Origin of the sequence: Hymenobacter rubidus (assembly GCF_016734815.1) — a bacterium.
Taxonomy (GTDB): Bacteria; Bacteroidota; Bacteroidia; order Cytophagales; family Hymenobacteraceae; genus Hymenobacter; species Hymenobacter rubidus.
This window is the reverse complement of the sequence record NZ_JAERQF010000022.1, coordinates 1-57,671: the sequence shown is the minus strand read 5'-3', so window position 1 is coordinate 57,671 and position 57,671 is coordinate 1. Positions and strand designations below refer to the sequence as shown.

Annotated in this window: 54 protein-coding genes; 35 read left to right on the top strand and 19 right to left on the bottom strand. The window is 60.4% G+C overall.

The annotated features are described in order from the left end of the window. Positions 1-10 precede the first annotated feature (10 nt). The 16 genes from JKL48_RS15035 (at position 11) to JKL48_RS14960 (ending at position 20,951) form a co-directional block, all read left to right on the top strand. A complete protein-coding gene (locus tag JKL48_RS15035) occupies positions 11-916 on the top strand; it encodes a sugar phosphate isomerase/epimerase family protein (RefSeq protein ID WP_201983903.1) in 906 nt (301 codons plus the stop codon). A 113-nt stretch (positions 917-1,029) separates the two neighbouring features. Then, a complete protein-coding gene (locus JKL48_RS15030; protein WP_394368860.1) occupies positions 1,030-2,283 on the top strand; it encodes a ribulose-bisphosphate carboxylase large subunit family protein in 1,254 nt (417 codons plus the stop codon). Positions 2,284-2,403: 120 nt separating this feature from the next. Next, the gene (locus JKL48_RS15025) at positions 2,404-3,747 is read left to right on the top strand and encodes a four-carbon acid sugar kinase family protein (protein WP_236668819.1); all 1,344 of its coding nucleotides are present in this window, start codon (positions 2,404-2,406) and stop codon (positions 3,745-3,747) included. A 138-nt stretch (positions 3,748-3,885) separates the two neighbouring features. Beyond that, complete coding sequence (locus JKL48_RS15020; protein ID WP_201983901.1) at positions 3,886-4,548, top strand: aspartate/glutamate racemase family protein; 663 nt, start codon at positions 3,886-3,888, stop codon at positions 4,546-4,548. A 41-nt stretch (positions 4,549-4,589) separates the two neighbouring features. Beyond that, positions 4,590-5,912, top strand: coding sequence for a bile acid:sodium symporter family protein (locus tag JKL48_RS15015; RefSeq protein WP_201983900.1), 1,323 nt, complete (start codon positions 4,590-4,592; stop codon positions 5,910-5,912). A 285-nt stretch (positions 5,913-6,197) separates the two neighbouring features. Next, the gene (locus JKL48_RS15010) at positions 6,198-6,887 is read left to right on the top strand and encodes a DUF3826 domain-containing protein (protein ID WP_201983899.1); all 690 of its coding nucleotides are present in this window, start codon (positions 6,198-6,200) and stop codon (positions 6,885-6,887) included. Positions 6,888-6,927: 40 nt separating this feature from the next. Continuing rightward, the gene (locus JKL48_RS15005) at positions 6,928-10,164 is read left to right on the top strand and encodes a SusC/RagA family TonB-linked outer membrane protein (RefSeq protein WP_201983897.1); all 3,237 of its coding nucleotides are present in this window, start codon (positions 6,928-6,930) and stop codon (positions 10,162-10,164) included. 14 nt (positions 10,165-10,178) lie between these two features. Next, on the top strand, positions 10,179-11,987 hold the full coding sequence (locus tag JKL48_RS15000) for a RagB/SusD family nutrient uptake outer membrane protein (protein WP_201983895.1): 1,809 nt from the start codon (positions 10,179-10,181) through the stop codon (positions 11,985-11,987). Between the two features lie 161 nt (positions 11,988-12,148). Continuing rightward, positions 12,149-12,913, top strand: a complete 765-nt coding sequence (locus JKL48_RS14995; RefSeq protein WP_201983893.1) for an SDR family NAD(P)-dependent oxidoreductase — start codon at positions 12,149-12,151, stop codon at positions 12,911-12,913. Positions 12,914-13,072: 159 nt separating this feature from the next. After that, positions 13,073-13,930: a fumarylacetoacetate hydrolase family protein gene (locus JKL48_RS14990; RefSeq protein ID WP_201983892.1), complete on the top strand. Its 858-nt coding sequence runs from the start codon at positions 13,073-13,075 to the stop codon at positions 13,928-13,930. Next, on the top strand, positions 13,917-14,747 hold the full coding sequence (locus tag JKL48_RS14985; protein WP_201983890.1) for an amidohydrolase family protein: 831 nt from the start codon (positions 13,917-13,919) through the stop codon (positions 14,745-14,747). Before JKL48_RS14990 ends, JKL48_RS14985 begins: the two co-directional genes overlap by 14 nt. Positions 14,748-14,759: 12 nt before the next feature. Continuing rightward, positions 14,760-15,548 carry an SDR family oxidoreductase gene (locus JKL48_RS14980; protein WP_201983889.1) on the top strand — a complete coding sequence of 263 codons (789 nt, stop codon included), beginning with the start codon at positions 14,760-14,762 and terminating at the stop codon, positions 15,546-15,548. Between the two features lie 136 nt (positions 15,549-15,684). Then, positions 15,685-16,707 (top strand): zinc-binding alcohol dehydrogenase family protein, encoded by a 1,023-nt coding sequence (locus tag JKL48_RS14975; protein WP_201983887.1) that lies wholly within the window; start codon positions 15,685-15,687, stop codon positions 16,705-16,707. Positions 16,708-17,031: 324 nt separating this feature from the next. After that, on the top strand, positions 17,032-17,730 hold the full coding sequence (locus JKL48_RS14970) for a glycosyltransferase family 2 protein (RefSeq protein ID WP_201983885.1): 699 nt from the start codon (positions 17,032-17,034) through the stop codon (positions 17,728-17,730). A gap of 79 nt (positions 17,731-17,809) precedes the next feature. Then, positions 17,810-19,267 carry a cellulose synthase family protein gene (locus tag JKL48_RS14965; RefSeq protein ID WP_201983952.1) on the top strand — a complete coding sequence of 486 codons (1,458 nt, stop codon included), beginning with the start codon at positions 17,810-17,812 and terminating at the stop codon, positions 19,265-19,267. A 328-nt stretch (positions 19,268-19,595) separates the two neighbouring features. After that, positions 19,596-20,951: a glycosyltransferase 87 family protein gene (locus tag JKL48_RS14960; RefSeq protein ID WP_201983883.1), complete on the top strand. Its 1,356-nt coding sequence runs from the start codon at positions 19,596-19,598 to the stop codon at positions 20,949-20,951. Positions 20,952-21,042: 91 nt separating this feature from the next. Here JKL48_RS14960 and JKL48_RS14955 read toward each other — a convergent pair whose 3' ends face one another. The 8 genes from JKL48_RS14955 to JKL48_RS14920 all read right to left on the bottom strand — a co-directional run bounded on the left by JKL48_RS14955 (position 21,043) and on the right by JKL48_RS14920 (position 26,854). After that, complete coding sequence (locus tag JKL48_RS14955) at positions 21,043-21,936, bottom strand: hypothetical protein (protein ID WP_201983881.1); 894 nt, start codon at positions 21,934-21,936, stop codon at positions 21,043-21,045. A gap of 94 nt (positions 21,937-22,030) precedes the next feature. Next, positions 22,031-22,678, bottom strand: a complete 648-nt coding sequence (locus JKL48_RS14950) for a TIGR04282 family arsenosugar biosynthesis glycosyltransferase (RefSeq protein WP_201983879.1) — start codon at positions 22,676-22,678, stop codon at positions 22,031-22,033. Further along, the gene (locus JKL48_RS14945) at positions 22,671-23,201 is read right to left on the bottom strand and encodes a rhodanese-like domain-containing protein (protein ID WP_201983876.1); all 531 of its coding nucleotides are present in this window, start codon (positions 23,199-23,201) and stop codon (positions 22,671-22,673) included. Before JKL48_RS14945 ends, JKL48_RS14950 begins: the two co-directional genes overlap by 8 nt. A gap of 32 nt (positions 23,202-23,233) precedes the next feature. Then, complete coding sequence (gene arsS / locus JKL48_RS14940) at positions 23,234-24,283, bottom strand: arsenosugar biosynthesis radical SAM (seleno)protein ArsS (RefSeq protein ID WP_201983874.1); 1,050 nt, start codon at positions 24,281-24,283, stop codon at positions 23,234-23,236. Positions 24,284-24,336: 53 nt separating this feature from the next. Further along, on the bottom strand, positions 24,337-24,669 hold the full coding sequence (locus JKL48_RS14935; RefSeq protein ID WP_201983864.1) for an arsenosugar biosynthesis-associated peroxidase-like protein: 333 nt from the start codon (positions 24,667-24,669) through the stop codon (positions 24,337-24,339). A gap of 40 nt (positions 24,670-24,709) precedes the next feature. Next, the gene (locus JKL48_RS14930) at positions 24,710-25,249 is read right to left on the bottom strand and encodes a heme NO-binding domain-containing protein (protein ID WP_201983857.1); all 540 of its coding nucleotides are present in this window, start codon (positions 25,247-25,249) and stop codon (positions 24,710-24,712) included. Positions 25,250-25,386: 137 nt separating this feature from the next. Beyond that, positions 25,387-26,286, bottom strand: a complete 900-nt coding sequence (locus JKL48_RS14925; RefSeq protein ID WP_201983855.1) for an anti-sigma factor — start codon at positions 26,284-26,286, stop codon at positions 25,387-25,389. A 7-nt stretch (positions 26,287-26,293) separates the two neighbouring features. Further along, a complete protein-coding gene (locus JKL48_RS14920; RefSeq protein WP_317191945.1) occupies positions 26,294-26,854 on the bottom strand; it encodes a sigma-70 family RNA polymerase sigma factor in 561 nt (186 codons plus the stop codon). 216 nt (positions 26,855-27,070) lie between these two features. On the opposite strand from JKL48_RS14920, the gene JKL48_RS14915 reads away from it, so the two are divergent. Beyond that, positions 27,071-28,465, top strand: coding sequence for an NAD-dependent succinate-semialdehyde dehydrogenase (locus JKL48_RS14915; protein ID WP_201983853.1), 1,395 nt, complete (start codon positions 27,071-27,073; stop codon positions 28,463-28,465). Positions 28,466-28,562: 97 nt separating this feature from the next. Here JKL48_RS14915 and JKL48_RS14910 read toward each other — a convergent pair whose 3' ends face one another. From JKL48_RS14910 to JKL48_RS14900, 3 genes are read right to left on the bottom strand one after another with little or no spacing between them, the layout of a single operon-like run. After that, a complete protein-coding gene (locus JKL48_RS14910) occupies positions 28,563-29,330 on the bottom strand; it encodes a YdcF family protein (protein WP_201983851.1) in 768 nt (255 codons plus the stop codon). Between the two features lie 48 nt (positions 29,331-29,378). Next, the gene (locus JKL48_RS14905) at positions 29,379-29,735 is read right to left on the bottom strand and encodes a thioredoxin family protein (protein WP_201983850.1); all 357 of its coding nucleotides are present in this window, start codon (positions 29,733-29,735) and stop codon (positions 29,379-29,381) included. A 60-nt stretch (positions 29,736-29,795) separates the two neighbouring features. Then, the gene (locus JKL48_RS14900) at positions 29,796-31,547 is read right to left on the bottom strand and encodes a DUF885 domain-containing protein (RefSeq protein ID WP_201983849.1); all 1,752 of its coding nucleotides are present in this window, start codon (positions 31,545-31,547) and stop codon (positions 29,796-29,798) included. Positions 31,548-31,780: 233 nt separating this feature from the next. Here JKL48_RS14900 and aspA point away from each other — a divergent pair, with 233 nt between their 5' ends. The 3 genes from aspA (at position 31,781) to JKL48_RS14885 (ending at position 35,336) form a co-directional block, all read left to right on the top strand. Then, the gene (gene aspA, locus JKL48_RS14895) at positions 31,781-33,187 is read left to right on the top strand and encodes an aspartate ammonia-lyase (RefSeq protein WP_201983848.1); all 1,407 of its coding nucleotides are present in this window, start codon (positions 31,781-31,783) and stop codon (positions 33,185-33,187) included. A gap of 168 nt (positions 33,188-33,355) precedes the next feature. Beyond that, a complete protein-coding gene (locus JKL48_RS14890) occupies positions 33,356-34,228 on the top strand; it encodes an alpha/beta hydrolase (protein WP_201983847.1) in 873 nt (290 codons plus the stop codon). A gap of 85 nt (positions 34,229-34,313) precedes the next feature. Then, complete coding sequence (locus JKL48_RS14885; RefSeq protein ID WP_201983846.1) at positions 34,314-35,336, top strand: aldo/keto reductase; 1,023 nt, start codon at positions 34,314-34,316, stop codon at positions 35,334-35,336. A 78-nt stretch (positions 35,337-35,414) separates the two neighbouring features. Here JKL48_RS14885 and JKL48_RS14880 read toward each other — a convergent pair whose 3' ends face one another. After that, complete coding sequence (locus JKL48_RS14880; protein ID WP_201983844.1) at positions 35,415-36,140, bottom strand: Bax inhibitor-1/YccA family protein; 726 nt, start codon at positions 36,138-36,140, stop codon at positions 35,415-35,417. 114 nt (positions 36,141-36,254) lie between these two features. Here JKL48_RS14880 and JKL48_RS23185 point away from each other — a divergent pair, with 114 nt between their 5' ends. Further along, entirely contained in the window at positions 36,255-37,703 is a 1,449-nt protein-coding gene (locus tag JKL48_RS23185) for a DNA/RNA non-specific endonuclease (protein WP_236668818.1), read from the top strand. Here the strand turns inward: JKL48_RS23185 and JKL48_RS14870 are convergent. Further along, positions 37,700-38,536: an alpha/beta hydrolase gene (locus JKL48_RS14870; protein ID WP_201983843.1), complete on the bottom strand. Its 837-nt coding sequence runs from the start codon at positions 38,534-38,536 to the stop codon at positions 37,700-37,702. The two genes, JKL48_RS23185 and JKL48_RS14870, sit on opposite strands and share 4 nt — an antisense overlap. A gap of 91 nt (positions 38,537-38,627) precedes the next feature. Further along, on the bottom strand, positions 38,628-39,635 hold the full coding sequence (locus tag JKL48_RS14865) for a helix-turn-helix domain-containing protein (protein ID WP_201983841.1): 1,008 nt from the start codon (positions 39,633-39,635) through the stop codon (positions 38,628-38,630). 322 nt (positions 39,636-39,957) lie between these two features. On the opposite strand from JKL48_RS14865, the gene JKL48_RS14860 reads away from it, so the two are divergent. Genes JKL48_RS14860 through JKL48_RS14845 form a run of 4 tightly spaced genes read left to right on the top strand, consistent with a single transcriptional unit; the run spans position 39,958 to position 44,632 of the window. Continuing rightward, positions 39,958-40,803: a hypothetical protein gene (locus tag JKL48_RS14860; RefSeq protein ID WP_201983836.1), complete on the top strand. Its 846-nt coding sequence runs from the start codon at positions 39,958-39,960 to the stop codon at positions 40,801-40,803. Positions 40,804-40,814: 11 nt separating this feature from the next. Continuing rightward, the gene (locus JKL48_RS14855; protein ID WP_201983835.1) at positions 40,815-41,669 is read left to right on the top strand and encodes a hypothetical protein; all 855 of its coding nucleotides are present in this window, start codon (positions 40,815-40,817) and stop codon (positions 41,667-41,669) included. A gap of 50 nt (positions 41,670-41,719) precedes the next feature. Continuing rightward, positions 41,720-43,372, top strand: coding sequence for a hypothetical protein (locus JKL48_RS14850; RefSeq protein ID WP_201983828.1), 1,653 nt, complete (start codon positions 41,720-41,722; stop codon positions 43,370-43,372). A gap of 3 nt (positions 43,373-43,375) precedes the next feature. Beyond that, positions 43,376-44,632, top strand: coding sequence for a radical SAM protein (locus JKL48_RS14845; RefSeq protein ID WP_201983826.1), 1,257 nt, complete (start codon positions 43,376-43,378; stop codon positions 44,630-44,632). A 16-nt stretch (positions 44,633-44,648) separates the two neighbouring features. Here the strand turns inward: JKL48_RS14845 and JKL48_RS23590 are convergent, their stop codons facing one another. From JKL48_RS23590 to rsmA, 5 genes are all read right to left on the bottom strand, one after another. After that, positions 44,649-45,488 (bottom strand): nuclease A inhibitor family protein, encoded by an 840-nt coding sequence (locus tag JKL48_RS23590; protein ID WP_201983825.1) that lies wholly within the window; start codon positions 45,486-45,488, stop codon positions 44,649-44,651. A 158-nt stretch (positions 45,489-45,646) separates the two neighbouring features. Further along, entirely contained in the window at positions 45,647-46,123 is a 477-nt protein-coding gene (gene greA, locus JKL48_RS14835) for a transcription elongation factor GreA (protein WP_201983821.1), read from the bottom strand. A 101-nt stretch (positions 46,124-46,224) separates the two neighbouring features. Then, a complete protein-coding gene (locus tag JKL48_RS14830; protein ID WP_201983819.1) occupies positions 46,225-47,190 on the bottom strand; it encodes an NAD(P)-dependent oxidoreductase in 966 nt (321 codons plus the stop codon). 11 nt (positions 47,191-47,201) lie between these two features. Continuing rightward, a complete protein-coding gene (locus JKL48_RS14825) occupies positions 47,202-47,609 on the bottom strand; it encodes a hypothetical protein (protein ID WP_201983817.1) in 408 nt (135 codons plus the stop codon). Positions 47,610-47,667: 58 nt separating this feature from the next. Beyond that, positions 47,668-48,501, bottom strand: coding sequence for a 16S rRNA (adenine(1518)-N(6)/adenine(1519)-N(6))-dimethyltransferase RsmA (gene rsmA, locus JKL48_RS14820; protein ID WP_201983816.1), 834 nt, complete (start codon positions 48,499-48,501; stop codon positions 47,668-47,670). 236 nt (positions 48,502-48,737) lie between these two features. Here rsmA and JKL48_RS14815 point away from each other — a divergent pair, with 236 nt between their 5' ends. The 10 genes from JKL48_RS14815 to JKL48_RS14770 form a co-directional block, all read left to right on the top strand. Then, the gene (locus JKL48_RS14815) at positions 48,738-50,195 is read left to right on the top strand and encodes a leucyl aminopeptidase family protein (RefSeq protein ID WP_201983814.1); all 1,458 of its coding nucleotides are present in this window, start codon (positions 48,738-48,740) and stop codon (positions 50,193-50,195) included. 118 nt (positions 50,196-50,313) lie between these two features. Continuing rightward, on the top strand, positions 50,314-51,348 hold the full coding sequence (pdxA, locus tag JKL48_RS14810) for a 4-hydroxythreonine-4-phosphate dehydrogenase PdxA (protein WP_201983812.1): 1,035 nt from the start codon (positions 50,314-50,316) through the stop codon (positions 51,346-51,348). 104 nt (positions 51,349-51,452) lie between these two features. Beyond that, positions 51,453-51,986: a YceD family protein gene (locus tag JKL48_RS14805; protein WP_201983810.1), complete on the top strand. Its 534-nt coding sequence runs from the start codon at positions 51,453-51,455 to the stop codon at positions 51,984-51,986. A gap of 69 nt (positions 51,987-52,055) precedes the next feature. Beyond that, positions 52,056-52,286: a 50S ribosomal protein L32 gene (gene rpmF / locus JKL48_RS14800; protein ID WP_201983809.1), complete on the top strand. Its 231-nt coding sequence runs from the start codon at positions 52,056-52,058 to the stop codon at positions 52,284-52,286. A 118-nt stretch (positions 52,287-52,404) separates the two neighbouring features. Further along, on the top strand, positions 52,405-53,346 hold the full coding sequence (gene plsX, locus JKL48_RS14795; RefSeq protein ID WP_201983808.1) for a phosphate acyltransferase PlsX: 942 nt from the start codon (positions 52,405-52,407) through the stop codon (positions 53,344-53,346). Positions 53,347-53,495: 149 nt separating this feature from the next. Further along, entirely contained in the window at positions 53,496-54,509 is a 1,014-nt protein-coding gene (locus JKL48_RS14790; protein ID WP_201983799.1) for a beta-ketoacyl-ACP synthase III, read from the top strand. Positions 54,510-54,656: 147 nt separating this feature from the next. Further along, positions 54,657-55,220, top strand: coding sequence for an elongation factor P (efp, locus tag JKL48_RS14785; RefSeq protein ID WP_201983797.1), 564 nt, complete (start codon positions 54,657-54,659; stop codon positions 55,218-55,220). A gap of 125 nt (positions 55,221-55,345) precedes the next feature. Then, complete coding sequence (gene accB / locus JKL48_RS14780; RefSeq protein WP_201983945.1) at positions 55,346-55,822, top strand: acetyl-CoA carboxylase biotin carboxyl carrier protein; 477 nt, start codon at positions 55,346-55,348, stop codon at positions 55,820-55,822. A 103-nt stretch (positions 55,823-55,925) separates the two neighbouring features. After that, a complete protein-coding gene (gene accC / locus JKL48_RS14775; RefSeq protein ID WP_201983796.1) occupies positions 55,926-57,272 on the top strand; it encodes an acetyl-CoA carboxylase biotin carboxylase subunit in 1,347 nt (448 codons plus the stop codon). 11 nt (positions 57,273-57,283) lie between these two features. Further along, on the top strand, positions 57,284-57,671 hold a 388-nt coding region (locus JKL48_RS14770), incomplete at its 3' end, for a hypothetical protein (RefSeq protein WP_201983795.1).

The window sequence follows — 57,671 nt, the reverse complement described above, 5'->3', positions numbered from 1 at the left end:
CAGTTTTGAGATGAAAACCGATACCCTTTCCCGCCGTGATTTCCTGAAAGCTGGTTCGCTGCTGTCGGGTGGCCTGCTCCTGCCCCGCTGGGCCAGTGCCCTGGCGCCCACGAAAAAGAAACTGACCTACAAAGTCGCGGTGGTCGATTTGATGATTCTGAAGCGCCAGAAGCTGGGGGCTTTGCAGCTCACCAAGGACATTGGCGCCGACGGCGTGGAAGTGGACATGGGCGGCCTGGGTCAGCGCGAAACCTTCGACAACCAGCTCGCCAATCCCGAAATCCGGCAGCAGTTTATCGACAAGGCCAAGGAGCTAAACCTGCAAATCTGCTCGCTGGCCATGACGGGCTTCTACGCCCAGTCCTTCGCCACACGCCCTACCTACCAGCGCATGGTGCAGGACTGCATCGACACGATGAAGGCGCTGAACGTGAAGATTGCCTTTCTGCCGCTGGGCACGCAAGGCGACCTGCACAAAAACCCGGAGCTACGCCCCGCCATCGTGGAGCGGCTGAAAGTGGTGGGCGAAATGGCAAAGAAGGCCGATGTCATCATCGGCATCGAAACGGCGCTGGATGCCGCCGGCGAGGTCGCGCTGCTGCACGACATCAATTCAAAGCACATCCAGATTTACTTCAACTTCTCGAACCCGCTAAAAGAAGGCCGCGACCTGCACCAGGAATTGAAGATTCTGGGCGGCAAACGCATCTGCCAGATTCACGCCACCGACGAGGACGGCGTGTGGCTGCAAAACAACACCCGCCTCGATATGCGCAAAGTGAAGCAAACGCTAGCCGACATCAACTGGCAAGGCTGGCTGGTGATTGAACGCTCCCGCGACGCCAGCGACGCCCGCAATGTGAAGAAGAATTTCGGGGCGAATGCAGCGTATTTGAAGTCGATTTTTCAGGGGTAAACGTCATGCTGAGCGCAGCCGAAGCATCTCTACCGCAGAAGTAATCTAATCGACTCAACAAAGCGGTAGAGATGCTTCGGCTGCGCTCAGCATGACGGGCTGCTTAATCTTACATACCACCCATGGAACGCATTACCGCCACCTACTACATCGAAACCCCTTTCCGCCCCGAAGACGCGGCGGCTGTGCTGGCGGGCGAACAGTCATCGGGCACCTTCGTGGCGGTACCCGGCGAAACGGCGGAGCTCAAGCAGCGCTTTGCGGCCCGCGTAGAATCGGTGGAGCACATGGAAACGGTGCAGGAACCTGCTATTCGCGGTGCGGAAAGCAGCAGCGGCGCGTATCATCGGGCGCGGGTGCAGGTATCGTGGTCGGTGGAGAACTTTGGCTACAACCTGCCGCTGCTGGTGTCCACACTGCAGGGAAATCTGTATGAAATTCGGCAGTTTACTGGGCTGAAGCTGATGGACATTGACGTGCCGGCTTCGTATGCGCAGCACTTTGCCGGGCCGGCTTTCGGCGTGGCGGGCTGCCGGGAGCTGACCGGCGTGCAGGGGCGGCCGCTCATCGGCACTATCATCAAGCCCAGCATCGGCCTCACGCCAGAGCAAACGGCTGGTTTGGTGCAAACGCTGGCCGAAGCCGGAATCGACTTTGTGAAGGACGACGAGTTGCAAATGGCCGCCGCCAATTCGCCCTTCGAGTCCCGCGTCGATGCCGTAATGGCTGTCATCAACCGGCACGCCGACCGCACCGGCAAAAAGGTGATGTACGCCTTCAACATCAGCGGGGAAGTAGACGAGATGCTGCGCCGCTACGAGTACGTGGTGCGGGCCGGCGGCACCTGCGCCATGGTGAGCATCAACAGCGTGGGCCTGGCCGGCACCCGCAAAATCTGTGACCAGCGCGCCCTCGCCATCCATGGGCACCGCAACGGCTGGGGCATGATGACTCGCCATCCACTGCTGGGCATCGATTTCCGCGCCTACCAGAAACTGTGGCGGCTGGCGGGCGTCGACCAGTTGCACGTCAACGGTATTCAGAACAAGTTCTGGGAATCGGACGACAGCGTGGTGGCGTCTATTGAGGCTTGCCAGATGCCGCTGCTCGGCGGCTATTCGGTGCTGCCGGTGGTGTCGTCGGGCCAGTGGGGCGGGCAGGCGTTCGAAACCTACCACCGCACCCACACTACCGATTTGCTTTACATGGCCGGCGGCGGCATTTTGGCCCACCCCATGGGCCCGGTGGCCGGCGTGCAGGCCCTGCAGCAAGCCTGGCAAGGCGCGGTAGATGGCCGCAGCTTAATCGAAACGGCGGCGCTGCACCCGGAATTTGCCGCGGCTGTTGAAAAATTCGGAAGCAAATGAGGACGTCATGTCGAGCGCAGCCGAGACATCTCGCGTGCTCCAACTAATTATGACTGATTTGATTACTTCAGCACGCGAGATGTCTCGGCTGCGCTCGACATGACGTCCTAACGAATCCAGATGAACAACTTACTCCTCGCCTACTACGGCGACGACTTCACCGGCAGCACCGACGCGCTCGAATTCCTGAGCCGCGCCGGGGCGCGCACGGCCCTGTTCATCGCGCCGCCCACGCCCGCCCAACTCGCCGCTTACCCCGGCCTGGACGCCATTGGCGTGGCCGGCCTCACTCGGGCCATGTCGCCGGCTGCCATGCAGGCCGTGTTGGAGCCCGCTTTTGCGCAGTTGCGGGCGCTGCGGCCACAGCATGTGCATTACAAAGTGTGCTCCACATTCGACTCCTCGCCCACTGTTGGCAGCATTGGGCAAGCCATTGAAGTAGGGCGCAAGGTGTTTCCCAACGCTTTCGTACCGCTGCTGGTGGCCGCGCCGGCACTGGGCCGCTACTGCGCCTTCGGCAACCTGTTTGCGCGCTTGGGCATTGGCAGTGACGGCGGCATCTTCCGGCTCGACCGGCACCCGTCGATGAGCCGGCACCCCACCACGCCCGCCGACGAAAGCGACCTGCGCGTGCATTTAGGTCGACAAACCGGGCTGAAAATCGGGCTGCTCGACATCCTGCAAATTACCCGGCCACTGGCCGAAATGCAGACCGCCTTAGCCGCACAAGTACGCGAAGGAGCCGAGGTCATTTTATTCGATGCCCTTTATGACGAACAGCTACTCGGCATCGGCGCGGCTATTGACAGCTGCGCCACCGAAGCGGAGCCGCTTTTTTCAGTAGGCTCTTCCGGTGTCGAAATGGCGCTGGGACAGCTCTGGGCAAAAAATGGTACGCTAACGCCGGTGACCGAATGGCCCACTCCCGGCCGCGCGGCTCCGTTGCTGGTGGTATCGGGCAGTTGCTCACCGGTCACGGCTGGGCAGGTGGCCTGGGGCACGGCCAATGGCTTCGCCGAAGTGGTGCTCGATGCCCCACTTCTGGCAGCTACGGAAGTGGCCGAAGATGCACAAGAATTGATTGTGTATCAGCAGCAAGCCGTCGCCCTTCTTCAGGAAGGCCGCAACGTCATCGTCCACACCAACGGCGGTGCGGATAGCCGGACTCAAAGCCTATCGGCCGAAAAGCTCGGCTCGGCACTGGGCTATATCGCCCGCGAAGTAGTGCGCCAAACGGGTGTACGCCGGGTGGTAGTAGCCGGTGGCGACACCTCCAGCTTCGCCGCCCGCGCCATGGGCATTGAGGCTGTGGAGATGGTAGCGCCCCTGTACCCGGGCGCACCGCTGTGCCGGGCCTCCGCGCCCGGCTCGCCCTTGCACGGCATCGAAGTCAATTTCAAAGGCGGCCAGGTCGGCGCCCCGGAGTATTTCGGCGTTCTGCTAGAAGGCTGCATGCTTACCTGAACGATTATCGAACGTCATGCTGAGCGCAGCCGAAGCATCTCTACTGCGCAAGCAATTCATTTAGTAGTGCGGCAGAGATGCTTCGGCTGCGCTCAGCATGACCGTTCATTTAATTTCAACAAAAACCCTTCGCCCACCATGCCCACCAAGACCCTTGCCCTCGTCCACACTTCCGCCACGCTGGTGCCCATGTTTCAGCAGCTCTGCGCCGAGCACCTGCCCGGCGTGCAAACTTTCAACATCGTCGACGACAGTCTGGTGCGCACCATCAACCGCGAGGGGAGCCTCACGCCCGCGGTTGCCCGCCGCGTGGTCAACTACGTGACGTCGGCCGAAGAAGGTGGGGCCGATTACGTGCTGGTTACCTGCTCCTCCATCGGCGCGGCGGTGGAACAGGCAGCTGGCCTGGCCGGCGTGCCCGTGCTGCGCGTCGACCAGCCCATGGCCGACCAGGCCGTGCAAACCGGCCGGCGCATTGGCGTCATCGCCACGCTGGCCACCACTCTTGGCCCCACCAGCGACTTGGTACAGCGCCGCGCCGCCCGCGCCGGCAAGGAAATCGAGCTAACCTCGGTGCTCTGCGAAGGGGCCTTCGAGTCGCTGATGAGCGGCGATGGCGCCCGCCACGATGCCATTGTTGCGGCGGCTCTCAAAGACCTGGTCACCAAAGTAGATGTGGTGGTGCTAGCCCAGGCGTCCATGGCGCGGGTAGTAGATGCGCTGGCCGCAGCCGACCGCCTGGTGCCCATCCTGGCCAGCCCCGGCATTGCCATTCGGCACCTGGCCAGCGAGCTGGGGTAGCCAAGGTTGTAGCATCCTATCCACTTCACTCCTGTTCTGCAATGAATCGTTTTTTTCAGTTCTGCCTGGTTATTGCCGGCCTTGCAGGCATGGCGTTGCTCGCAGGCGTAGTGTTGCATAATGCCGGGCTGTGGCAACCGGCAGCCGTCATTGCAGCCGTGAGCCTGGCGCTTGGCCTCAAAGCCTTGCCGCTGTTGCGCAGTTACCAATACACCGCCTGGATTATCGTGGCCGTGGTGGCAGCCATGATGTATCCGAACGCTTTTACGCACTGGGGCACTGTCGACTTGCGCAACAAGTGGCTGATTCTGGTGGTGGTGCAGCTGGTGATGTTTGGAATGGGCATCCAAATGAGCATCCGTGACTTCACGGGGCTGGCCACCACGGGCAAAGGCGTGCTCATTGGCCTGTTTTGCCACTTTTCGGTGATGCCACTCATGGGCTTCACCCTCACGCGCATCTTTCACTTCGAGCCCGAAATTGCCGCGGGCATTATTCTCATCGGTTCCTGCTCCAGCGGGCTCGCTTCGAACGTGATGGTGTACCTGGCCCGGGCCAACATGGTGCTTTCGGTCGTTGTCACGGCCATGGCTACGCTGGTGGCCCCGTTCCTCACACCGCTGCTGCTGAAGCTGCTGGCGGGCACGCTCATCGAGGTAAAGTTTGTGAACATGATGATGGAGATTATCAAAATCGTCATCGTGCCCATTCTGGCCGCGTTGCTGCACGATTACCTCAAAACGGCTCCGAGGCCGGGCCGGCGCGTGGTGTTTGGGCTGGCCGGCGCGGCGGCGCTGTGGCTGGTGGCGCTGCCGCTGGGCCTGTGGGCCGCTTTCGAACGCACCATTTCCAGCCCGGAAGTACTGCAGGCGTTCGAGATTTTCAGCTTCCTGGCCGGGGCGGTGGTGGTGGGCGTGCTCTACCACGGGCTGGCCGGGCGCCTGGGCCGGCTCGATGGGCTCATGCCCTACTTCTCCATGTTCGGCATCATCTACTTCACGGCCGTCACCACGGCGGCGGGGCACGACAATCTGCTGCGCGTGGGCTTTTTGCTGTTTCTAGTTTCGGTGCTGCACAATGCGGCGGGGTATTTCTTCGGCTACTGGCTGAGCCGGCTCTTTGGGCTGGATGTGAATTCGGCCCGCACGGTGGCTTTTGAAGTGGGCCTGCAAAACGGTGGCATGGCCTCGGGCCTGGCCGGCAGCATGGGCAAGCTGGGCACCGTGGGTTTGCCAGCAGCGGTGTTCAGCCCGTGGATGAATATCTCGGGCTCTATTCTGGCCAACTACTGGCGCCGGCGGCCGGTGGCTGTGGCTTCTACCGAGTCCCAGACCTTATACAATGCAGTGGTTGTGCCGGAATAATTGGGGCCGATTACGCATTTCGCTGGCGCAGGGTTGCCGTTCCGGGAACGATTGCGTGAGAGTTTTCACCGTATTTCGCACTTATTCCAGCCTAATTTGGTATCTTAGCTAGGAAGTCAAAAGGGCTTTCACGTTAGCAGGGAGGCGTTTTTAGCTGTGAATATCTTAAAAGTTAATGCAAGCTTCATGCTCATGATAATATCGTACAATAAGTTAGTTGAAACTGACATATTCCCCCTCCGAAACGTGGATAACTTGCTGCTCTTCTGAAGCTATTCACAAATCATGAATAATGCACTGCGAGGCCTGTTTTTGGCTGGTTTTCTTTCCGCAACTTCCCTGTTTCAGGCAGCGGCCCAGGGACCGGCGCCTACCGAAACCAAAGAAGCCGCTTACACCCGCACCATCACGGAGCGGGCGGCCAAAATCGTGGACAAAATTGACGGGCTGAAGGCCAAAGACTCTGTGCAGGTGCGCGACCTGATTGCCGACCAGTACCGCGCCCTCAACGACATCTACGAGCAGCAGAAAACCCGCAAGGCCGCCCTCAAAGCCCAGCCCCAGACCGAGCAGACCAAAGCCGAGCTGGCCAAGGTAGAAACCGAAACCACCGCCGCCCTCGACAAGCTGCACCCGCAGTACCTCAAGAAGCTGAGCCGCCGGCTCACCCCGGCCCAGATTGACCAGGTGAAGGACGGCATGACCTACGGGGTGCTGCCCATTACGATGACGGCCTACAACGACATGCTGCCCAACCTCACGGAGGCGCAGCGCACCCAGATGATGGCCTGGCTCACCGAGGCCCGCGAGCACGCCATGGACGGCGGTACTTCCGAACAGAAACACGCGTGGTTCGGCAAGTACAAGGGCCGCATCAACAATTACCTCTCGGCGGCTGGCATCGACATGAACCAGGCCGGCAAAGACTGGCAGGCCCGCGTCGCGGCCCGCAAAGCCGCCGATACTTCACATTAATTCTCCTCACCTATTTCCCAGTTTAACCCACCAAACTGATATGGCCCACTCCCTACACAATCGATTGTCTTTCCCCGCTGGGGTTCCGACGCGAATAGCCTGCGCGCTACTCGCGGGCGGCACGCTGCTGGGAACCGTCCCGGCCCAGGCAGCCGTGGCCAGCCCACCCAAGCGCAACTCGCCCCAAAGTGTGAAAGTGGGCTTCACCGGCTTGGTGAAAGACGCCAAAGGCAACCCCCTGCCGGGCGTGACCGTGCTCATCAAAGGCACGAAAACCGGCACCAGCTCCGGTGTTGACGGCACGTTTCATTTCAACCTGCCCACCGGCAATGAGACGCTGATTTTCAGCTTCATCGGCTACAAGAGCCAGGAAATTGCGGTGAATGGCCGGACCACGCTGGAGGTGAGCCTCGAGGACGACAATGCGGCCCTGGAGGAAGTAGTGGTGGTAGGCTACGGCACCCAGACCCGTTCTACCCTGACCGGCGCCGTGGCTACGGTCGACATGAAAAAGATTGAGGACTTGCCGGCCGGTAGCCTCTCGGCTACGCTGGCTGGCCAGCTGCCGGGCGTGGGCGTGGCCGGCGGCACCAGCCGCCCCGGCGACCCCGCCCTGATTACGATACGTAACCCCATCGTCGTGTCGAAAGACGGGGGCACCACCCAGCCGCTCTACGTTATCGACAACGTGGTGCGCACGCAGGACGACTTCAACATCCTCGACCAATCCGAAGTAGCGTCCATCACGATATTGAAAGATGCGTCGGCCGCCATTTATGGGGCACGCGGAGGCCAGGGCGTTATTCTGGTTACCACCAAGCGCGGCCAGGTGGGGGCGCCCAAGCTGAGCTACAGCGGCTCGGTGGGGGTGGCCGATGCGGCCATGCTGCCCAAGATGATGACCGGTGTGCAGCAGGCGCAGTACCTGAACGATTACAACACGGTGGGCGGCAAGGCCCTGACCGATGCCTCGATTTATTCGCCCGACGAACTGGCGTATTTTGCCAATAACAACACCGACTGGCTGCGCACGGCCTGGAAACCATCGGTGGTAACGCGCCATGCCCTGAACATGAGCGGCGGCACCGACCGGGTGACCTATTTCGCCGGGGCTACCTACAACTACCAGAACGCCAACTTCGACAACATCAACGCCAACCGCTGGACGTACCGCGCCAGCGCCGATGTGAAGGTGGCTCGTGGCCTGAAGGCGGGCCTCTCGGTGAGCGGCGGCCTGGGCCAGTCGCGCATGTATTTCCTCAAGCAGGGCGGCGAGAACCCGGAAAACGACATGAAGAGCTTGCTCTACACGCCGCAGTTCACGCCGATTTACGTGAATGGGCTGCCTGTGCTGCTCTCCACATCGAGCAATACCAACACCATCGACGCATTCCACTTCTTCCAGGTTCAGAACTCGGACAACTACACCTCGAACCGCAACACGACCCTCAACATCACGGCCAATATCGATTATGAGCTGCCGTTCCTCAAGGGCCTGAAGGCGCGGGTGCTGTACAACAAAACGATGGATGGCACCTTCGGCAAGCAGTACGGCACGAAGTACAACGTGTACCAGTTCTCGATGCTCGGCGACCACAAGCACATCTACGGCGGCGACGTGACCAAAACCGTGCTGCTGAACAACGGTGACCGGGTACGGATTAACCCCTCCTACTTCGACAGCTACCAGCTGAACGGCTACCTGAGCTACGACGGCCAGTTTGGCCTGCACCACGTGTCGGCGCTGGCGTTCTTCGAGCAATCGGAAACCCACACCGACTTGGTGACCGGCATGACGGAAGGCGTGATTATCGGCGGCCTGCAAAGCATGAGCAACGCCACGGGCACGCAGACCACCACCGAAACCGAAACCGAGTCGGGCTTGCTTTCTTACGTTGGCCGCTTCAACTACGATTACGCCAGCAAGTACCTGTTGGAGTTCACCATCCGCCGCGACGGCTCCACCAACTTTGCCCCCGAATACCGCTGGGGCGTGTTCCCGGCGGTTTCGACTGGCTGGGTGGTTTCGGAAGAGCCGTTCTTCAAAAACAACGTAGGCTTTGTGAACTTCCTGAAAATACGCGGTTCGGTTGGCTTTTTGGGCACCGACGCCACCAAGCCCTACAACTGGCAAACCAACTACGCCCTGCAAACGGGCAAGGGTGCGGTGTTCGGTGGCAACTCCGACCGGCCGCTGGTGTTCACCGCCAACAACGCCCTGGCCAACCGCGCCGCCCGTTGGGACAACATCACGAAATACAACGGCGGTATTGATGCCCACTTCCTGAACAACCACCTGTCCTTCAGCGCCGACGCCTTCTATGACCACCGCTACAACATGCTGACGGCCCTGTCGGGCACGGCTCCGCTGCTGATTGGCGCCGCGCTGCCTTCGGAAAACTACTCTTCGGTCGATGGCTTCGGCACAGAAGTATCCCTCGGCTACAACGACAAAATCACCAACGACCTGTCGTACAACGTCAGCACCTTCTTCGCCTGGAACGACAACAAGCAAGTACTCGTCGACGTGGCCAAAGGCACCATCGGTACTTACCTCGACCCCACCGGCCAGTCGACCGACCAGGGCGTACTGGGCTACCACAACCTGGGCATGTTCCGCACGCAGGCCGACATCGATGCCTTCTTTCAGGCCAACCCCGGCTACTCCACCACCTACACCATCATGGGCCAGAAGCCGATGCCCGGCATGCTGTATTACCAGGACGTGCGCGGCCCCAAGGATGCGAACGGCAACTACACGGCTCCCGACGGCAAAATCACGGCCGACGACCAGATTTACCTGACGCCCAAAGCCAACAACCACTACAGCATCGGCTTCAACCCCAGCATCACGTACAAGTCGTTCAGCATCTCGGCCACGATGGGCATCTCCTGGGGTGGCCAGGCCATGGTTGAGTCGACGGCTCGCAAGGTGGGCACGGCCACGGCCAACCGCCCCGAGTTCTGGGCCGACCATTGGACCCCCGACAACCCCAACGCGACCTACCCCGCTCCCTACTACTCGGCTACCTACGACCTGAACTCGGAGTTCTGGTTCCGGAGCTCGGTGCAGGCCGGCATGCGCAATGCCAACGTCTCGTATGCCCTGCCCACCAAGTGGACCAGCCGCGCGGGCATCAGCAGTGTGCGCATGTTCTTCACGGGCACCAACGTTTTCAACTTCTACAATCCCTACAGCTATAAGACGTATTCGGGCGCTTACGACGCGTACCCCACCATCCGCTCGCTGTCGTTTGGCTTGAACATCGGCTTGTAATTCCTCTTCGCAATATGAAATCCCTATATCTTTTTGGCGCCGCCCTTGTCTCGGCCCTTGCGCTCAGCAGCTGCGAAAAAGCGCTTGATAAAATGAATTTGAGCGCCACCGAAGGAACGCTGATTTTCAAAGACTCCACGCTGGCCAACCTCAACCTCAACTACATCTACGACCAGAACCTGCCGGGCTGGGCCGGGCAGGGCAACTTGGGCGGGTCGACGCTGACCAGCCTCAACCCCAACGGCCTCTCCGATGAGTCGTTTTCCGACAATGCCTACATGCAAGGCATCGTGCAGCTCTCCGACGTAGTGGAGTTCGGCACGGTGCTAAGCGCCACCAACAACTACGGCAAGATTCGAACCATCAACATGTTCATTCGGGACGTGCGAGCCGGTTCGTTGCCTTCGGGCACCAAAAACCGCCTCATCGGCCAGGCGCAGTTCTTCCGGGCCTGGCGCTACTTCGACCTCGTGCGCATCTACGGCGGGGTGCCGCTGGTGATGAGCCCGCTGAACGGCGTGGGCACCGAAGCCCGCAACCTCACCTACCTGCCCCGCAACACCACCACCGAATGCTTCCGGGCCATTGCCGCCGACCTGGACTCGGCCGCCGCGGTGCTGCCCGGCAAATGGGCGGCCACTGCCGACTGGGGCCACATCACCAAAGGTGCCGCGCTGGCTTTCAAAGGCCGGGCGCTGCTCTTCGCCGCCAGCCCGGAATTCAGCACCGATAACACGGCCAAATGGCAGGCTGCCTACGACGCCAGCTTAGCGGCCAAAAACGCCCTCACGGCCAGCGGCTTCGGCCTGCACGCTTCCTATGACCAGCTGTGGTTCCAGGAAACCAGCAACCCCGAAGCGGTGATGATAACCGGCTACAACAACTCGACCGGCGACCAGACCAAGAAAAACAACTCCTACGACAACGCTACCCGGCCTTCGTACACGGGCACAGGCGGCGGCTCGAACCAGCCCACCTGGGAAATGGTGCAGGCTTACCCCATGCTCGATGGGAAGATGCGCGGCGCTTCTACCAAGTACCCCTACACCGACCAGCTGTACTACAAAAATCGCGACCCGCGCTTTGACAAGACCATTGCCTACAACGGCTGCACCTGGCCCCTCAATGGCAACACGGCCTACAAGCTGTGGACGTACTACAAAGGCACTACCTCCGTTGAAACCAAAGCCAGCTCCACCAGCTTCTATTGCCGCAAAGCCATCAGCCCCACTGCCGCTGTGAGCGATGTGCAGTATCTGGGCACCGACTGGATTGAGATTCGCTACGCCGAAGTGCTGCTGAACCTGGCCGAAGCGGCCTGCGGCATCAACGACCTGCCCACGGCTTACGCCCAACTGGTGGCCATCCGGCGCCGGGCCGGCCTCGAGCCTGGCGCCGACAACCTCTACGGCCTGCAAGCCGGCATGAGCCGCACGCAGATGTTCGACGCCATCCTGTTTGAGCGCCAGATTGAATTTGCGTTCGAAGGCAAGCGCTTCTGGGACCTGCGCCGCTGGAAGAAACTGAGCACGGTGTTTAACGCACTCACTGCCAAGCGCCGCCACGGCCTCACCATCACGCTAAGCACAACCGCCCCTGCCGACTTCGCTACTACGCGCGACAATCTGGTGCTCGACAACGTGTACACCAGCTACTTCCCGTTTCCAGCGAACATTGTCGTGAAGAACGTAGACACCAAATACGACCTCAACTGGAAGCCGGAATACGACTTCTTTGCCATTCCGCAACAGGCCATCGACAACAACCCCTCTATCCTCCAGAACAACACCTGGTCCGGCGGTTCGTTCGACCCGCTGCAATAAGCAAGCCGCTTGCAGGCTTGCAGCAAACCCTTGTCAAACAATGCGTCGCTATTCTTCCGGAATGGCGGCGCATTGCCATGTACGGGCCCTTGGTTGGGTAAGGTTATCGCGGCCCACATCTCTGCAATTCCCTCTTCATACTTGTCGCTCTCTCTTCCCACATGTTTAGTTTAACCGGAAAAACCGCTGTAATTACGGGCGGCGGCAGCGGCATTGGCCGGGCCATTGCGCTGCTCTTTGCCCGCCAGGGCGCGGCCGTGCACATCATCGAGCTCAACGCCGAAGCCGGCCAGGAAGTAGTGGCCGAGATTCAGCAGGCCGGCGGGCAGGCGACCGCGCACGCGGCCAACGTCAGCCAACAGGCGGCCGTGGTGGCGGCTTTTCAGGCCATCGGCCGGGTTGATGTATTGGTCAACAACGCGGGCATCGCGCACGTCGGCAACGTGGAAACCACCTCGGAAGCCGACTTTGAGCGCGTGTACCAGGTGAACGTGAAAGGCGCCTACAACTGCCTGTTTGCCGCCGTGCCGCTGATGAAAGCCCAAGGGGGCGGTGCCATTGTGAACATGGCCTCCATTGCCGCCCACGTCGGCCTGACGGACCGGCTGGCCTACTCCATGAGCAAGGGCGCTATTTTCGCTATGACCCTCTCGGTGGCGCGCGACTACCTGGCCAGCAACATTCGCTGCAACAGCATCTCGCCGGCGCGCGTGCACACGCCGTTTGTCGACGGCTTCATCGCCAAAAACTACGCCGGCCAGGAAGCCGAGATTTTCGGCAAGCTCTCGCGCAGCCAGCCCATCGGCCGCATGGGCCAGCCCGACGAAGTAGCCGCCCTCGCCCTCTACCTGGCCTCTGACGAGGCCGGATTTGTGACCGGCTGCGACTATCCGCTCGATGGCGGCTTTATCAAGCTCAACACCTAAATCGACACAGCAGGACGCCACAGGAACGTCATGCAGCGCGCAGCGAAGCATCTCTACCGCTTCGTTGAATCGACTGAATTACTATCGAGGTAAAGATGCTTCGCTGCGCTCTGCATGACCTGCTAAGACCTTAGTTCTTTCCAACCACTCACCTCCCCTATGAAACTCATCCGCTACGGCCAGCCCGGCCAGGAAAAGCCCGGCGTCATCCTCAACGACCAGCAATACGACGTCTCGGCTTTTGGCGAGGACTACACCGAAGCATTTTTTGCCACGAACGGCATCCAGCGGCTGGCCGGTTTTCTGCAAGCCAACCAAAGTCAGCTCACCCCTATCGCCGACACCGAACGCTTGGGCCCGCCCGTGGCGCGGCCGTCCAAGCTGCTGTGCATTGGGCTGAACTATGCCGACCACGCCCGCGAAACCGGCGCCACCCCGCCCCCGGAACCGGTGCTGTTCATGAAATCGACCACGGCCTATGTGGGGCCGAACGACGACATCGTCATCCCCCGAAACTCGGTGAAAACCGACTGGGAAGTGGAGTTAGCCGTGGTGATTGGCAAGCGGGCTTCCTACGTGGAGGAAGCGGAGGCGCACGAATACATTGCCGGCTACGCCCTGCACAACGACGTGTCGGAGCGCGAATTCCAGCTGGAGCGCAGCGGCACCTGGGACAAGGGCAAGGGCTGCGACACCTTCGCGCCGGTGGGCCCGTTCATGGCCACGCCCGATGAAATCGGCGACGTGGACAACCTGCGCCTGTGGCTGTCGGTGAACGGCCAGATGATGCAGGACGGCACCACGGCCAACCTCATTTTCAAGATTCCCTTCCTGATTTCCTACCTCAGCCAGTTCATGACGCTGCTGCCCGGCGACATCATTTCGACCGGCACACCCGCCGGCGTGGGCCTGGGTTTCAATCCGCCCGTGTACCTGAAACCCGGCGACGTGGTGGAGCTGGGCATTGACGGATTGGGCACTTCGCGCCAGACGGTGAAAGCGTATGCTAAGAATTGATTCGCACCAGCATTTCTGGCAGTTCGATGCGGTGCGCGATGCCTGGATAACGCCCGACATGGCGGCCATCCGGCGCGACTTCCTGCCCGCTGATTTGCAACCTATTCTTCAGCTGCAAGGCCTCGACGGCTGCGTGGCCGTGCAGGCCAGCCAAAGCGAAGCCGAAACCAATTGGCTGCTGGAACTGGCCGATGCGCACGAATTTATCAGAGGCGTGGTGGGCTGGGTCGACCTGCGGGCCGCGAACGTGGGGGAACGGCTGGCCTACTACGCGCAGTTCGGCAAGCTGAAAGGCTTCCGGCACGTGCTGCAGGGCGAAGCCGACCGCGCCCTGATGCTCCGGCCCGAATTTCGGCGTGGCCTGGCGGCGCTTTACGCGCACGGCTTCACGTACGACCTGCTGATTTTGCCTGACCAGCTGGGCTTGGCGGCGGAGTTGGCTGAGCAGTTTGCCCTCCAGCCGTTTGTGCTCGACCACCTGGCCAAACCCTTCATCAAAAAGGGCGAATCCGAGCCCTGGCGTCGCGACCTGCGCGCCCTGGCCGCCCACGAAAATGTGCTCTGCAAAGTATCGGGACTGGTGACAGAAGCCGACTGGCAGCACTGGCAGTCGGCCGATTTCAGGCCCTACCTCGATGCCGCTTTTGAGGCGTTTGGGCCACACCGGCTGATGTTCGGCTCCGACTGGCCGGTGTGCAACGTGGCCGGCGGCTACAAGCGAGCGCAGGGCTTGCTGACCGACTATTTATCTTCTTTTTCGTCCGACGAGCAAGCCCGGTTTTGGGGCGGCAACGCGGTTTCCTTTTACCAGTTATAACCCCCCTTTTTTATGGATTTGCAGCTTCACGGCAAGGTCATCATCGTCACGGGCGGGGCCAAAGGCATTGGCGAAGGCATTGCGCGGGTGCTGGCCAGCGAGGGCGCCATTCCGGTCATCATTGGCCGCAGCGAGGCCGATAACCGGCAGGCAGTGGCCGCCATTGAGGCCGCCGGCGGCCGGGCCGGCCAGGTAGCGGCCGAACTGGCCGAACCCGACCAATGCGCCCGGGCCGTGCAAGCCGTGGTGGCGGAGTTTGGCCGCATCGATGGTTTGGTGAACAACGCCGGCGTGAACGATGGCGTGGGCCTGGAAAACGGTGATTATGCCGGCTTCATGCAGAGCCTGCACCGCAACGTGGTGCACTACTACCTCATGGCTCACCACGCCCTGCCCGAGCTGAAAAAGTCGCGCGGCGCCATCGTTAACATCACGTCCAAAACCGCCGAAACCGGCCAGGGCAATACCTCCGCCTACGCCGCCGCCAACGGCGGGCGCAACGCCCTCACCCGCGAGTGGGCCGTGGAGCTGCTCAAGTACGGCATCCGCGTGAACGCTGTGATGGTGGCCGAATGCTGGACCCCCGCCTACGAAACCTGGATTCAAACTCTGCCCAACCCGGAAGAGAAGTTGCGCGAAATCACCAGCAAAATCCCGTTGGAAAACCGCATGACTACGGCCGAGGAAATCGCCAATACCACCGTTTTTCTCCTCTCAGGGCGTTCCAGCCATACTACCGGCCAGATTCTCCACATCGACGGCGGCTACGTGCACCTCGACCGCGCCCTGGCAAATGCTTAGGTCGCTTGTCATCCTGAGTGCAGCGAAGGACCTTAGCATCTCTGCACAGATTGATTTACTGCAAACTGTTCTTCGGTGATAAGGTCCTTCGCTGCACTCAGGATGACAGCATTTTCACCATTTCACCCATCACCCATTGAAAACCTTAGTCTGCTCCGAACCTGGTTATTTTGCCTACGAAAACAGACCGGAACCTACGCCCGCTCCCGGCCAGGCGCTGCTGCGCATCCGGCGCATCGGCATCTGCGGCACCGATTTGCACGCCTACCAGGGCACCCAGCCGTTTTTCAACTACCCGCGGGTGCTGGGGCATGAGCTGGCAGCTGAGCTGGTGGACACCGGCGGCGCGGCTGGTTTTACCGTGGGCGAGGCCGTGTCGTTTATTCCCTATTTCAACTGCGGCCACTGCATCGCCTGCCGGCGCGGCCTGCCCAACTGCTGCGTGCAGATGCAAGTGTGCGGCGTGCACGTAGATGGCGGCATGGCCGAATTGCTGGCCGTGCCCGCCGACAAGCTGCTGCACGGCGAAGGCCTGAGCTTCGACGAGCTGGCCCTGGTAGAGCCGCTGGCCATTGGCGCCCACGGCGTGCGCCGCGCCGGCGTCGAGCCGGGTGAATTTGTGCTAGTGGTCGGCGCCGGCCCTATTGGCCTGGGCGTGATGGAGTTTGCCCGCATTGCGGGCGGCCAGGTCATTGCGCTGGATATCAACGAGCAGCGCCTGGCTTTTTGCCAGGACAAGCTGGGCGTGGCTCACACCATCAACGCCCTGGCGCCGGACGTGCTGGAGCAGCTACGCACCATCACCAACGGCGACATGCCCACGGTGGTCATCGATGCCACCGGCAGCCAGAAGGCCATTCTGGGCGCATTTCAGTACCTGGCGCACGGCGGGCGGTTTGTGCTGGTGGGCCTGCAAAAGGGCGACCTCAGCTTTTCGCACCCCGAGTTTCACAAGCGCGAGGCCACGCTGATGAGCAGCCGCAACGCCACCCGCGCCGACTTCGAGCACGTCATTACCTCCATGAAGCAGGGCCTGGTAAAACCGACCACTTACATCACGCACCGGGTGCGTTTCGACGAAGTGAAGGCCAACTTTGAGCAGTGGCTGGACCCGGCCAATGGCGTCATCAAAGCCATGGTGGAGCTGGATGGGGAATAAGGGAGCCATTTAACACGGTCCTGCTGAGCGCAGTCGAAGCATCTCTACCTCAATACTACAGCAGTTTTGAAGTCAGTGTACGTGCGGTCAGTAGCGCGAATTTTGTCGTTTGCGTGCCAGAACGAGCTAGCGGCGCGGGGACGCGAACGACAACGTTCGCGCTACTCTACACCAACCCCGACACCGCGCTAACGCGCCTAAATACGAGCGGTAAAACAACCATATCGTGCGGCTTTAGCGCTGGCGGCGACATCTTTGTAGCCCCGTCGGCGCATCGCCTCCGGTTTTCCGGTTTGGCGTGGCCCCGCGCCTTGCTGCTCTTTCATGGCTGCCCTTCGCATCAACGTCATCATTCCGGCTCACAACGAAGCCAAGGCCATTGGCTTGGTGCTGGCCGAAATACCGGCTGGCCTGGTGCGGGAGGTCATTGTGGTCGACAACAACTCGACCGATGATACCAGCGCGGCGGCCCGCGCGGGCGGCGCTACGGTGCTGCACGAGCTCCGCCCCGGCTACGGCTACGCCTGCCTGGCAGGCATGGCTTATGCTTTCGGCAAGCCGCAATCCGAGTGGCCCGACATCGTCGTATTTCTCGACGGTGACCATTCCGACTTCCCCGAACAAATGCCCGACTTGCTGGCTCCCCTCCTGCGCGGCGAAGCCGATATGGTGATTGGCTCCCGGGCCCTTGGTGTGCGCGAAAAGGGCTCGCTGCTGCCTCAGCAACGGTTTGGCAACTGGCTGGCGGCACGCTTGCTTCGCCTGCGCTACGGCACCACCACCACCGACCTGGGCCCCTTCCGGGCCATTCTCGCCCCGGCCCTGCGGCGCCTCAACATGGAGGACCAGACCTACGGCTGGACCTGCGAGATGCAGGTGAAAGCCGCCCGCCTGGGCCTGCGCACCGTGGAAGTGCCCGTGCGCTACCGCAAGCGCATTGGCACCAGCAAGGTATCGGGCACGGTGCGCGGTACCCTCGGGGCGGGTTATAAGATTTTGTGGACCATTTTTAAGTATTGGTAAGGATGGTTGGTCTGGCTTGCCGGGCTGGCCGTACCGGGTCAAATTCCGCTTTGTTGAAAGCTACTTTTCCTTCGCTTTGATGCCACTGCTACCCATTTTTCTGGTAGTGGTCTACGGCCTTTGCCTGCTGTTTATTTTGTTTTTCAGCGCCGGGCAATGGCAGCTTACCCGGCTGGCGTTGCGTGCCTACGCCGCTCCCCCGCCGCCCCTGCCGCCGGCCCCCGCTTCCTGGCCCCGCGTAACGGTACAGCTCCCGCTCTACAACGAGCAAAACGTGGTGGAGCGCGTGATTGACGCCATTGCGGACCTCGACTACCCGGCGGAACTGCTGCACATTCAGGTCCTCGATGACTCCACCGATGCCACCGTGGGCCTGGCCACCGCCCGCGTGGCCCACCACGCGGGCCGGGGCCTGCGCATGAGCTACGTGCGGCGCGCAGGCCGCGAGGGCTACAAAGCCGGCGCCCTCCGCCACGGCCTGACCGAAACCGATGGCGAGTTCATTGCCATTTTTGATGCCGACTTTGTGCCGGCGCCTGATTTTTTGCGCCGCACCATTCCCTACTTTTTGCAGGATGCGCGGGTGGGCGTGGTGCAAACCCGCTGGGGCCACCTCAACGAGCAGGAGTCGCTGCTGACGCGCTTGCAGGCGTTTGGGCTGAACGCGCATTTTCTCATTGAGCAGGTGGGCCGCACGTTTGCCGGCTTTTTCATCAATTTCAACGGTACCGGCGGCGTGTGGCGCCGGGCTTGCATCGACGATGCCGGCGGCTGGCACGTCGACACCCTCACCGAGGACCTCGACCTGAGCTACCGCGCCCAGCTGCGCGGTTGGCGCTTCGTGTACCGCCCCGAGATAGTGGCCCCCGCCGAGCTGCCCGCCGTGATGGACGCGCTCAAGTCGCAGCAGTTCCGCTGGACCAAGGGCGCCGCCGAAACCGCCCGCAAGCACCTGGGCACCATGTGGCGCTCGGCCCAGCCGCTGCCCGTGAAGCTACAGGCCACGTTCCATTTGCTCAATAGCAGCGTCTACATCATCATCATGCTCATGGCCGTGCTGAGCGTGCCACTGGTGTTTGTGCGCGAACAGTACCGCGAATACAAGCTGGTTTTCCAATTGGCTTCGGTGTTTCTGGTGGGGTTTACGCCGCTCATTTACTACTACTACACGGCCTGGCGGCTGGCCCGGCCAACGGGCAAAGCGCGGTTTTACCCTGGGTTTTTCCTGTTGTTTCTGGCCGTTTCCATGGGCCTGGCGCTTCATAATGCCCGCGCCGTCACATTGGGGTGGCTGGGCCAGCGCACGCCCTTCGTACGCACGCCCAAGGTGGGGAGCGCAGGCCGAACGCGCCGCCGCTACCGCACAGGTGGCGTGGGGCCGCTGGTGTGGCTGGAGGGCTTGCTGGCGCTGTATTTTGCGTTCGGCCTGGCCGCCGGCATGTACTTCGACGACTGGGGCCTGCTCCCTTTTCACTCCCTGCTTACGGTGGGCTTCGCCACGGTCTGCTTCTACTCGGTGCGCGATGCACGGTCTTAATTTAGCGCCCAGCAGTAGGAGAAATTCAGGCATTCGGCTGCCGAACCCAGAGCAATTTTCAGTATACAGCCGTTTCGAAGTCAGTGTACGTGCGGTCAGTAGCGCGAACTTTGCAGTTCGCGTGCCAGAACGAGCTAGCGGCGCGGGGACGCGAACGACAACGTTCGCGCTACGGTGCACCAACCCCGACACCGCGCTAGTATGTTGCAGAAATGAGTTAAAAGGGAAGATTAAAAAAGCGGAGCGGCTATGGTTTTAACGCTCCCCTTTCAACTCATTTCTGCAGCCTTCAACGCATTGCTTCATAACGAAACGCCCCTCAATAGCTTTGTCCAATAAGTTTCCTTCCTTCTCCCAGCTTGCGGCTTTGGTGCTGTCCGGCGGTGCCTACCTGGGCTTGGCATATGCTACGCCCAGGGCTCATTTTGGACAGCTGGCAGGGTTGTTTGCCGTTGCGCTGCTGAGCTACATCTGGCTGCTGCGCAGCGGCTTGCGCTGGCAGTGGGGCCTGGGGGCGGCCCTGGTCTTTCGGCTGCTCTGGCTTCCGGCCCTGCCCGCGCTGTCCGACGATGTGTACCGGTTTCGCTGGGATGGGCTGCTGGTGGCGCACGGCGTCAATCCGTTCCGGTTTCGGCCCGATGAAATCATTGCCGACGGAGCCCGCATGGCCCTGCCCAATGTCACCGAGCGCAACGCGGTGCTGCCGCAGCTCCAGCAGCTCTACCGCCAGATGAATTCGCCCCACTACTACTCAGTTTACCCCTCAACCTGCCAATTTATTTTTGGTGCAGCCGCGCGCTTGTTTCCGAGCTCCGAGGCCGGTTTTGCCTTGTGCCTGCGCCTGGTGATTCTGGCCGCCGAAGTAGGCACGGCGTGGCTGTTGCTGGCCCTGCTGCCGGCCCGGGGCTGGCCCGCCGGACGCGCCCTACGCTACCTGCTTCACCCCCTGGTTATTGTGGAGCTCGTCGGCAACCTGCACTTTGAGGGAGTGGCGTTTTTCTTCCTGCTGCTAATGCTCTGGCTGCTGGCACGGCGGCGTTGGCAGCTTTCGGCCGGAGCACTGGGGCTGGGCGTGGCCACCAAGCTGCTGCCCTTGCTGGCGTTGCCCCTGCTGGTGAGGCGGTTGGGCTGGCGGCGGAGCATTGCGTACACCGGCATCACGCTGGCGGGCTTGCTGCTGCTTTTTCTCCCGTTTTTATCGGTCGATTTGTTCGTTAACATCGGCCGCAGCCTGCGGCTTTACTTCCGCAGCTTCGAGTTCAACGCCAGCATTTACTACCTGCTACGTCCCATTGGCTACTGGCTCACGACGTATAACCAGATTGCCATCATCGGGCCTTCGCTGGCGGTGCTCAGTGGTGCCATTGGGTTGGGGCTGGCCTGGCGGGAGCGCCGCATCACGCTGGCCTCGCTGCCCCAAACGCTGCTGCTCATGCTCACCGCCTACTACGCCCTGGCTACTACCGTGCACCCGTGGTACCTCACGCAGCTCATGGGCCTGAGCGTGCTGTCGCGCTATCGTTTTCCACTGGTATGGGGCGGCCTGGCGGTGCTGTCCTACGCCGCCTACCGCTCCAGTGCCTACACCGAAAACCTCTGGCTGGTGGCCCTGGAATACCTCGTGGCTTTCGCGGTGCTCCTGTGGGAAGTCCGCCAAAGTCGTCGTTCGGAGGCTGCCGAATAGCAGCACTGACCGGCAGACATGCAGCGCGCAGCGAAGCATCGCGCGCGCCTACACTAACTCTCTTCAAGGATTGGAAGACGGCTGCCTGCCCCTACTGCGGCCAGTACACGTAGCGCCGGGTCGATTTCAGGCGGAGGGTGCGGCCGTCCCAGGCAGTTTGGCGGAGCAGCACGTTGGGGTAGGTTTTTGCGAACCAATACACGTTTTCCTTGCCTGGGGCCAGTGCCACGGCCACGCGCCAGGCCGGCTGCGGGGCATCGGCAGCGGGCGCCTCGCTCGTGGTGAGGTGGGCTTGGTAGTAGACCGGCGGAGTGGCCTGGTTGGTTTGTTGCAGGTCGAGCACCACAAAATCGAAGCTGGGCTGCTGGGCAAATTTCAGGGTGCGGAGCGTGTAAGGCAGCGCATCTTCCAGAAAAACATCGCGCCGCAAATCCCGGTTGCCATCGCCCTGGCCGTCCCAGTACGAGTTGTACCACATTTCAAAGTTCACCCCGTCGTCAATGATGGATTTGAACGTATTGCCGCACCATTCCTGCGACGACGAGGTCATTTTAAAAAGCGCCACCGGCTGGTCGCGCCGGAAAAACAACGACGTGAGGTAATGGTACGGGTACTGGTCGGCCTGAATGCTACAGAACTGATTAATTTTCATCACGGGAAACAAATCGGCCCGCTTGTAGTCGTCGGTTTTGACGTTGAATTGCTGGTTAAACTCCTCCTTCACCGTAATCTGGGTGAACTCGAAGGTGCGCTTTTTCTTGTAAACAATGCGCTCAGCGTCGTAGGTGGCCACTTCGGCCAGGCCATCTTCCCAGTACTTGCGCATGGCCCACTCCTGGTCGAAATACGGCAGCACCGCCTGCAGTGCCTGGGCCGAAACCGGTACCCGGCCCGTGGCTTTGGTTTCGCTGGGGCCCTGGCAGCCCGCCCCCCACATGCCCATCATCACGGCGAGCAATGTATTTCGAATGGATACCTGGGGCATAAAGTAAAGCAGTAAGGTCAGCAAATGTAGCCTATGGGCGCCTACTTGATGCCCGGCTGAAACCAAGGGAAAAGGTATACGCGAAAGCCGCTTGTTATGGATTGATGGCCCGCCAGGCAGCCAGGTCGTCGGCCGTGTCCACGTCGCGAAGTTCCGGAAGCAGGGCCACGCGCAAGCCCAGGCGTTGGGCATCGGCCACGGTATCGGCCAGCACCGTAGCAGTGCTCCACGCCTTGTCCTCAAACAGCTCGGGCCGGGGTTGGCGCAGGCCCAGCAGGTAGTAGCCGCCATCGGTGGCTGGTCCCAGTACCACGTCGTGGGTGGCCAGCAAATCATGCGCCTGGGTAAGATGCGCCGCCCGCAAACCGGGGCAGTCGGTGCCGATAATGGCTACCCGGCCCGCCCCAGCGCTGAAAGCCGCCGCAAATGCCGTGGCCATGCGCTCGCCCAAGTCACCGGCAGGCTGACAGCGAGTGGCCAGCTCAGGCCAGTGCGCGGCTTCGCCAGCCGTAGGCTCGATTCCCGCCGTATCGGCCAGCCAGACGGTGGCCGAAATGCCCGATGCCGCCACCGCCGCACGGGTAATGGCCAGTAGCTCTTGGTAAACGGCCAGGGCGGCGGTCTCGCCTACGCCCGCGGCCAGCCGGCTTTTCACTCGGCCCAAGGCAGGCACGCGGGCAAATACCAACAGGTGGGAAAGCGTGCCTGCCGGCGTGGGCACTGCGCTAATTAGTTTACTCATATACTTTTCGCCCGCGTTTCAGCCACGGGCTCCACCACTTGGAATAGGGATGTACGTTGGTTGTGGGCCCCTGGGCAGTGCACACCGGGTAGCCTTCGTTGACCCACTCGAACAAACCGCCGTAAAGGTTGCGCACCTTCCGAAAGCCCAGCGCCTGTAGCCGCTCGCCCAGTCGTTCGCTGCGCACGCCCACGGAGCAATACACCACCACCGGCTGCTCCCGGTCGAGGGTCTCGAACGTTTCGGTGGCAATGGAATCAAAATTCACAAAGTGGGCCCCCGCGAGGTGGCTGACCCGGTATTCGGCCGGTGTGCGGGCATCGAGCAGCACCGGCGCGGCGGGCGCCTTCAGTTCCTGCGCCAAAGCGGCCGCCGAGACCGTGGGCACGGTGTTGTGGTACAGGCGGCGCAACAGTTGCTTATACATGCCGCTGGCCTGGCCGGGTGGGCTGGCGGAGTCGGAGCCGCAAGCACTCAGCATGAGCAAGGCGCTGAACAGACCGGCGAATGCTGCACGTTTCACGGGCGTGGGAAAGATGGTTGATGCCGCGAAGCCTAGGCCGTGGCCCCCCCACAGCTGGAACCGGCCCCGGCCGTGCACCCGTAGCAGTGCTGATTCACCACAATGCTACGCGCCTCCAAAGAGGCCAAGTCGAAGTCGCGAATGTGGCGCGAAGCGTTGCCCGTCACCGGCAAATCCAGCATTTGGTTGAAGTCGCAATCGTAGAGCAGGCCGTCCCAGCCCACCGAAACGGTGCTGCGGCACATCACGTTGGCGGCGGCCACGGGGTTGTAGGCCTGCACCAGTTTGTCCATGTAGCCGTCGTAGTTGCCGCTTTCCACCAGATAGTCCAGAAAACGGCTGACGGGCAGATTGGTGATGGCCAGCAGGTTATTGAATGTTACGTGGTGTTCGCGGCCCAGCCGCTGTTTAAATTCCCGCTCCAGGCTGATTTGGCTGCCCGGCAGGAACGCGCCCGAGGGGTTGTACACCAAATCCAGGTTCAGGCCCGAGCCTTCCACGCCATAGCCCACGGCGTTGAGCATGCCCAGCGCCCGGATGGAGCGCTCAAATACGCCCTCGCCGCGCTGCGCATCGGTGCGGCCGGCCGCAAAGTGCGGCAACGACGAAACCACCCGCACGCCGTGCCTGGCAAAAAACTCCGGCAGGTCGTTGTATTTCTTGTTGGCCACGATGATGGTCAGGTTGCAGCGCACAATAATCTGGCGGCCCAAGGCAGAAATTCCCTCCACAAACCACCGGAAATCCGGGTTCATTTCGGGGGCGCCACCGGTCAGGTCCACCACCTCGATATCGGTCTGGGCCAGCGCGTCTAGGCATTGTTGCATGGTTTCGCGGGTCATGATTTCGGTGCGGTCGGGGCCGGCGTCCACGTGGCAGTGCTTGCACACCTGGTTGCACATCTTGCCAACGTTTACTTGCAGCACCGAAATGGCGGTGGGCCGCAACGGCAACAGCCCGGCCGCCCGCAGCTTGCCGGCAAAGGGCGGAAAGGACGTCCCCACCGTCTCGGCCGGATTCAAAACGGTGAGTTGGTAGGCCGAATCAGCCAGCGCGTGGTGTTGGGCGTGCAGGGATTTCATAAATAATTGGGTAGTAAGGGGCTGCTGGTGAGGCAGACTAGAAAGAGGAACGACTACATGGTCAGCTCCTTGGCCTTGTTCATCATCATGGTGGCGTGCACCAGCGTGGCCCCGCCTTTGATGGCAGCCCCCACGTGCACCGCCTCCATCATCTGGGCTTCGTCGGCGCCTTTCTGGAGGGCATCCGAGGTGTAGGCGTCGATGCAATAAGGACATTGCACCACGTGCGCTACGGCCAGCGCAATCAAGGATTTTTCGCGCTCACTAAGCGCGCCCTCCTTGAATACTTCGCCGTAGTAATCGAAAAATTTACGGCCCATTTCGGGTTGCCACTCGGAGATATTGCCAAACTTGGCCAAATCGGAGGGATTGTAGTAGGTGCTCATGGCGCAGGAAAATGATATGAGGAAATAGTCAGGAGCAGTTTTAGCGCCGGCGCACGTGAATGCGCACCCGCTCGCCGTCTTCAGAAGTAGTGGGCATCACGTCGATGCGGTCGGCCTCGTCGTAATAAGCCGCCACTCCGCGCACAATGCCCACCGCCAACCCGCCCATGCGGCGCGGCGACACGTAGTCAATCATCAGCTCGTTGGGCCCCAACCGATTGACATCCAACACCGGTGGCGAATTTTCGGCGTGTTCCTGTCGCACCTGCTTGTGCATGGTCAGCTCGGTGTGCTCCAGCATGTCGAGGGTTTTCCACTCGGGATTCAGCAACTTTTGGTACATATACATCAGGTCGGGCACCAGGTATTCGCCGAACTTTTCGTGCAGCTCACCGGCCGACAAACCGGTCATCTCGGCGGCGTGGCCCACCAAGGCATAAACGTGCTCGTCGGGGTACACGGTTTTGTGGTCAAACTCAATGTTTTCGAGCCTAGAAAGCTCCATGAGTTTGACCCAGGTACTGTGGTCGTATTGGGTTTGCACGTAGCGCTTGAGCAACGTGAGGATGGTGCCGTGCATAAAAAACAGTTTACAACAATAATTGACAAAGGATTATCGCCCATCGGCTAAGCAAGCCAATGAGCGATAATCCTCAGGTACCGCTTGGACTACCAGGGCGTGTAGCTGCAGGTTGCCGGTTCAAATCGTTCAACTGCTTAAATGTTTCCAACTACGGTCATGGTGCTCAGCGTGGGATTTACGCTGCCTCCCTCGGGCTCTACCGTCATGGCGAAGGTTTGGGCGCTGGCAATGTCCTTCATGTGCTGGAGGCCCTCGCCGGTGGCCGTGGCAGCGTTTAGCACGCCCGCATCAATCGGCTTGCCTTTGTCGAGGGCCCAGAGCTGGTACTGCTTGCCCGCCGGCAGAGCCGGCAAGCTGCGTACGTCTACGTACACCTTGTGCGTGGCGGGGTTGAACAGCACGCGGGCGTGGGCCGTGGGGGCAGTTTTGGTACCGGCCAGGGCCACGGCGCGGAACTCATCGGAACGCAGCACCTGGTTTTCCTGCCGCAGCTCGCCCAGCTTTTTTTCCACTACGGTGGTGGTGGTGGCGAAGCGGGTGCGTTCGTTTTGCATGGCCACCAGCTCCGAGTTGGCGCTTTTCCAGTTCGAGTACAGCAGCATGTTGCCGAACAGGCTGAGCAGCAGCGCCACCGAAGCCGCAATGGCCCAAGCCGGAGTACTGGTTGCGGCCGGTGCCGAAGCCATGGGGCGCACCACCGCTTCGCCGGGCACGGCGGTGGGTTGGGGCGTGGCCGTCAGCGAGTTGGCCTGGGCCACGGCGTCAACATCGGCACGCAGGCCGCCGGCCGGCTTGGGGGCCGCAATCTGGGCCAGTACGTTGCTCAGCACCCGTTCCCGCATGCCAGCGGGGGGGGTCAGGGAGTGGGCTTCGGCATAGAGGCCAAAAGCGGCCTGCACTTGTAGCAATTCCTCGCGGACCTCCGGGTGGGCAGCTACCTGGGCTTCCACGCCCGCCTGCTCGGCGGGAGAAAGCTCCCCGAGAGCGTACTGCTCCAGGATGCCCGATTCAATATATTCTTGGATGTTTTCCACGATTAATTTAGCGAATAAGTTTGCTTAGGACTTTTATAGCGGTGCGGGCACGGGTTTTCACGGTGCCCAAAGGAATGTTGAGCTCCTCCGCTACTTCACTTTGGGTGAAGCCCTCGAAGTAGAGCAGGTCGATAATCTGGCGCTGTTCCGGAATGAGTTGTTGCGTGATTTCCTGGAGGCCAATGTGCTCGGGTCGGAAGGTGGTGGGGGCGGCCTGTCGTTGCGCCGTCAAACTGTCGTCCAATCCCTGAGTTTTGCTACCTACGCGGTGCTGTCGGGAGCGGATTTTATCGATGCTCAGATTTCGACAAATATTAAGAACCCAGGTAAAGAGGCGCCCTTTGCTGGGGTCGTAGCTGGCAAAGGCGTGCCATATTTTTACCAGCGCCTCCTGCAACACGTCTTCGGCTTCGTCTTCGGCCTTCACAATGCGAAAGATGACGCCATACAACGCCGCCGAATACCGGTCGTAGAAAAGCGTCATGGCCGCCTCGTCGCGCGCTTGCAAGCGCCGAACAAGTTCCGCCTCGGCAGCGGGCGGTAGGGAAATAAGCGGGGTATCGGACACGGGAGTGGCTGAAAGTGAAGAAGAATGCCAAAAACAGGGTAGTGCCGGGCGCACGAAAATACGGTGTGCCACGGAAATGGGCCGTATACGGCGCTAGCAGGCGTGCAACCGAATGTTCGGGGCGGAAGTTGAAGCTTTGGTCAACAAATTTGCCGGCCGCGCACGGTTGAGGTCGGTTCCTTCCTGCTTTTTCACCACTAACGCCTTCTCCTTCCAATGCCCATCGAATCGTTCAATCCATATTCCGGGCGCGTGCTGCGCCGCTTCAAGCCCTTTAGCTGGGCCAAAACCGTGCGCATTCTGGCCCAGGCGCACCGGGCCGCGGCGGCTTGGCCAACCACTACGTTTGCGCACCGGGCCGAAGTCCTACGCCGCGCCGCCACGCTCCTGCGCGAACGCCGGCACGAGCTGGCCCGCCTCATGGCCCTGGAGATGGGCAAACCAGTGGCCGATGGCCGCGCCGAGGCCCTGAAATGCGCCACTTGCTGCGAGTACTACGCCGAGCACGCGGAGGGCTTTCTGCGCGATGAGTTGATTGATACCGACGCGGCCCGCAGCTTCATCAGCTACCAGCCGCTGGGCGTGGTGTTGGCTGTGATGCCCTGGAACTTCCCGTTGTGGCAGGTGGTGCGCTTTGCCGCGCCGGCCCTGATGGCCGGCAACGTGGGCCTGCTCAAACACGCCTCCAACGTGCCGCAATGCGCGCTGGCTCTGGAGAAGATATTTCACGACGCAGGCCTGCCGCCGGCTTGCTTCCGCACCCTGCTCATTGGGTCGGAACTGGTGGAAAAGCTCATTGCCGACGACCGGCTGCGGGCCGTGACGCTGACCGGCAGCGAGGGCGCCGGCAGCGCCGTGGCGGCCCTGGCCGGGCAGCACATTAAGAAAACCGTGCTGGAGCTGGGCGGCTCCGACCCTTTCGTTGTGCTGGCGGACGCCGATGTGGCCCTGGCGGCCAAAACCGCCGCCCAAAGCCGCATGATAAACGCAGGCCAGAGCTGCATTGCGGCCAAGCGCTTCATCGTGGAAAAGCCGGTGCTCAAGGAATTTATCAACCACCTGAAAACGCATTTGCTGGCTTTTCGGCCCGGCAACCCGCTCGATGAGGACACGCAGTACGGCCCGCTGGCCCGGCCCGATTTGGCCGATGAGCTAACCCAGCAAGTGCAAGATTCCGTGGCGCAAGGGGCTAAAGTGGAGCTGTTTGGCGGCCAGGCAACGCCTGGTACTGCCCTGTTTCGGCCCATGATTTTATCGAACATCAAACCCGGCCAGCGGGCTTACACCGAGGAATTCTTTGGCCCCGTGGCGCTGGTGCTCGAAGCCAAAAACGCCGCCGACGCCGTGCGCCTCGCCAACGACTCTCGCTTCGGCCTGGGCGCTGCCGTGTGGACCGGCAGCCCCGAAAAGGGCGAGGAAATGGCGCGACAGATTGAAAGCGGCGCCGTGTTCGTCAACGGGCTGGTGAAATCGATGCCCGAGCTGCCGTTTGGCGGCGTGAAAAAGTCGGGCTATGGCCGGGAGCTTTCCTACCTCGGCATTCGGGAGTTTGTCAATCAGAAATCGGTATGGATTGGCAGGTCGGTGACACAACAGGCCAGCACGGAATAGGCAGCCACTGCCATGCAGCGCGAAGCGAAGCATGACGGCCATCCCCGCCAAGTTTTCCGCTCCGCCTAACGGCCTAATGGGTTTCCCCAATCCTCTCCTACAAATATCCCATGATGCGATACGTGAGGTAGCCCGTTATTTCGTGGATGAGGCCGCTCCAGCGGCCAAAGGCATCGGTGTCGGGCACCAGCCAGGCGGTGAGGTTGTGCGGCGTGTCGGTGCTGCGAAAATCGGCTGGGAAGGGCACCGGGTGCAGGCCCACTTTGGCAAAACACCCCAGCGCCCGCCGCTGATGGAAAGCCGAGGTGACCAGTACCAACGATTTTATGTTGGGGTATTGGGCCAGCAGTTCTTTGGTGTAGAGCGCATTTTCGCGGGTGTTGCGGCTGCGCTCTTCCAGCAGCAGGTCGCGGGAAGGCACGCCCGCCAGGCGCAGAAGCGTGGCCAGTTCGGCCGCCTCGGTGACGGCCGCCGGCGTGGTAGAACCCGAACCGCCCGAGATGATGATGCGCCGCACCCGTTTGGCCCGGTACAGCCACAGCGCGTTGGTAAACCGGTCGGCGCCGGAGCCGAGGTACACCCGGTCGTGCGGCGACTTGCTGCCCATGGTGATGCCGGTGAGCAGCACTGCCGCATCAGCGGGCGCAACGGCCCGAAGCGGCACGGGCGGCTTTTCCCAGGCAAGCAGCGCAGAGTTGGCCAGGCCGCCATTGCCGCCGATGAACAGCAGCAGGACAGCGGCCCACAGCCAGCGTTTGCGCCACGGGCCGGTGGCGCGAGCCCTGAGGGCTGCCACTAGAAGCGCCAGCAGCCACAAACCGGGCGAGAAAAGAATGAGCAGGAGTTTGGAAAGCAGAAAAAACACGCCCAAAGGTAGGCCCACCGCCTTTATACCATCTATATCGGGGCCGACTCAGGCCGTGAAAGGAACGAAAGCGCGCAGGCGGGCAAGCTGGGCCTGCACTTCGGCTTCGGTGGTCAGGTTGTCGCACTCCAGCATGCGGCCCTGGCAATAGCTCACGAAGAAGGGCGCCACTTTTTCCTGCATCAGCTTGCGGGCCACGGGGTTTTCATCCGAATTGAGGCGCACAAACAAGATGGATTCGTTGCCGGGGTCGTCGACAAACTTGGCAAACGGCGGCGCCAAAGCCTGGCAAATGGCGCAGTTGGCGGAGGTGAACTTGGCAAACACTTTCATGTGCTCGTGGGTGAGGCGGCGCAGGTGCTCGTCGTCGGTATCCACCACGTGTTTGCGTTCTTCTTCGGTCATAAGAAACGATTTTTAAACCGTCGCTTAAACTCCCAATACGGCCCCAGGGTTGCCGCTGGCCTACTTGCGCAACATTAGCTCGCGAATGTATTTGACCGGCGCGCTGCCGTAGCTGAGGAAGTTTTCATTGAAGGCTTTCAGGTCGAAATCCTTGCCTTCCTTCTTTTTCAGCTCCTCGCGCAGGGCATAAATTTCGGTGTAGCCCGTGAAGTAGCTGCTGAGTTGCACCTGGCTCAGGGTGGCGCGCAGCCACTTCCCGCGGGCTTCCGCTTCTTCCTGAAAACCTTCGCGGCGCAGCAGCTTCACCACCTCCTCTTCGCTCATGTTATCGACCTGGATGGCGTGGTCGATGACGGCGTTTAGCGTCGAGCGCATGTTCCATTTGTCCCAGAGCAGCCACATTTCATCGGAGTTGTTGCCGTAGCCGTTTTCCAGCATCATGCGCTCGGCGTACACAGCCCAGCCTTCCACCATGGCGCCGTTCCCGAAAATGCTTTTTACCAGCGAGGGCGAGCGGTTGGCGTACACCAATTGCGTATAGTGGCCCGGAATGGCCTCGTGGATGTTGAGAATCTGCAGGGTATAGTCGTTGTATTCGCGCAGGTAGCTTTCGGCCTGGGCCGGCGTCCAGTCGGCAGGAATGGGCTCCACGTTGTAGTAGGTGTTGGCGCCTTTGTCGTAGGGACCGGGGGCCGACACGCTGGCACCCGCGCCGCTGCCACGCATGTAGAGCGGCGTTTCGCGCACCACCAGCGGCTTGCTGGGGTCTTGGGTGAGCAGCTTTTTGTCGTTCACGAAAGCCACCAACGTTGGAATCTGGCGCTTCACGGCGTCCACAAAACCATCGCGCGGAGCGTGCTTCAGGGTGAGCTGGTTGATGACGGCTGTAATCAGGGCCAAGCTGTCGGCCGGCGCTTTCTGGCCGGGGAAATACTTTGGGTAGAGGCGGGCGGCGCGGCGGCCCATGTCGTGCAGTAGCTCGGCCTTGTGCTTTTGGGCCTCCTGGTACAGCTCGGCCGCCGAGAAGCGCGACTGAATGTCGTAGGCAAATTTCTGTTCAAATAAGCTCTTGCCGATGCGGAAGGAACGGAATTTGCCGGCCTTCAATACGTCGCCTTCCAGAAAACCCATGTACCCTTCCACCGCCGTGCGAGCAGCTGCCACGCGGTCCATCATCGTCTTTTTCTCAGCGTCGCTCAATCCCGACTTCACCACCGAATCGGCCAATGCTTTGCCAAATACCGCGAGGCCGCCGGCGTTTTGCTTAAGGGCCAGCACGGTGTGCTCCTTGGTGGGGTCGCTGATATTGGCCTTGGCAGCGGCGTAATACTCCGCCGCGTGGCTGATTTTATCGGAGATGTTGCGTAGGCGGCGGTCCAGCGGGTAATGCCGGCCGTTGAGCAAGTCGCCCACTGAGGCGCCGAGGTTGTAGCTGGCCGGGTTCCACTGCCAGTTTTTGAGGGTATCGGCGTACCAGCGTTCGGCGCGCAACTCGTTGCGCAGCAGGCGGAGGTCAATCTGGTTGTTGGGCGTGAGGCTATCGAGCGAAAAAGTGGCCAACGAGGCCAGGTATTTCTGCGCAAAAGCATCGTCGCTTTGCCGTTGCGCGGCATTCGGAATCACCAGCAGCGAATCGTATTTGTGGTAGCCTTGGCTGCTGGCATAGTCGGGGTTTTGTCGCCACAGGGCTTCAATAAACTGATTCTTGAAGGCGTCGAAACGGGTGTCGGCGTTTGAGGCCTTCTCGGTTTTATCGGCGTGCGAGCAACTGGCAAGAGCCAGGGCCAGAAGGGGCAGGTAGCGGAGTTTCATGGGCGGAATTGGCGCTTCGTGGAATAGTCAAGAACGTCATGCAGAGCGCAGCGAAGCATCTTTACCTCAATAGTAATTGATGACGTTGCAACGAAGCGGTAAAGATGCTTCGCTGCGCTCTGCATGACTTGCTGCGACATCCAAACTGCCACCCATTGCTAAGCCCCGCCGTAGGTTTGTCCCGGCGTTCGGCCTTTCCGTACACGCCTCTTTCTCCCACCCAAAATTCCCGCATGAATTCCTCCCGCATCGAACACGATTTCCTTGGCGAACGCAGCCTCCCCGACAGCGCCTATTACGGCATTCAGACACTGCGCGCACTCGAAAATTTCGCCATCACCGGCATTCCCATCAAAGCGGAGCCCTTGTTTGTGCAGGCGCTGGCTTACGTAAAAAAAGGCGCGGCCCTGGCCAACAAAGAACTGGGCGTGCTGCCCGCCAACATTGCCGATGCCATTGCGGCCGCCTGCGACCGGGTGGCCACCGGCGAGTTCGACAACCAGTTTCTCACCGACATGATTCAGGGCGGCGCCGGTACGTCGGTGAACATGAACGCCAACGAAGTAATCGCCAACGTGGCCCTCGAAATGATGGGCCACCAGAAGGGCGAGTACCAGTATTGCCACCCCAACAACCACGTCAACTGCTCGCAAAGCACCAACGACGCCTACCCCACCGCCTTCCGCATCGCCCTCAACAACAAGCTGGTGGGCTACCGCGAAACCCTCGTGGAGCTGGCCGACGCCTTCGCTCAGAAAGCCGAGGAATTTCGCGACATCCTCAAAATGGGCCGTACCCAGCTGCAGGATGCTGTGCCCATGAGCATGGGCGACGAATTCCGCGCCTTCGCCACCAACCTGCGCGAGGAGCTGCTGCGCATCGACGACTCGCGCCGGCTGATTGACGAAATCAACATGGGCGCCACCGCCATCGGCTCGCGCATCAACGCCCCCACCGGCTACCCCGAATTGGTGACCGAGCACCTGCGCCAAATCACGGGCCTCAACCTGAGCTTGGCCGGCGACTTGTTTGAGGCCACTTATGACACGGGCGCCTACGTGCAGCTCTCCGGCGTGCTGAAGCGCACGGCTGTGAAGCTCAGCAAAATTTGCAACGACCTGCGCCTGCTGTCCTCCGGCCCGCGCACGGGCATCAACGAAATCAACCTGCCGCCCCTGCAGCCGGGCTCCAGCATCATGCCCGGCAAGGTGAACCCGGTGGTGCCCGAAGTGGTGAATCAAACGGCCTTCTACGTCATCGGGGCTGACCTTACGGTGACCATGGCGGCCGAGGCCGGCCAGCTCCAGCTCAACGTGATGGAGCCGGTTATCAGCTTCGCGCTGTTCACGTCCATTTCGTACATGACCAACGCTTGCCGCACCCTACGCGACAAGTGCGTCATCGGCATCACGGCCAACAAGGCCCACGCCGAAAGCTTGGTGCGCAACAGCATCGGCATCGTCACCCAGCTCAACCCGGTTATCGGCTACGAGGCCTCGGCGGAAATTGCCAAGGAGGCGCTGAAAACCGGCAAATCGGTGCACGACATTGCCGTGACCGAGCGCGGACTTTTGACGCAGGAAAAATGGGACGAGATTTTCACGTTCGAGAACCTGATTCGGCCAGTATTTATGCGGTAAGGAAGTGCCTGCTTAGCTTTAAATTAAAAGAAGAACGTCATGCTGAGCGAAGTCGAAGCATCTCTACCGTTCAACTAATCCAATCAACAGGATTTGCTATTGCGGTAGAGCTGCTTCGACTTCGCTCAGCATGACGTTCTTCTATTATTCATTCCATAACATCATGTCATGCGCCCCCTGCTCCTCCTCACCCTACTTCTTCTCACCACCACAGCAGCCCACGCCGCACGCGTCGACACGCTGAACATTCCTAGCGCGGCGATGCAGAAAACTTACCGCGCCGCCGTGGTGCTACCAGCCTCTTATGCCAAGAATAAGAAGGCCAATTACCCCGTGCTCTACCTACTGCACGGCGCCTACGGCCACTTTTCCGATTGGCTTAATAAAACTCCCGATAAGCAGCTCCTTCACCGTATGGCCGACCAGTACAACCTGATAATTGTGAACCCCGAAGGCGAAACCTTCAGCTTCTACCTCGACAGCCCGGTGAAGGCCGACAGCCAGTTTGAGACCTACCTCACAAAGGAAGTTATTCCGGCCATTGACCAGGCTTACCGCACCGTGCGCGACCGCAAGGGCCGCTTCATTACGGGCCTCTCCATGGGCGGCTTTGGCGCTATGTACCTCTCGGCGCGCCACCCGGATTTGTACGGCGCCGCCGGCAGCATGAGCGGCGCCCTGGAGCTGAGCAGCGCCAATCGCAATTTCACGCCCGACGAAGTGGCCTGGCGCAACAAAAACCTGCTGCCCATCCTCGGGTCCGAAGCCGAAAACCCCGCGTTTTTCAGCGCCAACTCGGTGGTGAATATGATTGACCAGATGCACCGCAACGGCCTGCCGCTCATTTTGGACTGCGGCGTGGACGATGGCCTTATCGAAATCAACCGCGAGATGCACCGCCGGCTGGTGTACAACCACACGCCGCACGACTTCACCGAGCGCCCCGGCGCCCACACCTGGGCCTATTGGCAATCGGCGCTGCCCTACCAGGTCTTATTCTTTGTTCAGGTGCTGAAGGCCAACGGTGTAGCCGTGCTATAAGCCGGCGGGGCTAAAATTGCGGGGAAGGCATCAACAATTGAGGGACGTGGCGGTTTCATCCCGCACCCTTTCCAAAACGCCTCTCATGAAATACAACCTCCTGGGCCGCACCGGCCTCAAAGTTTCCGAGCTCTGCCTCGGCACCATGACCTTCGGCTCCGTGGGCGGCCGATTTGCCGCCATTAATGGGGTCGACCAGGCCGGGGCCGACGCCTTGGTGAAGCGCGCGGTAGAAGCCGGCATCAACTTCATCGACACGGCCAACATTTATACCGAAGGCCAGTCGGAAGAAATTACCGGCCAGGCCATTCAAAACCTGGGCTTGCGGCGCGACTCGCTCATTCTGGCTACCAAAGTGCGTGGCAAGATGGGCGACGGCCCCAACGACGCCGGCCTCACGCGCCAGCACATCATGGCCCAGGTAGAAGGCAGCCTCAAGCGCCTCAAAACCGATTACATCGACCTGTACCAAACCCACTCCTACGACCCGCTCACGCCCTTCGACGAAACCCTGCGCGCCCTCGACGACCTCGTGCGCCAAGGCAAGGTGCGCTACATCGGGGCCAGCAACCTGGCCGCCTGGCAACTGATGAAGGCCCTTGGCATCTCGGAGCACCAGCACCTGGAGCGGTACCAGAGCCTGCAGGCCTACTACACCCTTGCAGGGCGCGACCTGGAGCGCGAGCTGGTGCCCTTGTTGCTAGACCAGCAACTCGGCCTAATGGTGTGGAGCCCCCTGGCCGGCGGCTTCCTCTCCGGCAAGTACACCCGCGAGAACCCCGCCGGCGAAGGCCGTCGCAGCGGCGGCTTTGATTTTCCGCCCGTGAACAAGGACCTGGCCTTCGATATCATCGACAAGCTGCGCCCAATGGCCGAAGCCAAGGGCACGACGGTGGCGGCCCTGGCCCTGGCTTGGCTGCTGCACCAGCCCGTAGTGAGCACCGTCATCATCGGCGCCAAAAAGATGGACCAGCTTGAGGACAACCTCAAAGCGGTGGACGTGCGGCTCACCCCCGAAGAGCTAAAACAGCTGGACGAGGTGAGCAAGCTCGCCCAGGAGTATCCCGGCTGGATGCTGAGCATGACGGGCACCGACCGGCAGGCATAGGGTGGATGGACAACAAAACAACAAGGCCCGTTGGAAACTCCAACGGGCCTTGTTGTTTTAGAAGAAAGTGCGGTGAGCCTACCGACGACGGCCAAAAATGCGCAACAGAAACAGGAACAGGTTGACAAAATCCAGGTACAGCGTCAGTGCACCCATGATGGAGGTTTTGTTGCTCACTTCCTCGCCTTCGGTGACGCCCAGCAGCGCCACGGCCTTTAGCTTCTGGGTGTCGTAGGCAATGAGGGCTACAAAAAGTAGCACTCCAATGAAAGAGGCGATGGTCTCCACCATGGAGTTGCGAAGGAACATGTTCACCACCATGGTGAGCACCAGGCCAATCAGGGCCATGCTCAGCATTTTGCCCCAGCCCGAGAGGTCAGCTTTGGTGAAATAGCCGAACAAGCTCATGACACCGAATGTGGCGGCCGAAACGAAAAAAGTGGAAGCAATCGACGACGAGGTGTAAACCAAAAACACGCAACTCAGCGTCACGCCGTTGAGGATGGAATAGCCCACAAAAGCCGCTTGAACCTTGCGGAGGCTCCAGTCAAAGATGCGAGCCGACAAGAAACCGACCAGCAGCAACTCGGCAATAATAAGACCTACAAAAACGAAGGGCGTGCCGAACACAAACTGCAGCAGGGCCGGCGAAGACGAAGCAAACATGGCAATGCCGCCCGTAAGGCCCAGGCCAGCCGTCATCCACCCGTAGACCTGCGTGAAAAAGTTGGCCTGAACCTGCGCCGCTTCTTCGGCCGAGATGTAGACCGGCCTGGGCGTGGATGTTAATTTATTTTCTTCCATAAACGAAGCAGAATGAAGGGTTAGGAATGAGAATGTGCCGGCTAAGCTAAGCAGAAAGCAGCATTTAAAAATCACCCATCAGCATCCGACTCCTGAAGCCATATCTTCGCCCCCATGCACGCTTCCGCTTACCTCACGCTTGCCGCTTTTGGCCTGCTCGCCTGCTCGCAGCAATCCACCGAATCAAAAGCGCCCACTGTTTCCAAGGCCCAGGTCCCGCTGGCCAGTCCCTTTCCCGAAACCTTCGAAGCGGGCTCGAAAGGCGCTTACGAGGAAGCCGATGAGCCGCTGGCCACCGGTCCCTGGCACTTTCAGGATGCCCTCATCGGCAGCAGCCCCCAAGACCATGCCAACGGCGCCCACGCCGCCCGCCTGCGTAACCTGGGCCGCATTGCCATGCGATTTGACGCGGCAGCTGGGGTGCGTCGCATCACTATTTCGGCCGCCGCTTACGGCCAGGACGGGCCCAGCACCTGGGAGTTGTGGCTGAGCCGCGACGGCGGCCGTACCTACGCCCGCACGGGTTCGCCCATCACCACCAGCGGGCCTAAGCTGACGCCCCACGTTTTTGCGGGCGTGGCCAACGAGCCCGTGCGCCTGGAAATTCGAAAAACCAGCGGCGATAAAAACCGGCTCGATATCGATGACATTATGCTGGAAACCGCTGCCGGCGCCGCTGCGGCTACCACTACCGGCGTAACGGGCGGCTACTTCGAGAACCGCAACCAGCCGCAGCCAGCGCAAACCACGCCCGCCCAGCAGCCGGCCACGGGCACCGGAACCGGCGTGGCGCAGGACCCCAACGACGCGAACTTGGCGTTGGGCAACCCCAGCGGTGCGACTTCCGACCCGGCCAATGCCGGCAACTACCTGCTTGTCCATCCCGAATTCACGATTGGCTACAACGCCACACGCGGCATTCCGACCTGGGTGAGCTGGCACATCGACAAAGCCGACCTGGGTCAGGCGCCCCGCCAGAACAACTTCCGCCCCGACGCGGCCCTGCCCCGGCAGTTCTACCAGGTGACGCCGGCCAGCTACGCCCGCTCCGGCTTCGACAAGGGCCACAACTGCCCCAGCGGCGACCGCACTGCCGACCTCGATGCCAATGCTAACACCTTCCTGATGACCAACATGGTGCCCCAAGCGCCACACAACAACCAGCAGACCTGGGCTCACCTCGAAGAATACGGCCGCTCCCAAATTCAGCGCGGCCAGGAAATCTACGTCATCATGGGCAGCTACGGACGGGGCGGTACCGGCGCCAATGGCTTCGCCCAAACCCTCGACCAAGGCCGTGTCACCGTACCCGCCCGCATCTGGAAAGTGATGGTGATTTTGCCCGATGGCACCAACGACCTCCAGCGTATTGCCACCGACCCCGGCGTGCGCGTGCTAGCCGTGGACACGCCCAACGACAACGGCATCAGCCCCGACTGGAAACAATACCTCACCTCCGTCGATAAGATAGAAGCCGCCACCGGCCTCGACCTGCTCAGCGCCCTGCCGCGCGACGCACAGGCCCGCCTCCAAAAGCTGGTGGACAGCGGCCGGGCCAATTAGCCGTTTCCCCCTCGCCGGGCAGTCAGAAAGCGCGTCACTTCCCGCACGTATTTATCCCCGTATTCCGCTTCGGTTAGTCGGTAAAAACCTTCCTGGTGGCCGCCCTCAAAGCACAGCACCTGCCGGCGCTGGCGACGACGCGCCAGCCGTGCTACCACCACCGAATCAGCCAGCGGGGTGTTTTTATCGGCCATACCGCCCACCAGCAGCCACGGACAGTTTACGCGCCGCGCTACCAAGGCGTATTCTGCCGCTTCGGTGGGCAAGGTCACGGTCTTCTGGTAGCGCTGCCATTGCTCAGCCACCAGGCGTTGCGGATTCGCCACGTAGCCTTCGGCAATCAGGAAGTCGCAGCCGCCCGTGGCCGCTACTTCGGAGCCCATGATGGTGCCCATCGAGAAGCCAATAATGCCCGTGCGGTTGTGCGGGTAGCGCCGCCGGGCATCGGCCAGCACGGTGCGCAGGTCGGTGGTGAATTCGGCGTAATACAGCCGCTGCCGCTCAATGGCAAAGTCGCTGCTGTGGCCAAAGCCGCGGTAGTCGAACAGGTACACGCGGTAGCCGCCTTTGCTCAGCGCCTGGGCCTGGTAGAGGAAGTACGACATGTTGTTCATGTCGCCGTAGGCCATCACCAGGGTGGTGTGCTGGTCGGGCACGTTGGCGGCGGGCTCCACTAGCCAGCCGGCCAGCTGCGCATGGTCGGGGGTGGTAAGGGTGGTGGTTTGGTAGCGCAGGCCCAGCGTGTCGGGGGTGGCCACCCACACGCGGCTGGGCTTCAGGGCCCAGGCAGCGGCGGCGTGAAGCAACAGGAATAGCAAGAAGGAGAAGCGCATTGGCAACAAGGAAAAAGCCAGAAATACCCGTTGCGGGCAAGTACACCGGCGGGCACTAAACGTTGCACCGCCGGGCCCGATGGGGCAGGAATTAGCCCACGGCACCTGCCCCGCTAAGCCTTTGGGCTACCTCGGCCCGCAGTGCATTGAAGAACCTGCTGCGCTCCTTTTCGCCCACGCCGCTGATGAGGGTGGACTTTTGCAGCAGGTTTTGCAGGTGGGCAAACATGAAGTCGTTGAAGCCTTCGTCGCGGGTGCCCACAAAGTAGAGCACGCCGTGGTTGAGGTAGGTGAGGCGGCGGCCGGCCAGCTCGGCCAGGAAGGTATTGTCGCCCAGAATGAATTCGTTCACAAACAGGCGGTAGGCCGACGGTTCGGCGGTGGGCTGTTGCAGCACGCATTTCACGCCGGCTTCGGCCTGAAATTCAATGTTGTCAATCAGCTCGTTCACTTTCCGGTACAGCACGTGGGCATCGCCGGGGGTCGCAAAAAAGCCGGCTTCGCGGTAGAAATCGATTTGGCGCAGGGCGCTGTTCAGGGTTTCCACGTTCCATATTTCGGTGGTGGGCAGCTGCGCATACAGGGTGGCAATGCGCTGGCAGGCGGCCCGGCGCGGGGCATCGTACACGTCGCCGAAGCGGAACTTGGTGCTCTTCAGCTCGTCGGTGCGCAGGATGGATTTCATCCAGAAAAACAGCTTAAACTCGGCTAGTTCCGGGATTTGGAAGTGGTAGAAGAGCGGAATGTCTTTGTTGAGGAAGTAGACGTGGCGGGGGCTGAAGCTGTTCATAAGTTCCAGCTGGCGCTCCAAGTTGGCCAGCCAGCCCTCCAACGTGCTGCTGGCGTAGGGCTGCGGCCGGCCTGTGAAGAGCAGGGCATCGCTGGACAGGTTGAGGAGCTGGTCGAGCGATACTTGGAAGTGCGCCGCCAACCGGTGTAGCTCGTCGAGGCCAAGGGGCTTTTCGCCCCGAATGCGGCGGTAGGCGCTGTCGTTGCTGATGTTCAGCAGGTCGGCCACCTCATCGACCAGGGCCTTGTGGGGCGGCAGCAGGCTTTTCAGGTGCTGGAAAAAAAGGTGCTGCGTGGCGGTGGCGTCCATAAATGATTTTTTGGTGAATGGTGCAAACTCGCTCGCAGGTTTTGGGGAAAACTGCGGGCGGCAGCGGCGGGCGGGCCCGGCTTACGCAGAAGTTGCTTCGCCCCTGGGCTGCCGGGGCTTTGGCCCGCAGCTACTGCGCCCGAACCTTTTCAGTGTTCAAAAACCCATTAGAAAAACGCAATAGTACATTTTAATTTTGCTATGTACCAATTAGCAGATTACTCCGGTGGCGGGGCAGGGTTAGTGCCTACGGTCGCTGGTGGTGCTACCGGGTTCGCATCCAGGCCGCAAGTAAGAAGAATTCATGTAACAAACCGAACGCATGGCACACTTCCCGCTCCTTCGCTTCTCCGCCGCCTGGGCCTTGGGCCGCACGCTGTTGCTTGGGCTGGGCCTGCCCGCCGTAGCGCTGGCCCAAGCCCCGCGCGACACACAGGCACTGGAGTTGCAAGGCGGCTCGCTTACTTACCGGCCCCTGGCGGCGCAGCAAACCTCAAACGCCCCAGCCAGCTCCACCGACTCCGGCTTCGGGCTCGACTACCAGGGCGGTGCCCTGCGGCTGGTAATCCCCTGGCCGGCTACCAAAAAAGACATCACGGAAAAAGCCCCCATCGACTGGACCGCGAACCCTGGCCGAAACATCGTGGCCGTACGGTATATGGACCTGATTTTTGACAATGCTACCCTGACCTACGAGCGGCTGTTCGGCCCAAACAACCAGGTAGGCGTGAAATTGCCCTTTTCTCTCAAGTACGGGCGCAACCAGTCTCCGCTCTTGAACCAGTCGGCCATTTACCCCATGAATAAGTCCTTCAGCACAGGGCTGGAAGTCAATTTCTACGTGGGTCCGCCGGCGCGGGTCCGCTATTTTCTCGGTCCGGCGGTGCACTACGGGCGCTTCCGCTACGACTACAGCGAAGGCCCCGACGATTTTTTACTTTTTAGCCTGTCCTTCCGCAACAGACGGGCCATCGCGGAGCGCTATGCCTGCTACTTCAACAACGGGCTACGCTACCAACTGGGCAAGCATTTCGTGCTGGCCGCCGACGCCGGCATTGGGTGGAAAACCAATGTGCTGGATGACCGCCGCATGAACCTGAAAACCGATGACATTGCCGGCACCTCGCTGCTGCTGGTGGGCAACTTCAACCTGGGCTACCACTTTTAACCCCCGAAGCCATGTTTGCTGCTTTCATTACTCCCGGTATTTTGGGCGGGCCGGGCGCCCGGTGCGCGTGCCTGCTGGCGGTGCTGGCCCTGCCCTGCCGCGCCCAGGACGCCATCCTTCGCACCAACGGCCAGCGCACGGAAGCGCAGGTGCTGGACGTGCGCGGCTCGCAGATTTTCTACAAGCCCTGGGGCCATCCCGATGGTGTTACTACGGTGCTGAGCACGGAGTACGTGCAGGCTATTCAGTACCAGAACGGCACTCGGCAAGACTTCACCCATGCACCCGCGCCAAGCCTGCGACTCGATGAAATAGCCAACCACGGCCGGAATGTGGTGGCCATCCGTCCGGAAGACCTGGTTTTTGGCAACCTCACGCTGACCTACGAGCGGCTGTCGAAGGAAAGCGGGCTGGGCATCAAAGTGCCGCTCAGCATGGGCATGGGCCATGAAAAATCCGATTATACCCACAACGCCTTCTATACCCAATACAACAAAATTTACGGTACAGGGCTGGAGGTAAACATCTATGTGACCGGTGTGGAGCGGGTGCGCTATATTGTGGGGCCCGCCCTGCAATGGGCCTCCTTCCGCTACCGGCAGCGTTACATTCCGAGCACAAATCTGCAAACACCCTATGCTTCCACGCCAGTGGAAACCGAGTACCAGGGCCAGCAGATGTCGGCCGTGATTCAAGGGGGAATTTGGTGCCAATTAGGCGAGCGCCTGGTTTTTTCGGGCGATGCCGGCATTGGCCTGCGCTACTACCGAATGGAACAAGCCGACGGCTACGGCCACTACTCCAGCTTTCCCAACGAAGCCACCCTGCACCTGTCTGCCAACCTCAACCTGGGCTATCAATTCTAACCGGTTTCGCCATGCAAAACGCTGTGCTTTTCGCTCGCCTTCGGCTGAGCTTGCTTCGCCTGTTTCGTCGGCGCCCCGTGGCGCGGGCCGTGGCGTGGCTCACCTTGCTGGCCCTGCTGCCGGTGCACCTCAGTTGCCAGAGTTTCTACCGCACGCGGGGCAAGGAAATCAGTACCTCCTCGCTCACGGCGCTGGCGTCGTCCAAGGTGTTTATACTGCACCAGGGCAACCTGACCTGGCAGCTTATCAGCCCTCGCCTCAACGGCGACATGCTGGAGGGCGTGAAGGGCGAGCTTTACCCCACCTTGGCGCAATACGACAATGCGCCCCTCGACGGCAAGTCGAAACGCTACAAGATGGTAGACAGCAAAGTGGTGCTAAACCTCGTGCACGTCTACATTTCGGACTACCAGCTGCACGACAGCCAGCAGGTCAGCATTCCGATTTCCTCCATTCAACGCATCGATTTGGTTGAGAAAGACACGAATAAGACCACTGCTTCTTACCTGCTGGGTGGCACGGCCATTACCGTTGGCGTGCTCGCGGTTATCGCCATCATTATTGCCCTCACCAAAAGTTCCTGCCCCTTTGTGTATGCCTCCGACGGGCAAGGGTACCACTTTGTGGGCGAGGCCTATGGCGGGGCCATTTTTGCCCCACTGGAGCGCGACGACTACATGCCCCTGCCGCAGCTCCGCCCTCAGGACGGCGAGTACCGCCTCAAGCTGACCAACGAGCTGAAGGAACGCCAGTACACCGACGTGGCCGAGCTGTGGGTGGTCGACCACGCCCCCGGCACGCAGGTGCTGCTGGACCAGCGCGGCGGTGTGCACACCCTCGGCCAGTTGCAAGCGCCCACCCGCGCCCGCACGGCCAGCGGCGCTGACTGCGCCGCCCAGTTGCAAGCCGCCGACCACAACGTCTTCCTATTCAACGAAGAACTGCCCGCCGCCACCGCCAACGGCGTGACCCTGGCGTTTGCCAAGCCTGCACAGGCCGCGTCGCCTGCCCGCCTGGTGCTGCGGGCCCAGAATTCGCTGTGGCTGGATTACCTCTACGGCGAGTTTGCCAAGAAATTCGGCGCCTCCTACGCCCAATGGGCTGAGCACGAAAAGCAGGTGCCCGCCGCCAAGCTCAACCAGTGGCTGCAAGCCCAAAGCATGCCGCTGAGTGTGTACGTCGAAACCGCCCGCGGCTGGCAGTTGGTGGAGCACATCCCGCTGGTGGGCTCCCTCGCCGCCCGCGACCTGGTGGTGCCCATTGACCTGAGCCAGGTGGCCGGCTCCGAGGTGCGCATCAAAGTAGAAACCGGCTTCATGTTCTGGGAGCTGGACTACGCCGCCCTCGACACCAGCCCGGAGCAACTCACCTCCCTCGAAAAATATGCCCCCCTAAGTGCCCTCGATGAAAAGAGCACCGACCAACGCGCCGCACTAGCCGCGGCCGATGGCCAGCCGCTGCGGCAACTACACCAAGGCACCGAAGTAAGCTTGGTGTACCCGGCCAAGCCAGCCATAACCGGCACCCAGCGCACGGCCTTTTTCCACGCGCGCGGCTACTACGAGCACATTCGGGAGTACCAGGGCGTGCCCAACCTGCCCGAACTCTACAGCTTCCGCAAGCCCGGCCGCCTTGTAGAATTCTCGAAGGAAAAATACCGCGAAACCACGCACGAGCTTCAACTCACCGCAATGCGCCCCTAAACCATGGACACTGCTACCCTCATGCCGCTCCCCGTCCTCGACGCGGTGCTGCCCACCAGCCCCCGCCCGTCCGCTGCTGCTGCGCCCTACCCAGTGCCCACCTTGCCCAACCCCGTGCTTCCCGATTCGCTCTGGCGAGAACTGATGCGCGGGCTTTTTGCGCTGGTAGAGGCCCGGCTAGTGTTGAATCTATTGCGCCGCCCCCGGAGAATATGGCAGGCCCTAACGCAGTTGAAGTCCCAGCGCGCCCAATATTTCGGGGAGTTTGTGCCCCGAAAAATGGCTTACGTCGACGGCCGCTACTACCGGGGCTACCACAGTCCGGGCTGGCCCTCCCCGGCTTACAATACATACGTAGCCACGGCCCTCAACCGCCTGGTGCCCTTCCGCCCCCAGCAAACGACCCTGAACATGGTGTTCCTGGCCATCACCAAAAAATGTCCCCTGGCTTGTGAGCACTGCTTTGAATGGGAGGCTCTCAACCAAAAGGAAAAGCTGACGCTACCCGATTTGCACGCGCTGGTCAAAACCTTTCAGGATAAAAACGTTACCCAGATATTCTTCAGCGGCGGCGAGCCCATGCTCCGTGTGCATGACCTGCTGGAAATAATGCCCGCCGCCCGCCCCGGCACCGATTTCTGGGTCATTACTTCCGGCTTTAACTTCACCCGGCAAAACGCTATAAAGTTGAAGCAAGCCGGCCTCACGGGCGTTTCCATCAGCCTCGACCACTACCTGCCCGCGCAGCACAACCGCTTCCGCGGCTCCGATAAAGCCTTCGAGAACGCCATCCAAGCCGCTGCCCACGCCCAAGAGGCCGGCTTGGTGGTGAACCTGGCCGTGTGCGTCACCCGCGAGTTCACCACGGCCCGCAACCTGCTGCGCTACGCCGCCTTGGCCCGGCAGTTGGGCGCGGCCTTCATTCAGTTGTTGGAACCGCGTGCCGTGGGCCATTACAGCGGTCAGGAGGTAGCCCTCGCCGAGCGGCAACTGTTGCTGCTCGATGCTTTCTACGAGCGGCTAAACTTCCACCCCCATTACCACGACTGGCCTATGGTGACCTACTACGGCTACCACCAGCGCCGCCTGGGCTGCAGCGGGGCGGCCGACCGGTTTCTGTACGTCGACACCGACGGCGATGTACACGCCTGCCCCTTCTGCCAGAAAAAAAGCGGCAGCGCCCTCACCGATTCTCTCAACGATGCCTTGGCGGCAGTGCGCACCAACGGGTGTCAGTTGTATCACCCTTCGGCTATTTAAGCCGAAGTCCGGCGCATCAGGTTTCCGTCAATACCGTTTTGAAGCCGGCCAGCGTACCATCCGCCATCCGGCCTAGGGCGTAGGCGTGGATTTGCGGCCCTTTTCCCACGCGGTACACCTGCACGCCGTCCATATCCTGCTTCATAAACATTTGCAGGGCTTTGTAGCGGTTAGCCAGCGCCACGTCGTTCAGCACGCCATCGTCGGCCGTGTGGTTGCGCAGAAATTGCGTCAGTTCCACGGTTTCTACTTTGGCATCGGCGGGCTCGCCCAGCACCTTGAGCAGCGCGGCGTTGCTCAGCTCGCCGCCGGGCGCAGCGTAAGCCACGGCTTCCAGCGGTGCGTCCGATTCGCTTAGGAAATGCAGGCCGGCCACTTGCTTTTGTAGCTCCGGCGGCACCGGTGCCCCAGCGTCCGCGCCCGATTTTGACGCTGCTTTAGCCTCGCTCAGCCCGCTGCCACCGTCCACTTTTGCCGCAATGGCCGTGGCCAATTCCTGCATCCGCGCATCGGGTACTTTGATTTTGGGATTGGTAAAGTTGATGTCCTGCACCGTCTGCATCGGGATGAGGTGGATGTGGGCGTGCGGCACTTCCAGCCCAATCACGGCCACGCCGATGCGCTTGCAGGGCACGGCGGCCTGCACCCCTTTCGCCACGCGCTGCGCAAACACGTGCAACGCCGCTAGCTCGTCGGCCGGCAGGTCAAAAATGTAGTCGATTTCCTTCTTAGGAATCACCAGCACATGGCCTTCCACCAGCGGCGTGATGTCGAGAAACGCCAGATGGCGGCCGTCCTCGGCTACTTTAAAAGCCGGCAGCTCGCCGGAAACAATGCGGGAGAAAATCGAAGGCATGGGCAGGTTGGTTATGAGTTGTCAGTTGCTCGTTGTCAGTTGTCGGGTCGGTGGTGCAAATAAACGAGAACCGACAAGCCAACGCCGGGAAGGTGCAAAAAGAAATAGGGCAGCACCTCCCGGCGCTGCCCTAACAACTGACAACAAACAGCTGACAACTACCGGCTAATCTCCAGGATTTCGAACTGCAACTTGCCAGCGGGCACGATGATTTCGGCGGTGTCGCCGGCCGATTTGCCCAACAAGCCCTTCCCGATGGGCGATTTCACCGAGATTTTGCCCGCGGCCAGGTTGGCTTCTTCTTCAGCCACCAGGGTGTAGTCGAGCACCATGTTATTCTTCAGGTTCTTCAGCTTCACCTTGCTCATGATGAGCACCTTGCTGAAATCCATGTTGGTTTCATCGATGAGGCGGGCGTTACCCAATACCTCTTCCAGCTTGGAAATTTTGAGTTCCAGCAGGCCCTGGGCATCCTTGGCGGCGTCGTACTCGGCGTTTTCGCTCAGGTCGCCTTTGTCGCGGGCTTCGCGCAGGTCTTCGGCAGCTTTGGCCCGGCCCCGGATTTTCAGGTCCTGAAGCTCTTCCTTCAGTTTTTGCAGGCCTTCGGGGGTGTAGTAATTGATGGTGCTGGCCATAAAAGTAGATGCTTAACGGTTTGGCTAAAAAGCAAGGAGAACGGCTGGCACTGCCAACCGTTCTCCCTTCTTAGGTTCGCTGCAAAGATACACAAAACGAATTAGCTCCCCGCCACTTCCCCTACCCGCCCGGCCCGAAAGGCCCGAATTTTCTCCGTCAGCACTTCGTTGATGCGCACGTAGCTCTGGTGCGTCCAGCCGCCGATGTGCGGCGAGAACAGCACAGTAGGCGCGGCCTTCAGGAAATCGAAAGTGGCTTGCTGGGCCGTGGTTAGCGTGTTGAGCTTCTCGTTTTCGAGCACGTCGAGCGCGGCACCGCGCACCGTACCCGCTCGCAGGCCGTGCACCAGCGCGGCGTGGTCCAGCACTTCGCCACGGGCCGTATTCAGCAGCCACACCGGTTTGGCAAAGCCGGCCAGCAGCCCTTCGTTCACGAAATGATGGTTGGCCAGAGAGTACGGGATGTGCAGGCTCAGCACTTCGGCCCGGGCCTGCAGTTCGGCCAGCGGTACCAGCGCGGCGTTATCATCGGCCGCCACTGCCGGGTCATTATCATGGGCCAGCACCGTGCAGCCAAAGGCGCTCAGCCGCCGCGCAAAGGCCCGGCCCATGTGCCCGTAGCCGAGCAGGCCAATGGTTTTGCCGCCAATTTCTTCGCCCCGGTTGGCTTCGCGCCGCCACTGGCCTGCGCGCACCTCCTGGTCGGCCCGCACAATGTTGCGGAACAGCGCCAGCAGCAGGCCCACGGCGTATTCGCCCACGGCGTCGCGGTTACCTTCGGGCGCATTCAGCAGCGTGACCCCGGCCGCCGCCATGGCCGCTTCGTCAATGTTGTCGACGCCGGCCCCGGCGCGGGCCACGTAGCGCAGTTGCGGGCCGTGGGCAAGTAGTTCGGCCGTTACGCGGAGCTTGCTGCGCACCATTAGGCCCTCATAAGGCTGCGCGGCCAGGGCGGCAGGCACTTCGGCGGCGGTGAGGGTGGGTTGGTAGTCGCCGGCCACACCAATGCTTTCCAGCATGGCGTGCAGCGAGGGATGCATTTCGTCGATGATTAAACAGACACTCATTGAAATCGAAGCTAAAACGGGCCGGTGGTGCGAAGCAGCGTATCGCCGTTTAGTTGAAGCAGTTTATTCATTAACTCTGCTTTTAAAAATGGCCCTCTTTTACCTTTTTGTGCTTCTGCATTTGATTTAGCATCCACGGGGAAAATGAAATAAGAATCTATACCAGTTCGCGCAACCAGATACTTCCCACCTACTTGAGTGGCATAAACAGCTTCTAATAGCGGGTCGCTGTAAGGACTATCGGCGTCATCATACCAGTGCAGGGCGACGCCATCGTCATAATTTGCAGTATAATATCTTCCGGCGAGGTGTGTGATATTGTCTTCGTCAAACAAATAATCTGACAGCGTATACCAAGCGCAAAAAACCAATAACGCCCCGATTAAAACTTTGCGTCCTAATGGCAATAATGCAATCATCTTTATTGGCAACAACCCTTTAGAAATTTAGACGAATAGCAATAAAAAATGCTGGCCTTTACTCCGCTACGTCACTAATATCCAAATCCGGCAGGTTGGCGCTGCCGCCCGCCATGTGCTGGTCCACGTGCCGCGTCAGCTCCACAAACTCGGCCACACCCAACTGCTCGGCGCGCTTGTCGAAAATGGCATCAGTGGTAGCTTCGGCTGGCATTCCAAAGGGCTTGAGGGCGTTGCGCAATGTTTTGCGGCGCGTCTGGAAGGCCTGCTTCACTACCCGAAAAAACAGCTTCTCGTCGCAGGCCAGTTCTTCGGTTTCGTTGCGGGTGAGGCGCACCACGGCCGACTCCACTTTGGGCGGCGGCACGAACACATGGGCCGGCACCGTGAACAGGTAGTCAATGTTATAAAAAGCCTGCAGAAGCACGCTCAGAATACCATAAGTTTTCGAGCCGGGCGGCTCGGCCAGGCGCTGAGCCACTTCCTTCTGAATCATGCCCACCACCTCGCGCACCTGCTGCCGGTTGTTGAGTACGGCGAAAAAAATCTGGCTGCTGATGTTATAGGGAAAGTTGCCGATGATGGCCAGCGGCTGGCCGGGGAACAGCGAGCCAAGGTCCTGCTTCAGGAAATCGGTCGCAAAAATTCGTTCGCCCAGCGCCGGGTAGTGTGCTTTCAGGTAAGCCACCGACTCGGTATCAATCTCGACCACACTGGTTTGATAAGCCGGGTTTTCGAGCAGATACTGCGTGAGTACGCCCATGCCGGGCCCAATTTCAAGCACCTGCCGCACATCATCGGGCAGGCGCAAGGCGCCCACGATGTTCCGGGCAATGTTGGGGTCGGCCAGAAAATGCTGGCCCAGGTGCTTTTTGGGGCGTACGGTATTCACGGAGCAAATGCATGATGACTGAATTTGAACGTCCTGCTGAGCTTGCCGCAGCATCTCGCGTGCATTACTAATTCAGTCGTGACGACGATATAGATTACTACCACAAGCGAGATGCTGCGGCAAGCTCAGCAGGACGTTCGAGGAAGCTCAGTATGACGTTCTATTAAATCCGTCAAAAAACCTCGCAACCTAAACAGTACCTTGCGGCCTCAAATCTACGGCCTTCATCTCCTCTTATGTCCTTAGCCCTCGCTCACGCGGCCACCGCGCCGGCCCAGTCCACGCAGGTTTTCATCCTGCCGGCGGGTACCACCGCCTTGCCTGCATCTGCGGTCGGCGACCTTTCCCCTGCCGCCCAACAGTACGTGTCGGCGGCCCTGGCCGATGAGCAGAAGCTCATTCACCTCAACCACTACAGCCACCACCACTACTTTGTGGTGCTGGCCGACAAGCCCACCGCCGCTCAGGTGGCCGAGCAACTTCGCCGCACCGGCCACACCCTCCACGGCCAGTTGAAAGCCGAAAAAATAACCGAAGTTTTCATCGAAAACCACAGCGCCACGCCCAATGCCGCCCTGCTGCTAGCCGAAGGCCTGGCCCTGACCGCCTATCAATTCGAAGGCTACAAGACCGATGAGAAGTCGCGCAAAGCCCCGTCCCTGCAAGAAGTTTACCTGGTTGGCAAAGCCGCCACCGCCGCTGAAATTCACGAGCTCAACGGCCTGTTGCTAGGCGTTATCCTGGCCCGCGACTTGGTAAACGCTCCGCTTAATAAGCTCAATGCTGTGCAGTTTGCCGAACGCATGGCCGAAGCCGGCGACCAGGCCGGCTACACCACCGACATCCTGGACCTGGCCAAAATCGAAGCCCTGCGCATGGGCGGCCTGCTCGCCGTCAACCTCGGCTCGCCCGAGCCGCCCACCTTCAGCATCCTTGAATACAAGCCCGAAGGGGCCAAAAACGACCAGCCTTATGTCCTCGTCGGCAAAGGCGTGGTGTTCGATACCGGCGGCCTCAGCCTCAAGCCCACGCCCAACAGCATGGACATGATGAAGTGCGACATGGCCGGCGGCGCGGCCGTGGCCGGCACCCTCTTCGCCCTGGCCAAAAATAAGGTGCCGCTGCACGTCATCGGTTTGGTGCCAGCTACCGACAACCGCCCCGGCGGCCTCGCATTTGTGCCCGGCGATGTGCTCACCATGCACAGCGGCCTGACGGTGGAAGTGAGAAATACCGATGCCGAAGGCCGTCTGCTGCTGGCCGATGCCCTGAGTTTTGCCAAGCGCTACAACCCGGTGCTGGTTATCGACTTGGCCACCCTCACCGGCGCGGCCGTGCGCGCCCTCGGCACCGAAGCCAGCGCCGCCATGGGCACGGCCGGCCCTGCCATCCTACAACAGCTCACTGAAGCCGGGTACGCCGTGCACGAGCGCCTGGTAGAGTTTCCGCTGTGGGATGAGTATGCCGAGCACATCAAGTCCGACATTGCCGACCTCAACAACCTGGGCAAGGGCGAAGCCGGCCACATTTCCGCCGGCAAGTTCCTGGAGCGCTTCGCCGAAGGCTACCCCTGGATTCACCTCGACATTGCCGGCCCCGCCTACCTGACCGCCGCCGAAAGCTACCGTGGCAAAGGCGGCACCGGCATGGGTGTGCGCCTGCTGTATGAGTTTCTGACGAAACATCTCGCTTAAAAGAACGTCATGCAGAGCGCAGCGAAGCATCTCGCGTGCAATAGTGACTCAATCAAACGGATTACTTATAGCTGGCGAGATGCTTCGCTGCGCTCTGCATGACGCTATACTTTCAACAATGCCCCACCACCTCCCGCGCCTCGGTTTTTCCGTCGGCGACCTGGCCGGAATCGGCCCCGAAGTCATTTACAAAACACTGCTCGATGAGCGGCTGCTTCAACTCTGCACGCCGGTCGTGTACGGCACGGCCACGGCGCTGTTCGACGACTTTCCTACCCCGGCCGATGCTGAGCACCTCACTTTCCGCCAGCTGCGCGACGCGGCCGACATTGCCCCCGGCCGCCTCAACGCCGTGACTTGCTGGGACGAAGACTTTGTACTGGTTCCCGGCCAGCCCTCGGCCGCCAGCGGCGCGGCCGCCCGCGAAAGCCTGCTCTGCGCCAGCCGCGACCTCAAAGCCGGTAAGCTCGATGCCCTCGTCACCGCGCCAATTAGCAAAGACAATACCCAGGCCGACAACTTCCGCTACCCCGGCCACACCGAATTTCTCACCACCTTCTTCGAGGCCCCCGAAAGCCTCATGTTTCTGGTGGACGAGGATGCCGGGCTGCGCATTGCCACCGTCACCGGCCACGTTCCCCTCAAGGATGTGCCGGCCAAGCTGACCCCGGCGCTGCTGCGCACTAAAATCCAGTTGCTGCTCAAGTCGCTCAAGCAGGATTTTGGCATCCTCAAACCTCGCATTGCCGTGCTCGGCCTCAACCCCCATGCCGGCGAAAACGGCCTGCTCGGTGCCGAAGAAGGCGACGTGGTCAGCCCCGTTATTCAGCAGTTTGTGCAAGACGGACACCTCGTGGTGGGTCCCTTCCCGGCCGATGGCTACTTCGGGACGCAGCAGTTCCGCCAGTTCGATGCCACCCTGGCCCTCTACCACGACCAGGGCCTGATTCCCTTCAAACTCATGGCTTTCGAGCGCGGCGTGAACTTCACCGCAGGCCTGCCCGTGGTGCGCACCTCCCCCGACCACGGCACCGCCTACGGCATCGCCGGCCAGTACCGGGCCGATGAGTCCTCCTTCCGGGCCGCCGTTTACCTGGCCTGCGAGGTGTGGAAGCAGCGCTGGACCGAAGCTCAGCCCCGCTCGGCGCGGTAGCTTTTGACCGGCCTGCCGAGGGCACTATCGCAGAGAAAGTTGGGCGCTTTTTTTGGCAAAAAGCAGGATTTTCACTACTTTTGCCCCCTGCTATCCAGCCGACCATGAAAAAAGAAAGCAAGTACGACCTCAACCTGGCCAAACTGGCGCTGAAAACGCACCATTTTGAATTTGAGTTGGGTCCCGACTTTTTTGCCCTCTTCGACCAAGCCCTGGTTGAACAAGGACACTTGCACGCCGATGTAGAGCTCATCAAAACCGAGCGTCTGCTAACCCTGAACTTTCACATTACCGGCACGGTGCGCCTCACCTGCGACCGCAGCCTCGACGAGTTCGACCAGCCGTTGGACATTGAAGAGCAGTTACTTGTTCGCTTCGGTGACGAAGCCAAGGAGCTGGACGACAACGTGCTGCAAATCACCCCCGAAACGCAGTCCCTGCCCCTGGCGCAGCACCTTTACGACTACATCAGCCTGGCCCTGCCGATGAAGAAGCTGCACCCGCGCTTTCAGGACGAGGCTGATGAAAACCCCGATGCACCCACCAAGCTCATCTTCAGCACCCGCCCGGCCGATGATGCGCCCGATGACGACGAGCCCGCCGACCCCCGTTGGGCCGCGCTCCGCAACCTGAATTAATCCGTCAGCGCCCCGAGTCGCTTCCCTACTCCAACTCATAATTCAAAACTCCTAATTCATACTTGACTCATGGCTCATCCTAAGCGCCGCACTTCCTCTGCTGTTCGCGACAAGCGTCGTACCCACTACAAGCTGACCCCTAAGGCCGTGACTTTGTGCCCCAACACGGGCGAGTTGCACCTGCGCCACAAAGCTTACGTGGTGGATGGCGACCTGTACCACAACGGCCAGCTGGCTATCAAAAATTACTCGAAGGTGAGCGCTGCGCCCGCCGCCGACACGACCGGCGACGACGAATAGCGCGTTTGGTTGTTACTTCGCGGCCCAAACGGTCCGGCTTCGCTCCTTATTTTAAGCCAGCGGGGCCGGACTTTTGGCACTTTTGCATTCCGCTGAACTCCTTCCAAACACCTCTTTCATGAAAATAGCCCTCGACGCAATGGGCGGCGATTTCGCCCCCCAAGCCGCCGTGGCGGGTGCCCTGCTGGCGGCCGAGCAGCTTGCTGGCCGGGCCACCATCGTCCTCATTGGACAGGAAGACGCGGTGCGTCCCCTGCTCCAGGCTGCGGGCCCCGCTGGTGCGGCGCTTGAGTTTGTCCATGCGTCGCAGATTATCGACATGGGCGAGCACCCGGCCAAAGCCTTCCAGCAAAAGCAGGATTCCAGCATTGCCGTCGGATACAAAATGCTACTGGCGGGCGAAGTCGACGCTTTTTGCTCGGCTGGCAATACCGGCGCCATGCTTGTCGGCGCCATGTTCACGGTGAAGGCCGTGCCCGGCGTGATGCGCCCCGCCATCGCCAATTTCCTGCCCAAAATCGGCAGCGACTTTGGCATTTTGCTCGATGTGGGCGCCAACGCCGAATGCAAGCCCGAAATGCTGGAGCAGTTCGGTGAGCTTGGCTCGCTGTACGCGCAATACGTGCTGGGCATTGCCAACCCGCAGGTGGGGCTGATGAACCTGGGCGAGGAAGAAGGTAAGGGCACGCCCATCACGCAGGCCGCGCACCAACTGTTAAAGGTCAACCCACACATCCAGTTCGTGGGCAATATCGAAGGCCGCGACCTGTTCAATAGCCGCGCCGATGTGATTGTGTGCGACGGCTTTACGGGCAACGTCATCCTAAAAATGGCCGAATCCATCTACGATGTGATGGACGAGAAAAAAATGCACGACCCGTTCTTCGACAAGTTCAACTACGAAGCGGTGGGCGGCTCGCCCATCCTGGGCATCAACGACAACGCCATCATTGGGCACGGGCGTAGCACCCCGCGCGCCATCGGCAACATGCTGGTGCAGGGCTACAATATGGCCGATTCCGGGATTGTTGACCAAATAAAGGCTACTTTTAAGTCCTAACACCGTCATCGGCGGTGAAAAAACCTCCGGCTCCGGCCGGATTTTTTTTAGCTGCTTGTCGGCTCATTGCCGGAGCTTTGGGTGCCTGAGCAGGGCACTTTCTTAGCCCCAATTCCCAATTCTCGCTTGCCCCGCCTACTTTTGCCTGTATGAAGATTACTGCTGCCGTCACTGGCGTGGGTGCCTACGTGCCCGACTATGTGCTAACGAATGCCGAGCTTGAAAAGCTGGTGGACACAACCGACGAGTGGATTCTGTCGCGAACCGGCATTCGGGAGCGCCGCATTCTGAAAGGAGAAAACCAGGGCACCTCGGTGATGGGCATCAAAGCGGTGCAGAACCTGCTGGCTAAAACCGGCACCAATCCGGACGAGGTAGAGCTGCTGATATGCGCCACGACCACGCCCGACATGTTGTTTCCGGCCACGGCCAACATCATTTCCAACGGCGTGGGCATCACCAAGGCCTTCAGCTACGACATGAACGCGGCCTGCTCGACGTTCCTGTTCGCACTGGCTACCGGCGCGCAGTTCATCCAGGCCGGCACCTACAAAAAAGTCATTGTAGTGGGCGCCGATAAGATGTCGGCCATTGTGGACTACACCGACCGCGCCAACTGCATTTTGTTCGGCGACGGGGCGGCCGCTGTGCTGCTCGAGCCCAATACCGATGGCTACGGCATCCTCGACCAGGTATTGCGCACCGACGGCAGCGGCGAAGCCTACCTGCACCAGAAAGCCGGGGGCAGCCGCCGCCCGCCCACGCACGAAACCGTGAATGCCAAGGAGCACTACATCTACCAGGAAGGCGCCACGGTGTTCAAATTTGCCGTGAAAAGCATGGCCGACGTGGCCGCGCAGGTGATGGAGCGCAACCACCTCACCAACGACAGCGTGGCTTGGCTGGTGCCTCACCAGGCCAACAAGCGCATCATCGACGCGACGGCCAACCGCATGGGCGTGGGTCCGGAAAAGGTCATGCTCAACATCGACCGCTACGGCAACACCACCAACGGCACCATTCCGCTGTGCCTGGCCGACTACGAAAGCCAGCTGCGCCGCGGCGATAACTTGGTGCTGGCCGCCTTTGGTGGTGGCTTCACCTGGGGCTCCATTTATTTGAAATGGGCCTACGATGGCGACAAAGTGGCCGCCAGCAAGTAACCGAAAGCCGTTAGCTTTGTAGCTGCTAACGGCTTTTCGCATTTAAATAAACCACGCCGCTGAAAGCTTCGTGCTTTCAGTTGAAAAAATAGAATTCCCCACAAAGAAGCTAGTAGTTAACGGCTATCAGCTAAAAGCTTAACAACCATGGCATCAACCGCCGACTTCCGCAACGGCCTCGTTCTCAACTACAACAACGAGCTGCACGTCATCACCGAGTTTCAGCACGTGAAGCCCGGCAAGGGCCCCGCCTTTGTGCGTACCAAGATGCGCAACATCAAAACCGGCCGCACCATCGACAACACTTTCAATGCCGGCGTGAAAGTGGAAACGGCCCGCGTGGAACAGCGCCCGCACCAGTTCCTGTACAAAGACGATTACGGCTACACCTTCATGGATAACGCCACGTTCGAGCAGGTGGTACTGCCCGAAGAAATGGTGCCTTTTGCCGACCTGATGAAGGAAGGGCAGGAAGCCACCATCCTGTTCCACGCCGAAACCGAGCAGCCCCTCACGGCCGAACTGCCCACCACCGTAGACCTCGTGGTGACCTATACCGAGCCCGGCCTGCGCGGCGACACCGCCACCAACACCCTGAAGCCCGCCACCGTGGAAACGGGTGCCCGCATTCAGGTGCCGCTGTTCGTGGATGTGGATACCAAAATCCGCATCAAGACCAGCGACTATAGCTACGTCGAGCGCGTGAAGTAGCTTTTTTTAAGCTGTTAGCTAATGGCCTCTAGCGGTTAGCTGACGTTCTAACATAAAGCTAACCGCTAGCAGCTAAAAGCTAGCAGCTAAAGAATATGTCAAACTCGCCCAAAAAGGACGCTGCCATGAAAGCCAAAGAACTCCAGGAGTTGCTCGATTTTATTGCCAAATCGGGCCTCAACAAGGTCAACATTGAAACCGAGGAATTTAAAATCTCGGTGCAGCGTGACCCGAACACCAAAACGGTATTCAGCGCGGCGGCCCCGGTGGCGGCTCCCGCTGCTCCTGCTCCGGCCGCACCGGCCCCGGCCCCGACCGCTGCACCGGCTCCCGCTGCTTCAACTGCTTCGGAAGCCCCGGCTGGTAATTTCAAACCGTTGAAAGCTCCCATGATTGGCACCTTCTATCGCAGCAGCGGGCCCGACGCACCGGCCTTCGTGCAGGTGGGCGACGTGGTGGAGAAAGGGCAGGTTATCTGCATCATTGAAGCCATGAAGCTATTCAACGAGATTGAGGCGGAGGAAAGCGGCCGCATCGTGAAGGCACTGGTGGAGAATGCGACGCCTGTGGAGTACGACCAGCCCCTGTTTTTGATTGAGTAGATTTATCTGGACATGAGACATGAGACGTTGGACATGAGAACTGCTGGTTAAGCCTCTCATGTCTAACGTCTCATGTCTCATGTCTCTTTTCATTCCCACCCCAATGTTCAAGAAAATACTCATCGCCAACCGGGGCGAAATTGCGCTGCGCATTATCCGCACCTGCAAGGAAATGGGCATCAAAACGGTGGCCGTGTACTCGACTGCCGACCGGGAAAGCCTGCACGTAAAGTTTGCCGATGAGGCCGTGTGCATCGGCCCGCCCGCCTCGAAAGACAGCTACCTGAGCATGCCCAACCTGATTGCGGCCTGCGAAATCACCAACGCCGACGCCATTCACCCCGGCTACGGTTTCCTGAGCGAAAACGCGGAATTCTCGCGCATCTGCGCCGAAAACGGCATCAAGTTCATTGGAGCCTCGCCCGAGATGATTAACCAGATGGGCGACAAGGCCACGGCCAAGGCCACGATGATTAAGGCCGGGGTGCCGGTGGTGCCGGGCTCGCAGGGCCTGTTGGAATCGGTGGAGCAGGGCAAGAAAATTGCCAACAAAATCAAATACCCGGTCATTCTGAAAGCCACGGCGGGCGGCGGCGGGCGCGGCATGCGCATCATTCACAGCGACGACGAATTCCAGAAAGCCTGGGACGATGCGCGCACCGAATCGAAGGCGGCGTTTGGCAACGACGGCATGTACCTGGAGAAATACGTGGTGCAGCCGCGCCACATTGAAGTACAGATTATCGGCGACCAGTTTGGCCACGTCTGCCACCTGTCGGAGCGCGACTGCAGCATCCAGCGCCGCCACCAGAAGCTGGTGGAAGAGGCGCCGTCGCCGTTTATGACGGACTCGTTGCGCGAGAAAATGGGCGCCGCGGCCATCGCGGGCGCATCGGCCATTGGCTACGAGGGCGTGGGCACCATTGAATTCCTAGTAGATGCCAACCGGGATTTCTACTTCATGGAGATGAACACCCGCATTCAGGTAGAGCACCCGGTGACGGAGGAAATCATCAACTACGACCTCATCAAGGAGCAAATCAAAGTAGCGGCGGGCATCCCGATTTCGGGCAAAAACTACTTCCCGAAAATGCACGCCATGGAATGCCGCATCAACGCCGAGGACCCGCGCAACGGCTTCCGCCCCGCGCCCGGCCGCATCACCACGCTGCACATCCCCGGCGGCCACGGCGTGCGCGTGGATACGCACGTGTACGCCGGCTACCAGATTCCGCCCAACTACGATTCGATGATTGCCAAGCTCATCACCGTAGCCCAAACCCGTGAGGAGTGCATCGTAAAAATGAAGCGCGCCCTGAGCGAGTTCGTGGTGGAAGGCGTGAAAACGACCATTCCCTTCCACCTCGCATTGATGGATAACGAGGATTTCAAAGCAGGAAATTTTACGACGGCGTTTATTGAGCAGTCGTTCGATTTCTCGACGATTTAAGCTCTAGAATTTTGTCCCAAAATTCATCAAGAGAAGTAGAAATAAAGCGTGGCTATTGGCTTTATGATGGATTAATACGAAAATCGGCAATCATTTTTTGTGTTAACTATGATGTCTACTACGAAATGGAAAAGGACGAAGGATTTTTCGATATGGCTAATGAAACACCCAACTTGAATGAGAAGGGCGAATCGTACCTTATCAGATGGCCCAGCAAAGGTTTCAAGGCTAATTCAGGCACATTTTCTCTTGGTGGCTTAAGCATTGAAGAAGCCGTTTCCGAGGCTGAACGAATTGTACAGCAGAAGATTAATTGGCTGAATTATACTCGTCGCGAAGTAGGGTGCGGGGCCTGCCCCCGCCCGTCGTTGAACGACTTGTATTGGATTCGTTCAACGA

Coding starts and splice junctions, on each gene's coding strand:
- JKL48_RS15035 (WP_201983903.1), top strand. CDS start 11: ATGAAAACCGATACCCTTTCCCGCCGTGATTTCCTGAAAGCTGGTTCG.
- JKL48_RS15025 (WP_236668819.1), top strand. CDS start 2,404: ATGAACAACTTACTCCTCGCCTACTACGGCGACGACTTCACCGGCAGC.
- JKL48_RS15020 (WP_201983901.1), top strand. CDS start 3,886: ATGCCCACCAAGACCCTTGCCCTCGTCCACACTTCCGCCACGCTGGTG.
- JKL48_RS15015 (WP_201983900.1), top strand. CDS start 4,590: ATGAATCGTTTTTTTCAGTTCTGCCTGGTTATTGCCGGCCTTGCAGGC.
- JKL48_RS15010 (WP_201983899.1), top strand. CDS start 6,198: ATGAATAATGCACTGCGAGGCCTGTTTTTGGCTGGTTTTCTTTCCGCA.
- JKL48_RS15005 (WP_201983897.1), top strand. CDS start 6,928: ATGGCCCACTCCCTACACAATCGATTGTCTTTCCCCGCTGGGGTTCCG.
- JKL48_RS15000 (WP_201983895.1), top strand. CDS start 10,179: ATGAAATCCCTATATCTTTTTGGCGCCGCCCTTGTCTCGGCCCTTGCG.
- JKL48_RS14995 (WP_201983893.1), top strand. CDS start 12,149: ATGTTTAGTTTAACCGGAAAAACCGCTGTAATTACGGGCGGCGGCAGC.
- JKL48_RS14990 (WP_201983892.1), top strand. CDS start 13,073: ATGAAACTCATCCGCTACGGCCAGCCCGGCCAGGAAAAGCCCGGCGTC.
- JKL48_RS14985 (WP_201983890.1), top strand. CDS start 13,917: ATGCTAAGAATTGATTCGCACCAGCATTTCTGGCAGTTCGATGCGGTG.
- JKL48_RS14980 (WP_201983889.1), top strand. CDS start 14,760: ATGGATTTGCAGCTTCACGGCAAGGTCATCATCGTCACGGGCGGGGCC.
- JKL48_RS14970 (WP_201983885.1), top strand. CDS start 17,032: ATGGCTGCCCTTCGCATCAACGTCATCATTCCGGCTCACAACGAAGCC.
- JKL48_RS14965 (WP_201983952.1), top strand. CDS start 17,810: ATGCCACTGCTACCCATTTTTCTGGTAGTGGTCTACGGCCTTTGCCTG.
- JKL48_RS14955 (WP_201983881.1), bottom strand. CDS start 21,936: ATGCCCCAGGTATCCATTCGAAATACATTGCTCGCCGTGATGATGGGC.
- JKL48_RS14950 (WP_201983879.1), bottom strand. CDS start 22,678: ATGAGTAAACTAATTAGCGCAGTGCCCACGCCGGCAGGCACGCTTTCC.
- arsS (WP_201983874.1), bottom strand. CDS start 24,283: ATGAAATCCCTGCACGCCCAACACCACGCGCTGGCTGATTCGGCCTAC.
- JKL48_RS14935 (WP_201983864.1), bottom strand. CDS start 24,669: ATGAGCACCTACTACAATCCCTCCGATTTGGCCAAGTTTGGCAATATC.
- JKL48_RS14930 (WP_201983857.1), bottom strand. CDS start 25,249: ATGCACGGCACCATCCTCACGTTGCTCAAGCGCTACGTGCAAACCCAA.
- JKL48_RS14915 (WP_201983853.1), top strand. CDS start 27,071: ATGCCCATCGAATCGTTCAATCCATATTCCGGGCGCGTGCTGCGCCGC.
- JKL48_RS14905 (WP_201983850.1), bottom strand. CDS start 29,735: ATGACCGAAGAAGAACGCAAACACGTGGTGGATACCGACGACGAGCAC.
- JKL48_RS14900 (WP_201983849.1), bottom strand. CDS start 31,547: ATGAAACTCCGCTACCTGCCCCTTCTGGCCCTGGCTCTTGCCAGTTGC.
- aspA (WP_201983848.1), top strand. CDS start 31,781: ATGAATTCCTCCCGCATCGAACACGATTTCCTTGGCGAACGCAGCCTC.
- JKL48_RS14890 (WP_201983847.1), top strand. CDS start 33,356: ATGCGCCCCCTGCTCCTCCTCACCCTACTTCTTCTCACCACCACAGCA.
- JKL48_RS14885 (WP_201983846.1), top strand. CDS start 34,314: ATGAAATACAACCTCCTGGGCCGCACCGGCCTCAAAGTTTCCGAGCTC.
- JKL48_RS14880 (WP_201983844.1), bottom strand. CDS start 36,140: ATGGAAGAAAATAAATTAACATCCACGCCCAGGCCGGTCTACATCTCG.
- JKL48_RS23185 (WP_236668818.1), top strand. CDS start 36,255: ATGCACGCTTCCGCTTACCTCACGCTTGCCGCTTTTGGCCTGCTCGCC.
- JKL48_RS14870 (WP_201983843.1), bottom strand. CDS start 38,536: ATGCGCTTCTCCTTCTTGCTATTCCTGTTGCTTCACGCCGCCGCTGCC.
- JKL48_RS14865 (WP_201983841.1), bottom strand. CDS start 39,635: ATGGACGCCACCGCCACGCAGCACCTTTTTTTCCAGCACCTGAAAAGC.
- JKL48_RS14860 (WP_201983836.1), top strand. CDS start 39,958: ATGGCACACTTCCCGCTCCTTCGCTTCTCCGCCGCCTGGGCCTTGGGC.
- JKL48_RS14855 (WP_201983835.1), top strand. CDS start 40,815: ATGTTTGCTGCTTTCATTACTCCCGGTATTTTGGGCGGGCCGGGCGCC.
- JKL48_RS14845 (WP_201983826.1), top strand. CDS start 43,376: ATGGACACTGCTACCCTCATGCCGCTCCCCGTCCTCGACGCGGTGCTG.
- JKL48_RS23590 (WP_201983825.1), bottom strand. CDS start 45,488: ATGCCTTCGATTTTCTCCCGCATTGTTTCCGGCGAGCTGCCGGCTTTT.
- greA (WP_201983821.1), bottom strand. CDS start 46,123: ATGGCCAGCACCATCAATTACTACACCCCCGAAGGCCTGCAAAAACTG.
- JKL48_RS14830 (WP_201983819.1), bottom strand. CDS start 47,190: ATGAGTGTCTGTTTAATCATCGACGAAATGCATCCCTCGCTGCACGCC.
- JKL48_RS14825 (WP_201983817.1), bottom strand. CDS start 47,609: ATGATTGCATTATTGCCATTAGGACGCAAAGTTTTAATCGGGGCGTTA.
- JKL48_RS14815 (WP_201983814.1), top strand. CDS start 48,738: ATGTCCTTAGCCCTCGCTCACGCGGCCACCGCGCCGGCCCAGTCCACG.
- pdxA (WP_201983812.1), top strand. CDS start 50,314: ATGCCCCACCACCTCCCGCGCCTCGGTTTTTCCGTCGGCGACCTGGCC.
- JKL48_RS14805 (WP_201983810.1), top strand. CDS start 51,453: ATGAAAAAAGAAAGCAAGTACGACCTCAACCTGGCCAAACTGGCGCTG.
- rpmF (WP_201983809.1), top strand. CDS start 52,056: ATGGCTCATCCTAAGCGCCGCACTTCCTCTGCTGTTCGCGACAAGCGT.
- plsX (WP_201983808.1), top strand. CDS start 52,405: ATGAAAATAGCCCTCGACGCAATGGGCGGCGATTTCGCCCCCCAAGCC.
- JKL48_RS14790 (WP_201983799.1), top strand. CDS start 53,496: ATGAAGATTACTGCTGCCGTCACTGGCGTGGGTGCCTACGTGCCCGAC.
- efp (WP_201983797.1), top strand. CDS start 54,657: ATGGCATCAACCGCCGACTTCCGCAACGGCCTCGTTCTCAACTACAAC.
- accB (WP_201983945.1), top strand. CDS start 55,346: ATGAAAGCCAAAGAACTCCAGGAGTTGCTCGATTTTATTGCCAAATCG.
- accC (WP_201983796.1), top strand. CDS start 55,926: ATGTTCAAGAAAATACTCATCGCCAACCGGGGCGAAATTGCGCTGCGC.